This window comes from Pseudomonas sp. (genome assembly GCF_050739935.1).
In the GTDB taxonomy this organism is placed as follows: domain Bacteria; phylum Pseudomonadota; class Gammaproteobacteria; order Pseudomonadales; family Pseudomonadaceae; genus Aquipseudomonas.
This window is the reverse complement of sequence record NZ_JBOICF010000048.1, coordinates 1-42,016: the sequence shown is the minus strand read 5'-3', so window position 1 is coordinate 42,016 and position 42,016 is coordinate 1. Positions and strand designations below refer to the sequence as shown.

Sequence of the window (42,016 nt, the reverse complement as noted above, 5' to 3'; positions counted from 1 at the left end):
GCAAGCCGGCTCCTACAAGGGATGTGTCTTGGTTGCGGGCCTAATCAATCCGCATCCCTCGGCAACATCAGCCCCAATGGCAGTCGCACGCGCGCTTCCAGCCCGCCGCCAGAGCGGTTGCGCAGTTCGACGTTGCCGCCGTGCATGGAGGCAATGCGCTTGACGATGGCAAGGCCCAGACCGGTGCCTTTGCCACTGCGGGCGCGGTCGCCGCGGATGAAGGGGTTGAAGATGCCTTCCAGCTCCGACGGATCGATACCCATGCCACGGTCCAGCACGCTGAGCACCACATAGGGGGCGCCGCTGTCGCCAGAGACGTAGGCCGCGACTTCAACACCATCGCCTGCATGGTGCATCGCGTTGCCGATCAGGTTGTTGAGCAGGCGCTTCATGGAAACACGCCGCAGCGGAAACGGCGGAATCGACTCCAGGCACAGGCGCACCTGTTCGACCGGGCTGTTGTACGGCGCCACCACTTCGTGGACCAGCTCGACCAAATCGACTTCCTCGACTTCTTCGTCGCGCCCATCGCGGATGAACGCCAGGAACTGATCGAGGATGGCGTCCATGTCTTCGATATCGCGCACCATGCCTTCCATGAACTCGTTGTTGGCGGGCATTAGCTCCAGCGACAGGCGCAATCGCGTCAAGGGGGTGCGCAGGTCGTGGGAAACCCCCGCCAGCATCAATTCCCGCTCCTGACCCGCCTGTTCGACGTCTTCAGCCATCTGATTGAAGGCGCGATAAACTTCGGTCATCTCGCTGGGAGTATCACTGACGGGTAATCGTACGCTACGCCCTTGCCCCAATTGCCGGGCGGCGAAGACGAGGCGTTTGAGCGGCCGGTTGAGCTGACTGACGAAGATCCATGCCGAAGCAGTGGACAGCAAGCCAATCGCCAGGAACCAGCCGAGCACGCTCCAGATTTTCTGGCCACGTAGAGGGTGAGGATACAGAGGGACTTTCAGCCAGCCATCACCCAGGCTCGGCGCGCGCACCCACAAGGCTGGAGGGGCGTGAACACGCAGTCGCACCTCGGTGTCGGCGCCCAATTCGGCCTGCATCTGCCGCTGATAGATTTCCGAATAAGGCCAATGTTGCTCGCCTTCCGGGACACCGCCACCCACCACGCGAATCAGGCCCGCTGCATCGGCGATGGTTTGTCTGTCGCTTTCGTCCGCCGCCCAATACGCCCGCAACGTCAACGCGACACCATGGCTGTACTGCCGGTCAACGAGCACGTCTTCGTTCATCAGCAGATAAACCAGGGTCAATGCCTTTGAAAACAGCACGACGATGAGCACCAGCCACAGGGTGCGGGAGAAAAAGCTTTGCGGGAACCAGAGCGGTGTCTTCATAACAGCAGCTACACACTTTGCAGGAGCGAGCCAAGCTCGCGAAATTTCGCGGAAGGCAAGAGACAGCAAAACCAGCCACCCGACACCCTCCTTTTTTCAGGAAGCTCCGGGTGACTGGTCAGCGTAAGCGGGCGTGCAATGCGCCCGGCAACCTGTCGACTTGCTTACTGCTTGCTGGCACCGTCCGGTACGAACACATAACCCACACCCCAAACCGTCTGGATGTAGCGAGGTTTGGCGGCATCGACTTCGATCAGACGACGCAGACGGGATATCTGCACGTCGATGGAGCGTTCAAGCGCGTCCCACTCACGACCCCGGGCAAGGTTCATCAGTTTATCGCGGGTTAGTGGTTCCCGTGCGTGCATGACCAACGCCTTGAGTACAGCGAACTCGCCGGTGGTGAGCATGTGAACCTCATCGCCCCTCTTGAGCTCGCGAGTGGCAAGAGAAAGCTCGTACTCGCCGAAGGTGACCGTTTCGTCTTCGCTGGCAGGCGCGCCGGGCACAGGTGCGGACTGACGACGCAGGACCGCCTTCACGCGGGCCATCAACTCATCGGGGTTGAACGGTTTGGCCAGGTAATCGTCAGCGCCCAGTTCCAGACCCTTGATGCGACTCAACTCATCACCCTTGGCGGTCAGCATGATGATCGGCACCTGATTGTTCGCCGCACGCAGCCTGCGGCAGGCGGACAGGCCGTCTTCGCCGGGAAGCATCAGATCCAGCACCACCAAGTGAAAGACCTCACGAGCCAGCAGTCGGTCCATCTGCTCCACATTGGCCACGGCACGGGCCCGATAACCCTTGCTGGTGAAAAAGCGTTCTAACAGGCTGCTCAGGCCCGGGTCATCGTCAACGATGAGGATTTTCTCGCCTTCAGCCGGTTGTGCAGTGCTGCTCATTGGATGCTCCTTTGATCTCGGCGCGCATTATGGCGTAGCTGCTGTGATGTGCACCTGGTGCATTGTTAGCAGATTTTTCCTGAGTCGACACTGATGCGCTGCTTCAGGGTTCGCGGGTGTCTTCAGCCAGATCGCGCCCTCCTGTTTGCTGCATCTGACAGGGCAATCCCCTAATCGGAGTTCACTGGGTATAATGCGCCGCCCTCAAGATCAGGCACCACTCGCTCCAGGCGGTTCGCCAGCAGCCGGATTTTTGCACACACATTTGCCAGGTGGTTTTATGGACAGTATCAACAGCCGCATCGCCGAGGAACTCGGTGTCCGCCCGCAACAGGTCGAAGCGGCCGTCGCGCTACTGGATGAAGGCTCTACCGTGCCCTTCATCGCTCGCTACCGTAAAGAAGTGACTGGCAGCCTCGATGACACGCAACTGCGTCATCTGGAAGAGCGCCTGCGCTACCTGCGCGAACTCGATGAGCGCCGTATCAGCATCCTCGCCAGCATCGAAGAGCAAGGCAAGCTGACCCCGGAACTGGCGCGCGACATCAAGCTCGCCGACACCAAGACTCGCCTCGAAGACTTGTATCTCCCCTATAAGCAGAAGCGCCGCACCAAAGGCCAGATTGCTCTGGAAGCGGGCCTCGGCGAATTGGCGGACAGCCTGTTCAACGACCCGAGCCTGACGCCCGAGACGGAAGCGGCGCGCTTCGTCGATGCCGAAAAGGGCTTTGCCGACGTCAAGGCGGTGCTCGAAGGGGCCAAATACATCCTGATGGAACGCTTCGCCGAAGACGCCACGCTGTTGGAGAAACTGCGCAGCTTCCTCAAGCAGGAAGCGGTGATCAGCGCACGCGTCGTGGCGGGCAAGGAAGAAGAAGGTGCCAAGTTCCGCGACTACTTCGAACACGACGAGCCGCTGAAAAGCATGCCCTCGCACCGAGCCTTGGCGATTTTCCGCGGCCGCAACGAAGGTATTCTCAGCTCTGCATTGAAAGTCGGTGAAGAACTGCCTGGCACCCTGCACCCGTGCGAAATGATGATCAGCGAGCGCTTCGGCCTGCAGAATCAGAATCGTCCGGCAGACAAGTGGCTGGCCGAAGTAGTGCGCTGGACTTGGAAGGTCAAGCTGTACTCGCATCTGGAAACCGATCTGCTGGGCGAACTGCGCGACGGCGCCGAAACCGAAGCGATCAACGTTTTCGCCCACAACCTTCATGACCTGTTGCTGGCCGCGCCTGCTGGCCCGCGCGCTACATTAGGCCTGGACCCTGGCCTGCGCACCGGCTGCAAGGTGGCCGTGGTCGACGCCACCGGCAAACTGCTGGATTACGCCACGGTCTACCCGCACGTGCCGAAGAACCAGTGGGATCAGACCATCGCCGTGTTGGCCGCGCTCTGTGCCAAGCATTCAGTCGATCTGATTGCCATCGGCAATGGCACCGCCAGCCGCGAAACCGACAAGCTGGCGGCCGAGCTGATCAAAAAGTATCCAGGCCTGAAAATGACCAAGGTCATGGTTTCCGAGGCAGGCGCTTCGGTGTATTCGGCGTCGGAGCTGGCCGCCAAGGAATTCCCGGATCTGGACGTATCGATTCGTGGCGCGGTATCCATCGCCCGTCGCTTGCAGGACCCATTGGCGGAACTGGTGAAGATCGATCCAAAATCCATTGGTGTCGGCCAGTACCAGCATGACGTGTCCCAGCTCAAGCTGGCTCGCGGTCTGGATGCTGTGGTCGAGGACTGCGTGAACGCCGTGGGTGTCGACGTGAACACCGCTTCGGTAGCGCTGCTGGCGCGTATTTCGGGCCTGAATACCACGCTGGCGCAAAACATCGTCACCCACCGCGACGAGAACGGCGCCTTCAAGACTCGCGCCTCGCTGAAGAAAGTCGCGCGTCTGGGCGAAAAAACCTTCGAGCAAGCCGCAGGCTTCCTGCGCGTAATGAACGGCGACAACCCGCTGGACTCTTCCGCAGTTCACCCGGAGGCGTATCCGCTGGTGCAGCGCATCGCGGCTGAAACTGATCGCGATATCCGCTCGCTGATCGGTGACGCCAGCTTCCTCAAGCGCCTTGACCCGAAGAAATTCACCGACGAGACTTTTGGCTTGCCGACAGTCACCGACATTCTTCAAGAGCTTGAAAAACCAGGCCGCGACCCACGCCCCGAGTTCAAGACCGCCGAGTTTCAGGATGGCGTCGAGGACCTGAAGGATCTGCAATTGGGCATGATCCTCGAAGGCGTGGTGACCAACGTGACCAACTTCGGTGCGTTCGTCGATATCGGCGTGCATCAGGACGGTTTGGTGCATATCTCCGCGCTTTCAGAGAAATTCATCAAAGACCCGCGCGAAGCGGTGAAGGCTGGTGACGTGGTCAAGGTCAAGGTCATGGAAGTCGACATCCCGCGCAAACGCGTCGGTCTGTCGATGCGCATGAGCGACACACCGGGCGAGAAGATCGACGGCGCCCGAGGCGCACGTCCTGGGTCGGCCCCTCGTCAGCAGCAAAGCAGCGCGCCACGCAAAGAAACCGCGACAGCAGCCCCGGCCAGCAACGCCATGGCTTCGCTGTTCGCCAACGCCAAGCAACTGAAGAAACGCTGATGGATATCCCGGACGACCTGACTCAAAGCGCTTATTTCAAAACCCTGGGTTGCCGTATCGTGCGGCTGAGTGAAGAAGGCGTCGCCGAAGTTGCACTGGCGCTGGAACCGCACCTGCGCAACCGTGGCAATGTGATGCATGGCGGCGCGCTGTTCAGCCTGGTCGACATTGCGATGGGGCTGGCCTGCTCCAGCGCCCATGGCTTCGACAAGCAAAGCGTGACCGTCGAGTGCAAGATCAACTACATGCGCGGCGTCCCGGATGGCGAAGTCACCTGTGTCGCGACGGTACTGCATGCCGGCCGTCGTACGCTGGTGGTCGAAGCCGCCGTGCATCAGGCCGACAAGCTCGTCGCCAAAGCACAAGGCACGTTCGCCATCGTCTAGCTGTCCGATGGCGATATGAGTTAATTTCGGCACTGCGTATCAGTGTCGAAATTTTCTGATTTGCTTGTGGGAATGATCAGCGACGGGCATCGGCGTTCGGACCAAAAACGAGGCGAAAACGCCAGTTCCTTTCTTCACCCTTGTAGACCGCCATATCGCCCCCATATAGGGCCGACTGACGCGTGAAGGAATCCAACTTGAGCGAACTTCTCAATCGCCGCCTGGCTCTGCTCGGCGAGCACTCTCACCTCTCCCTTCTGGAGAAGTGCTTGCACGGTATCGAGCGCGAATGCCTGCGCGTTACAGGCGACGGTCGCCTGGCTCAGACACCGCACCCTGAAGCCCTGGGTTCTGCGCTGACCAACGAGCAGATCACCACCGATTATTCCGAATCGCTACTGGAGTTCATTACTCCTGCGCTGACCAACCCCGCCGAGACGCTGGACAGCCTGGAGAAGATTCATCGCTTCGCCTACAGCAAGCTGGGCAGCGAGTACATCTGGAGCCCTTCGATGCCGTGCCCGTTGCCGGCCGAAGAAGACATCCCGATCGCTTATTACGGCACCTCCAACATCGGCAAGCTGAAGTACGTGTATCGCCAGGGTCTGGCGCTGCGCTATGGCAAGACGATGCAGTGCATCGCCGGGATTCATTACAACTTTTCGCTGCCCGAAGACATTTGGTCCGTGCTCAAGCAGACTGTGGACTTCGATGGCAGCGATCGCGATTTCCAGTCCGAGAGCTACATCGGCCTGATCCGCAATTTCCGTCGCTACAGCTGGCTGTTGATGTATCTGTTCGGCGCCTCGCCTGCGCTGGATGCCAGCTTTCTGCGCGGTCGGTCGCATCAGTTGGAGCAGTTCGACGCTGACACGCTGTATCTGCCGTACGCCACCAGCCTGCGCATGAGCGATCTGGGTTACCAGAGCAATGCCCAGGCCGACCTGACGCCTTGCTACAACGACTTGCTGACGTACACCGACAGCCTGCGCAAAGCGGTGGCAACGCCTTACGCGCCCTACGTCGAGATCGGCACGCACAAGGATGGCGAGTGGATTCAGCTCAATACCAACGTGTTGCAGATCGAAAACGAGTACTACTCGACGATTCGCCCCAAGCGTGTCGCCTACTCCGGCGAGCGTCCGATTCAGGCGCTGGTGGCCCGCGGCGTGCAGTACGTTGAAGTTCGCTGCCTGGACATCAACCCGTTCCTGCCGGTGGGTATCGACCTGCAACAATCGCGCTTCATCGACGCGTTCATCCTGTTCTGCGCGTTACAGGAAAGCCCGCAACTGGCTGACTGCGAATGCGGCAACGCCAGCGGCAACTTCCTGACCGTGGTCAAGGAAGGCCGTCGTCCGGGCCTGCAATTGAGCCGCAACACCTCGACCATTGACCTGAAGGTCTGGGCCGACGAATTGCTGGATAAAATCGAGCCAATCGCCGCGCTGCTGGATAGAAGCCAGAGCATCGACGAGCACGTCAAGTCGCTGGCCGCTCAGCGTGCAAAAGTTGCAGATCCGTCTCTGACGCCATCGGCGCAGGTGCTGGCGGCCATGACCGAACATAAGGAAGGCTTCACGTCTTTCTCACTGCGCCAGGCGCAAGTCCATGCCGAATATTTCCGCAGCCGCCCGTTGAGTATCGAAGACCAGACCGACTTCGAAACCCGCGCCCGCGAATCCCTGATCCAGCAATCAGAACTGGAGCAGACCGAAGAGCCGGTGGATTTCGATATTTTTGTCGGGGCGTATCAGGCGAGCATTCTGGCGATCAGTAACTGAAGCACCCGCTGAAAACTGTGGGAGCGATTTTCGCGAATCAATCTGCCAGACGACCTTATGCGCCGCATGACATGACTTCTCGCAGATGAATTCGCTCCCACAGGGATCCCGCTAGACCGCAAAGATGCGTCAGACCCGAATCCGGACCTGACGCCTTTCGTTCAAATCGCCTTCTCGAAAATCTTCGAATTACGCTGGTAGTTGTACAGCGATGCGCGGGCGCTTGGCAGGCGATCGACGCTGCTTGGCTCGAAACCTCGCTCGCGGAACCAATGCGCGGTACGGGTGGTGAGGACGAACAGGGTCTTCAAACCCTGCGCCCGCGCCCGTTCTTCGATGCGTTCAAGCAGTTCATCGCCGCGCCCACCGTGACGGTATTCGGGGTTTACCGCCAGACATGCCAGCTCGCCTGTCTCGGAATCAGCAATCGGATACAGCGCTGCACACGCGATGATCAAACCTTCGCGCTCGACCACGCTGAACTGCTCGATCTCACGTTCCAGCACTTCGCGGGAGCGACGCACCAGGATGCCCTGCTCTTCCAGCGGCGTGATCAGATCGATCAAACCGCCCACGTCACCAATCGACGCCTCGCGCACTAGTTCGAACTGCTCCTGCGCCACCAGCGTACCGCCACCGGCACGGGTGAACAGCTCGGACAGCAGCGCGCCATCTTCGGCATAGCTGACGATATGACTGCGCGCCACGCCGCCACGACAGGCCTGCGCGGCGGCGTCGAGTAGCTCCGCCTGATAGTTGTTGCCCAGCCGCTGAAGATGCGACGGGACCTGCTGCGGACGCAGTTCGCGCACCAGACGGCCCTGCTCATCCATCAAGCCGGACTCGGCGCCGAACAGCAGCAACTTTTCGGCGCCCAGATCAATCGCGGCACGAGTGGCGACGTCTTCGCAGGCGAGGTTGAAGATCTCCCCCGTCGGCGAGTAGCCCAGCGGCGACAGCAGCACGATCGAGCGCTCGTCTAGCAACCGATTGATACCTTTGCGGTCGATCCGGCGCACTTCGCCGGTGTGTTGATAGTCGACGCCTTCAAGCACACCGATTGGGCGTGCCGTAACGAAATTGCCGCCAGTCACCCGCAACCGCGAGCCCTGCATCGGCGAGGCTGCCATGTCCATCGACAGGCGCGCTTCGATGGCGATACGCAGAGCGCCCACGGCGTCGATCACGCATTCAAGTGTCGCAAAGTCGGTCACGCGCATGTCGCGATGGAAATGCGGCGTCAGACCCCGTGCCTCCAGGCGGCTTTCGATCTGCGGACGCGAGCCATGAACCAGCACCAGACGCACGCCCAGACTGTGCAGCAGGACAAGGTCGTGAACGATGTTGCCGAAGTTGGGGTGCTCGATGCCGTCGCCCGGAAGCATGACGACGAATGTGCAATCCCGATGGGCATTGATGTAGGGAGACGCGTGGCGCAGCCAATTGACGTAATCGGGCATATCCGAATGAGCCTGTAAAAAAATGGACGAAGGGTGAAAACACTCACAACGGCATGAGCTTTATCGTCGGAACAGGCATCGCAACACGCGTACTCTCCTTCTGGATTGACTCTGGGATGGCCGACTCACGCAGGAGTCAGGCAGTAATGTTCGATCAACTGACGCAATAGACGCACTGTAGGCTGCAAACGTGACATTTCGAGATATTCGCCGGGCTGGTGCGCACAGGCGATATCACCTGGCCCCAACACGATCGTTTCGCAACCAAGGCGCTGAAGATAAGGCGCTTCGGTGCCAAATGCCACTGCTTCGGCCGTATGGCCGGTCAGACGCTCGGCAACGCGCACCAGTTCAGCGTCGGCACTTTGCTCGAACGGTGCGACCTCCGAGAATAACGGCGCGTAATCGATCTTTACCTGATGTTGCTCAGCCAGCGGGTGCAGCTTCTGCCGGATCGCGGCGCGCAGCATTTCCGGGTCCATGCCCGGCAATGGGCGCAGGTCGAATTCCAACGAACACTGCCCGCAAATGCGGTTGGGGTTGTCGCCGCCATGGATACAACCGAAGTTCAAGGTCGGCTGAGGCACGCTGAACTGTGGGTTGCTGAATTGCGTCTGCCATTGCTGGCGCAAATCTTTGAGCGCGCCGATCGCGTCGTACATCGCCTCCAGAGCGCTGTGGCCCAGGCTCGGGTCCGACGAATGGCCGCTGCGCCCCAGAATCTCGATACGTTCCATCATCACGCCTTTGTGCAGACGAATCGGCTTGAGGCCCGTCGGCTCACCGATCACCGCGGCGCGGCCCAGCACCCCACCGGCAGCCGCGAGGGCCTTGGCACCGGCCATCGAGCTTTCTTCATCGCAGGTCGCAAGAATGATCAACGGTTGCTTGAACGGCCTGTCCAGCAAGGGTTGTAGCGCTTCGATCGCCAGCGCGAAGAAGCCTTTCATGTCGCAACTGCCGAGTCCTACCCAACTGCCATCGACTTCTGTCAGCTTCAGCGGATCGGTCTTCCACAGCGCGTCGTCATAGGGAACGGTGTCGCTATGGCCGGACAGCACAAGGCCGCCGGGGCCAGATCCATAAGTCGCCAGCAGATTGAACTTGCCGGGGCTGACTTGACGGATGTCGCAGGCAAAACCCAGATCACCGAGCCAGGTCGCCAACAGGTCGATGACGGCGCGGTTGGATTGGTCGAGCGCAGGCTGCGTACAACTCACCGAAGGGGCGGCGATCAGTGCCGCGAACTGGTCTTTCATGGACGGCAACGGCATGGCGACTCCTTAAATGCTGGCGCGACTACGAACCATCATAGGGGGATTGGACAGCAGGAATAAACTGTCACGGGTGATGTCCTGTACACTGCACGACCCACGCAGCTGTGTCGATTCCGGCTGCGTCCCCTTCTTTTCAGAAATAGAGCGCCTATCAGCGATAGAGCGCCTGGATTCCCGGCCATGCAGAAAGAAACCGAAATCAAACTCCGCGTCAGCCGCGAAACCCTCATCGCCTTGCGCGACCACCCGTTGCTGAAGAAGCGCAACAAAAGCGGCTGGGAGCGGCTGGAGCTGTTCAACCAGTACTTCGACACCCCTGAGCGTGAGCTTGCACACGCCAAGGTCGCCCTGCGCCTGCGCCGAGATGGCGACGCGATCATCCAGACCCTCAAGACTCGCGGCCAGAGTGTTGCCGGTCTCTCGGAGCGCAACGAGTACAACTGGGATCTGCCCAAGGCTAAGCTGGACGTAAAGAAGCTCGACGGTGAATGCTGGCCCGAGCAACTGGCGGATCTGGACAAGAAAACTATCAAGCCGGTGTTCACCACTGATTTCGTTCGCGAGAAGGCCGAGATCGCCTGGGGTCGTGGCAAGTCCAAGGTGGTGATCGAGGCTGCGCTGGATCTGGGCAACGTCATCGTCGGCAAGCAGAAAGAAGAAATCTGCGAGCTGGAGCTTGAACTGCGTGAAGGCGAACCTGCCGCGTTGTTGGAGCTGGCCGCCGAACTGGCCGAGAAACTGGCGCTGATGCCATGTGACATCAGCAAGGCCGAGCGGGGCTATCGCCTGTTCGACGCCAGCAGCTATTCGATCAAGCTGCCTGCGCCGGAATTGCATGCCGAGACCTCCGTGGACGACGCCTACAGCGCGCTGGCCTGGTATCTGCTGGGCAGCAGCCAGCGTCTGGCGGAGCAATACCGCTTCAACGGGCACTGGAATCTGCTTCAAGAGTGGGTCGAGGTGCTCGCCGAGCTGCGTGCCCTGACCGGCAGCTTGGGCCAGGCGGCGCCGCGCGCTACCACACATGACCTGCGCGCTGCGCTGGACGCCTTGCTGGAAGACTGGCGCACGTTGGTTCAGGCCGGTCAGGAAGACGCCGATGTGCGCGCCGCCGCCCATGAGCAGTTCATCGAAGAGCTTGAAGATCCGCGTTGGGGACTTTTCTCACTGACCACATCGCGCTGGCTGATGGCGCAAAGCTGGACGGTTGAGCGCAACAACCGCGGCAATCGTCAGGGCCATGCGATGTTGAGCAGCTGGGTGCCACGCTTCCTCGGCGATGAAGCGACTGCGTTGAACCTGGCGCGCTATCAGCAACAGCCGGAAGATCTGGCCGAGCAGTTGCCACGCATCGAGCGCATCCAGGTCTGGCTGCACCACGCCCGCCAGACTCTGGAATTGCCCGAGCTGGACCGTCTGTATGGCGAGCTGAACAAACTGGAGCAACTGGCGCACCTGGACATCAGCGACGAAATCCTCGAAGCCCGAGTGCAACAGACCATTACCGTGCTGCAAAGCCGGGCATGGAAGACGTTGTTGAAGCTCTAACGCCGATCCAACTGTAGGAGTCGGCTTGCTGGCGAAGGCGTTCTTTGAGTCACTATCCATGCGACCGATCCGACGCATTCGCCAGCAAACCGGCTCCTACAGTTCATTGCGTAACCCTATGATCCAGGTCGCGTCAGACGTCAAAATCCAGCTACTTCGACATCGGTAAACTCGTCGTCGATTTGATCTCCGAAAGCGCCACGGTCGAATTCACCTCCTGAATCCCCGGCACCAATGACAGTTTCTCGAAGAAAAACCGCTCATACGCCTCAATGTCCGGCGTGACGATGCGCAGCAGAAAGTCCACCGATCCCATCAACACATAACACTCCAACACCTCCGGAAATCCGCGAATCGCTTCGGTGAATTCAGTGAAGTTCGAGCGGCCATGAGCGTTCAGCTTCACCTCGGCGAAAATCTGCGTATTGAGCCCGATTTTCTTGCGATCCAGCAGGGTCACCTGCCTGCGGATCACGCCTTCATCCTTCAGTCGTTGAATCCTGCGCCAGCAAGGCGACTGAGACAGACCCACCTGTTCAGCGATTTGTGCGCTGGACAGAGAAGCGTCCTCCTGCAGCAGCGCCAGAATCTTGCGGTCGTAGGCATCCAGCTCGGTCTGCATAATCAATTCTCGATAAAGGCAGTTGACACATTAAGAAGTCGCAACAAGCGTATTTCGGTCGATTATGGACCAGAAGTTTCTTTTCCCGCATGTAAAACTTTCTCTCACTCAAACAGCTCGTCCAGCCGACGAAAACAGGAGAGTTCAGTATGCCGCACCTCGAAGCCGTCACGCCCGCCCCGCTTCGCCACGACGTCTGGTCAGTTGGCAACACCCATTGCCGCTCGCGCTATCAGATCTTCGCTGAGGCCGAGCCCGACCTGATCTGCCGGGTGCTGAACCTATTCGCCATGCAGTACCTGATCCCGCGGCAGGTGAGCGTTTTGCAGCAGGAAGGTATGTTGATGATCGAGGTTGAAGTGGACGGCATGACATGGCATCGGGCGCAGGTCATTGGTGAAAAAATGCGCAACCTGATCAATGTTTGCACAGTTGAACTGGAACCGATCGGCGATTCGTACGTCCTATCCGAGCCCGTCTCACTCGCTGTCGGTTGAGGTGCGCCGAAAATATTGGCAACGCTTCACTACCTGCAGGACGCAACAACTGGCACGCTTGGGACTACTCTTGCTTATCTACGAAGTAAGCCGTCTCGTCCAAAGGAGCCCGCATGTCCGTCCTTGCCCCATCTTCCCAGGACCGCTGGCTGGATCTGAATGAAGTGCTGCGCGACCTCGTCGCGCAGGGATACCTCGATCAGGACAACGCCGAATACGCACTGACCTTGCGCCGAACTGCGCAGAATCTGCAGACCCATCCGCTGGAGTTCATCGCTGCCCAGCAATTCGACAACCATAAGCGGGCGGGCAAGAAGCTCGACCTGGAGACCCTGACTGCCTGGCTGGCCGAGCAGGCTGGTCAGCCCTACCTGCGTATCGACCCGTTGAAGATCAACGTGGCCGCCGTTACGCCTCTGATGTCCTACGCCTTCGCCCAGCGCCACAAGATCCTGGCCGTCGCTGTGGATCGCGAGTGCGTGACCATCGCCAGCGCCCAACCTTACGTGAAGGCATGGGAAGCGGATTTGATGCACGTATTGAAAATGCCGATCAAGCGTGTAGTCGCCAACCCGGTTGACGTGCAGAAACTCGCTGTCGAGTTCTATCGACTGGCGAAATCGGTCAGCGGCGCCAGCGCATCCGATCAGAAAGTGAGCAACCTTGGCAACTTCGAGCAGTTGCTCAAGCTTGGTGCGAGCGATCAGGAACCGGATGCCAACGATGCGCACATCGTCAACATTGTCGACTGGCTCTTCCAGTACGCCTATCAGCAGCGCGCCAGCGATATCCATATCGAACCGCGCCGGGAAGCCGGGACCGTGCGTTTTCGCATCGACGGCGTGCTACACAACGTTTATCAATTTCCGCCGCAGGTAACGATGGCGGTCACCAGCCGCCTGAAGAGTCTCGGCCGGATGAACGTCGCCGAGAAGCGCAAGCCGCAGGATGGCCGGGTCAAGACCAAGACACCCGATGGCGGCGAAGTGGAATTGCGGCTGTCGACCTTGCCTACAGCGTTTGGCGAAAAGATGGTGATGCGGATCTTCGATCCGGAAGTGCTGCTCAAGGACTTCGATCAACTGGGCTTTTCCGGCGACGACCTGCGCCGTTGGGAAGGCATGACCCACCAGCCCAACGGCATCATTCTGGTGACCGGGCCGACCGGTTCCGGCAAGACCACCACGCTGTACACCACGCTGAAGAAGCTGGCGACGTCGGAGGTGAATCTTTGCACCATTGAGGACCCGATCGAAATGGTCGAGCCTGCGTTCAATCAGATGCAGGTTCAGCACAATATCGACCTGACCTTCGCCAGCGGCGTGCGCGCCCTGATGCGGCAGGATCCGGACATCATCATGATTGGCGAGATTCGCGATCTGGAGACCGCGGAAATGGCGATCCAGGCGGCACTCACCGGTCACCTTGTACTTTCAACGCTGCACACCAATGACGCGCCAAGCGCCATCAGCCGTCTGTTGGAACTGGGGGTGCCGCATTACTTACTCAAGGCGACGATTCTGGGCGTGATGGCTCAGCGTCTGGTGCGTACGTTGTGCCCGCACTGCAAAGCGCCGGTGGAGATCGATGAAGTTGACTGGCAAACCCTCACACGCCCCTGGCAGGCCGCTGTGCCGAGCGGTGCGCAGCGGGCAGTGGGTTGCGCGGAGTGTCGCGACACCGGTTATCGCGGACGCGCGGGGGTGTACGAAATCATGCTGATGTCCGATGCAGTGAAATCCCTGATCACGGCGGATCTGGATCTCACGGCGTTGCGGCGCCAGGGCTTCAAGGACGGCATGCGCAGCCTGCGCCTGTCAGGCGCGCAAAAAATCGCGGCAGGTTTGACCACGATCGAGGAAGTGCTGCGGGTTACGCCGCAGAGTGAGCAGCGGTAGATCGACCACAAACGGATTACAACGACGCCGTGATGCCTCCATCGACGTAAAGAATGTGGCCATTGACGAAGCTTGCGGCATCGGAAGCCAGGAACACTGCGGCCCCGGCCAGTTCAGAAACTTCGCCCCAGCGACGACTCGGTGTGCGCTGCACCAGCCAGTCGCTGAATTCAGGATTGGTGACTAGCGCCGCATTCAGCTCGGTTTTGAAGTAACCCGGCCCGATGCCGTTGACGTTCAGACCATGCGGCCCCCAGTCGATCGCCATGCCCTTGGTCAGCATCTTCAGCGCGCCCTTGCTGGCCGCGTACGGCGCGATGTCTGGCCTGCCCAGCTCGCTCTGTACCGAACAGATATTGATGATGCGCCCACGACCACGAGGAATCATGCAACGCGCCACGGCCTGACCGACGAAGAATGCGCTGTCCAGATTGGTGCGCATCAGCTCGTGCCAGTTCGCTTCAGTGAATTCGGCCAATGGCCCGCGACGTTGAATACCCGCATTGTTGACCAGAATTTCCAGCGCTCCGACACGCGTTTCGATGTCCTGGACTGCTGCATTGACGGCAGCGCTGTTCGTCACGTCGAAGGGCTGGGTGTGGACATCATGACCTTCTGCTGCCAGCGTCGCAGCCGCCGATCGCAATGTATCGATATTGCGCCCATTGAGCACGACTCGGGCGCCAGCCTCGGCCAACCCGCGTGCGATCGCCAGGCCAATACCAGCGCTTGAGCCGGTAATCAGCGCAGTTCTTCCGTCGAGGCGGAAGCTTTCCAGAACAGCCATGTCGTGTACCTCTTGTTCAACCAATTTTCGGATCATGGGGGTTTGGAACCCACTCTGACTCATCGCGCCGGGCGCTGTCACCCGACGTCACATCGAGCCTGTTGTAACAAGCGACCATTGCGCCACCACCGGCCCGGCGTGCACCTTCCCGGATCCGGCGCTGAAGACGACGATGTTCAACCTCACGCGCGAGCTATTCTTCAGCAACGAACTTGCGGATATCGATGCAAGGCTTGCCAGCGGCGACTCACTTCAGAACGCCACCGCCAGCAAGCCGACTGCCACAGGTATTGTTGCGCGACGTGACTTTGATACAAGAAATATTCCCGGAGCGGATTGCGTCACCGTACTCTTCGCCGACTCGTCTATTCATCAATCGCAATCAACAGGGACAGGTTATGCAAATCGGTAGTGTGGTTTTACTGTTCGTCGCGCTGGCCATCGCCATTGTGTTCATGGGCTTCAAGGTCGTGCCCCAGGGTTATCAATGGACCGTCGAGCGCTTCGGGCGCTACACCAACACCCTCAAGCCGGGGCTGAACATCATCGTCCCGGTGGTGGACCGTATCGGGCACAAGATCAACATGATGGAAACCGTGCTGGATATTCCGCCGCAGGAAGTCATCACGTCTGACAACGCCACGGTGCAGATCGACGCAGTCTGCTTCTATCAGGTCGTCAACTGCGCCCAGGCGGCGTACGAGGTCAACAATCTGCAGCACGCGATCCGCAACCTGCTGCAGACCAACATCCGCACCGTGCTCGGCTCGATGGAGCTGGACGCCATGCTCAGCCAGCGCGACGGCATCAACGAACGCCTGCTGCGCATCGTCGATGAGGCGACTGCGCCATGGGGTATCAAGATCACGCGGATCGAGATCAAGGACATCAGCCCTCCCGCCGATCTGATGGCGGCGATGTCCGGGCAGATGAAAGCCGAGCGGATCAAGCGCGCCCAGATTCTTGAGGCGGAGGGCCTGCGAGCCTCAGCGATTCTTACCGCCGAGGGCAAGAAACAAGCACAGATTCTCGAAGCGGAAGGCGAGCGTCAGGCCGCGTTTCTGGAGTCCGAAGCCCGGGAGCGTCAGGCCGAAGCCGAGGCCCGCGCGACTCAGGTGGTGTCCGAAGCGATCGCCGCTGGTGACGTACAGGCCATCAACTATTTCGTCGCGCAAAAGTACATCGATGCGCTCGGCAAACTGTCGTCGGCCAACAACAGCAAGGTCATCCTCATGCCGCTGGAGGCCAGCCAGATGATTGGTGCCATCGGCGGCATCGGCGAGATCGTCAAAGCGACGTTCGACAAGGGCACTGTCGACAAGACCAGGCCCGACACCGGCAAGCGAGTCTGAGCCATGTGGGATTACCTGCAAGACCTATCGTTTTGGGACTGGCTGGGCCTCGGCACTGTGCTGTTGATTCTGGAAGTCTTTGGCGCAGGCGGTTATCTGCTGTGGATCGGCGTGGCGGCGGCGGGCGTCGGAATTCTCACGTACATCATTCCGGCGCTGAGCTGGGAAGTGCAGTTCCTGTTGTTCGCCGTACTCTCGGTGCTCACGGCGCTGTATTGGTGGCGTCGCCAGCGCAGCGTGCTGCGCAAGTCCGACCAGCCTGGCCTCAACATGCGCGGCTCGGAGCTGATTGGCAGGACATTCGTCGTGCATGACGCCATCGTCGGCGGGCGCGGCAAGATCAAGGTGGGTGACGGGGTGTGGATGGTCGTAGGGCCCGATACACCAGCGGGGGATCAGGTGAGAGTCATTGCGCAGGAGGGCGCGATTTTGAAGGTTGAGGTGGTGTGAGCTACGAGTCTTGAGCTTGGGATCAGTACTCAGCCTGTGGGAGTGAGCCTGCTCACCCCACAGAAGGCATCGCCGCGTGTTTCAACGTGAGACACGGAACTACATCAGCGCCGGGCGTATCAAACCGTTTCAGAACAACCAAAGTCGGAGTACCCCGCCATGCGTCTAAAACTTGCTGTAGCCACGTTAGCTCTGCTTTCCCTGCCAGTCGGTTCAGCAATGGCTGACGGCTTCCTGCGCGACGTTCTTTCGTCCGGCGCAACCACGGGTTCGACCTACCTCACTTTCCGGCATCACAAACTGATCGTTGCAGCGCAGGACGATGCAGGTAGCTTCGTTGCCAGCAACGGCGCCATTCGCGGCCCGTATCTGGAAGCGGCCATGAATCAGGTTCGTCAGGACAACCCAGGCTTGAACGCTTCGGACATGGATCTGGCCAACGCAATTCTCGCAAAAAATCTCGTTGCCGAGCAGTAATCCGCTGAACAAACAAAGCCTGTAGCAGCACGGCTTGCCGGCGCCAGCGAGATCAAACCCGCCACCGCCGTCAAACCATGCTGCTACAGACTGTTGTTAAACGACTGACTTACTCGCCAATCGCGGCTTTGTAGCCAGCAGCGTCCAGCAACTTGGCCAGATCGGCGTCAGCATTGCTTGCCTTGACCTTGAAGATCCACGAGTTGTAAGGCGAGTTGTTTAGCTCTTCAGGCGCATCGCCCAGTGCTTCGTTCACCTCGACGACTTCACCGGCTACCGGCGAGTAGATGTCAGAGGCGGCCTTTACCGATTCGACCACGCCTGCTTGATCACCGGCAGCGAAAACCTTGCCGATTTGCGGCAATTCGACAAATACCACGTCACCCAGCGCTTCCTGCGCATGATCGGAAATACCGACAACGATCAAATCACCCTCTTGTTTCGCCCACTCATGGCTTTCGGCAAAACGCAGTTCGGCGGGAATTTCGCTCATAATTTTTATCCTCTCTACTTCATCAGGTCAGCGGAAAAACCCGCCAGGGAGTTATTAAATCAGGGCCTTGCCATGACGCACGAACGCCGGCTGGACCACTCGAACCGGGTACCACTTGCCGCGGATTTCGACTTCGGCACGGTCGGCAGTCGCGATCGGAACACGCGCCAGGGCAATCGACTTGCTTAGCGTAGGAGAGAAACTACCACTGGTGATCTCTCCTTCGCCAACTTCCGCTATTCGGACGACCTGATGTGCACGCAAAACCCCGCGTTCCTCAAGGACAAGCCCTACAAGCTTCGAGTTGACGCCTCTTGACCGCTCTGCCTCCAGCGCAGCACGGCCGATGAAGTCGCGCTCTTGCGGCGCCCATGCGATGGTCCAGCCCATGTTGGAGATCAACGGTGAAACCTGCTCGTCGATTTCCTGCCCGAACAGGTTCATGCCTGCCTCCAAACGCAGCGTATCGCGCGCACCCAGGCCAATCGGCGAGATGCCGGCACCCACCATGTCGTTGAAGAAGCTGCAGGCCTGATCGCTCGGCAGGATGATTTCCAGCCCGTCTTCACCGGTATAGCCGGTGCGGGCAATGAACCAGTCGCCTTCCTGCTGCCCTTCGAAGGCTCGCAAAGTGTGGATAAGTTCGGCGCGGGCCTGGGTCACGAGTTCAGCGATTTTCTGCCGAGCGTGCGGACCCTGAATGGCCAGCATGGCTAACTCGGAGCGATGGGTCAGCTGCACGTCGAAGCCGGCAAGATGGCCATTCATCCAGGTCAGGTCCTTGGCGCCGGTGGCTGCGTTGACCACCAGTCGATAACCCTCGTCGGTGAGATAGACGATCATGTCGTCGACGATCCCGCCCTGGGTGTCGAGCATCGCGCTGTAGAGCGCACGCCCGGTTTGCTGCAACTTGCCGACGTCGTTCGCCAGCAGGTATTGCAACCAGGGCTTGGCCTGGCTGCCTGAAACGTCGAGCACATGCATGTGTGACACGTCGAAAATCCCACAATCGCGGCGCACCTGATGGTGCTCTTCGACTTGTGAGCCGTAGTGCAACGGCATATCCCAACCACCAAAATCGACCAGCTTCGCGCCAAGCGCGAGGTGCAGGTCAAAGAGCGGCGTACGCTGTCCCATGGGTTTCTCCTTCCGGGCGTGGCGAAGACGCGATCGTCGAAAACAACGGCAAATCCCCCGTAACTTGGGGTCTGAAACCTTTGCTAATTTGCAGAATTGTCTGACAGACCGCGTCGATTGCGGCGCATTGTATCCGCAAGGCTGTGACCCCGCACCTAGCCGATTGGTCTGGCCGAACGTCTGATTAAGCCAATTACCGGTAGCAAACCGACCATGACCAGCGTTAACGCTGGTAAAGCGGCTCGCGCCCACTCGCCTTCGCTGGTCATTTCGAAGATGCGCACGGCCAGCGTGTCCCAGCCGAACGGGCGCATCAGCAGCGTAGCGGGCATCTCCTTGAGCACATCGACGAACACCAGCAACGCCGCGCTCAAGGTGCCGGGAATCAACAGCGGCAGATAAATCTTGAAAAACAAACGTGGCCCGCTGACACCCAGGCTGCGGGCTGCTTCGGGCAACGAAGGACGAATCCGCGACAGGCTATTCTCCAACGGCCCGTAGGCGACGGCGATGAAGCGCACCAGATAGGCCAGCACCAGCGCCGCAAGGCTTCCCAGCAATAACGGTTTACCCGCACCACCAAGCCAGCCGGACAGTGGCACCACCAGCTCACGATCCAGATAACTGAACGCCAGCATGATCGACACCGCCAGTACCGAACCCGGCAATGCGTAGCCGATATTGGCCAGACTCACCCCCGAACGGATCGCGCGAGTAGGCGCCAGACGACGGGCGAACACCAAAACCATCGCCACACTGACCGTGACCAATGCAGCAATGCCTCCGAGATACAGGGTATGCAGGATGAGCCCGGTATAACGTTCGTCCAGATCGAAACGCCCGCGCTGCCAGACCCACACGATCAATTGCAGCAGCGGCACCACGAACGCACAGGCGAAGACCAGCCCACACCATGTACTGGCCGCAGCGGCCTTGAGTCCACGCAGGTGATAAAGCGCCTTGGCCCGCGGCCGCTCGTTACTCGCACGACTGGCACCTCGGGCGCGATGTTCGCCATACAGCACCAACATCACCGCCAACAGCAGCAGGCTGGCCAATTGCGCTGCGCTCGACAGGCTGAAGAACCCGTACCAGGTCTTGTAGATCGCTGTCGTGAAAGTATCGAAATTGAAGACGGCGACGGCGCCGAAATCGGCCAGGGTTTCCATCAAGGCGAGTGCGACACCCGCACCGATTGCAGGTCTGGCCATCGGCAGCGCGACACGCCAGAACGCTTGCCAGGGCGACTGTCCGAGAACCCGCGCAGCTTCCATCAGGCCTTTGCCCTGAGCGAGAAAGGCCGTGCGCGCTAGCAGGTAAACGTAGGGATAGAACACCAGCACCAGAACGATGATCACCCCGCCAGTCGAGCGCACACGGGGAAAACGGATGCCTGTGCCAAACCACTCACGCATGAGGGTTTGCACGGGACCGGCAAAATCGAGCAGGCCGACGAAAACGAACGCAAGGACATAGGCGGGAATGGCGAACGGCAGCATCAACGCCCAGTCGAGCCAGCGTCTGCCGGGGAATTCACACAATGCTGTAAGCCAGGCGAGACTCACGCCCAGCAACGTCACACCGACACCTACGCCGAGCACCAGGGTAAGGGTGTTGCCCAGCAGGCGCGGCATCTGGGTTTTCCAGAGGTGCGACCAGATCTCGTGATCGATGGTCTGCCACGACAGCAGCAGGACACTCAGGGGAAGGAGCACGAGCGCCGCGACGGCGAAAACCAGAGGGTACCAGCGGCGCTGGGCGGGATGAGCCAAGTGGGGTTCTCAAAAAACGTAGTAAATAGCGAGAGGACAACGGACCCTGTGGGAGCGAATTCATTCGCGGTTGGCTGGCACATCCGACACATTTCCATCGGCTGTACCGCCGCGTCGCGAATGAATTCGCTCCCACAGAACCGCGTTCTACCTGCCGCATCGGCGATCTATCGAATATTCGCGCTCAGGATCAATTCCAACCGGCACGATCCATCATGCGAATCGCTTCAGCCTGACGTCGTCCGGCAATCTCGACCGGGATGGTGTCGGCCTTGAACTCCCCCCAACTCGCGACCTCTTCAGACGGCGCGACTTTCGGGTTGGCCGGGAATTCCTGATTGGTACCGGAGAAGATCGCCTGCGCTTCAGGCCCGGTCATCCATTCGACCAGCGCTTTGGCCGCGTCGGCATGTGGCGCGTATTTGGTCAGGCCGATGCCCGACAGGTTCACGTGAACGCCACGGTCCGATTGGTTCGGCCAGAACAGACGCACGGCAAGCTCAGGGTTCTGCTTGTGCAGACGGCCGTAGTAATAGGTGTTGACGATACCGACGTCGCATTGCCCGGCGTTGATCGCTTCGAGCACTGCAATGTCATCCGAGAACACGTCAGTGGACAGATTGTTGACCCAACCCTTGAGGATATTCTCCGACGCCTCGGCACCGTAGGTTTCAATCAGCGTGGCGGTCAGCGACTGGTTGTAGACCTTCTTCGCGGTGCGCAAACATAGGCGTCCTTCCCATTGTTTGTCAGCCAGCGCCTCGTAGGTCGTCAGCTCTTCGGGTTTGACTCGGTCGGTCGAGTACGCGATGGTCCGCGCACGCAGGCTCAGGCCGGTCCAGCTATGAGTCGAGGACCGATACTGCGCAGGGATGTTTTCGTCGATCACCGGCGAGGTGAACGGCTGGAGGATGCCCATTTGCTCGGCTTGCCAGAGGTTGCCAGCGTCGACAGTGAGCAGCAGGTCAGCGGTAGCGTTCTGCCCCTCGGCCTTGATGCGTTGCATCAACGGTGCTTCCTTGTCGGTGATGAACTTCACCTTCACGCCGGTCTTGGCGGTATAAGCATCGAACACCGGCTTGATCAGCTCGTCGATCCGGGAGGAATACACCACCACTTCATCAGCGGCCTGGGCGGTACCGCCGAGCACGGTCAATGCCAGGGCAGCCAGAAGACGCTTGCTCGCCTGCATGCTGATATCTCGTCTTGGGAAAATGAGGCGAAATGGTAGTGAATCGCATCTGGCATCTCAACCGAAGTCCCGATTGAGCAGTTACCAGATGTTGCAGGATAGGTTTACAAGAACTTTTGAGGAAGAAACGCAGTGACCTGTGGGAGCGAATTCATTCGCGAGGTGCCAGAACATCCGACACATCTATGTCGTTCTGCTGACCTCTCGCGAATGAATTCGCTCCCACAGAAAATCCATTGCCAAGACGAAAACCGCGCGGTGTCAGAGCTTCGCCAATTCCGGCAGATCCCCAGTCAACCCCAGAGCCTGACGGACGAACATCGCCTTGGCTTCGGCCGACTGATCGACCATTTTCAAGCCAGTATTGCGCAGCCAGCGCAGCGGCAGCGGATCGGCCTGAAACAGTCGCTCAAAGCCTTCCATCGCCGCCATCAACGCCAGGTTGTGCGGCATGCGGCGTCGCTCGTAGCGGCTGAGGACCTTCTGATCGGCAATACGCTCGCCGCGCTCGATTGCGCCCAGCAGCACTTCAGCCAAAACGGCCGCATCCAGGAAACCCAGGTTCACGCCCTGCCCCGCCAACGGGTGAATGGTGTGGGCCGCGTCGCCGATTAGCGCCAGACCATCGGCGACATAACGCTTGGCATGACGTTGACGCAGCGGCACGCACAGGCGCGGATCGGCGGAAATCACCCGGCCCAGACAGCCTTCGAAGGCTTTCTCAAGCTCGCGACAGAACGCCTCGTCCTCCAGCTTCATCAATCGCTCGGACTCGGCAGGCGTCACCGACCAGACGATCGAACACCAATGTTCGCCTTCTCGCTCCAGAGGCAAAAACGCCAGCGGGCCATCATCGGTGAAACGTTGCCAGGCCGTCTTCCTGTGGGATTCAGCCATGCGTACGCTGGTGACGATGGCGTGGTGCATGTAGTCCCATTCGCGCGTGGCGGTACCGGTCATGCGTCGAACCGTAGAGTTGGCGCCGTCCGCCGCGACGACCAAGGGCGCGCGCAAGGTGCGGCCATCGGACAGGGTCAGCAGCCAGTCATCACCCGAATGACGTATCTGCTCAAGCCGGGCATTGGCCAGCAGGCCGATATCGGCGTCGTGCAAACGCTCGATCAAGGCATCCTGAACCACACGATTTTCGACGATATGCCCAAGCACTTGGGCGTGGACGCTGGATGCAGAGAAATGCACTTTGCCCGTGCCGCTGCCGTCCCACACGTGCATTTCGCCGTAAGGGCTGACGCGCCGCGAAACCATGCCATCCCAGACATTCAGGCGCTCGAGAATGCGCTGGCTGGCGGCCGACAAAGCGCTGACCCGCGGCTCGAAGGGCGCGGCCCGGTCGAACGGCTTGACGCTCAACGAGCTGCCGTCGACCACGAGGATATTCAGCCCGCTGTTTTGCAGCGCCAGCGCGAGTGCGCTACCGACCATTCCGGCCCCGACAATCAACAGATCTGCGCGCGTTTCCATGCTTTAAATCGTTCTCGCGGGTGGCATCGGCCACGGATGAAAAAAGGGGTTAGACATCAGCTCGCGTTCCCAGCCCCATGGCCTGACGGGCAAACCAGCTCTTGGCCGATGGCAGCAGATCAAGGCCCAGCAAGCCGATATTGCGGCCCGCGGTGAGCAGCGGTTGCTGGCTGCCGAACAGCCGCGTGACCTGATCGGAAAAACCCACCGTGAGTTTCTGGTCCAGGTACTGACGATCGCGATAAGCCTGCAAGGTCGCCAGATCTCCGGGTGCTGAATCGCTGGCGAGCAGGGCTTCAGCCAGCGACGCGGCATCGCGTAGAGACAGGTTGAAACCCTGGCCGGCTATCGGGTGCAAGCTATGCGCTGCGTTGCCCAACACAACCAGATGCGAACGCACCTGCTCCTCGGCCTGGATCAGCGACAACGGATAGGTATGCCGCGCGCCGACCTGTTTCAGCGCGCCGAGGCGATAGCCGAACACACCCTGCAACTCGTTGAGAAAACTGCGGTCGTCCAGCGCCATCAGTCGCTGCACTTCTTCAGCCTTGCGGGTCCAGACCAGCGCACAGCGATTTTCCGGCAGCGGCAGGAGCGCCATCGGGCCTTCTTCGGTGAAACGCTCGAAGGCCTGGCCGCCGTGAGCGTCACCCGGCGTGATGTTGGCGATCAACGCGCTTTGATCGTATGGCGTCGTTCGCACGCCGATGCCCAGTTGTTCGCGCAGATTGGAGCGTCCGCCATCGGCGAGCACCGCAAGGTCGCAGTCCAGTTGAGTCTCATCGCTCAGGGTCAGCCGATAGCCATCGGGCAGCGCCTGCATCTGTTTCACTTCCGCGGGTACGCGCCAGCTGACCACGTCTTTATCCAGCCCTTGCCACAGGCACTGGCCGAGCCAGGCGTTTTCTGCCACGTAGCCCAGGGCTGGTACGCCTTCCTGCATAGCCGACAATTGCGCCGCGCCGAAGCGGCCCTTGTCGGACACCTGAATTTGCAGAATGGGCTCGGCGCGACGACTGATCTGCTGCCACAGCCCAAGACGTTCGTAAATCTGTCGCGCGCCGAAGGACAGCGCCGACGAGCGCGCGTCATAGCTAGGCTGCCAGGTGTCACCCGGCGCGAAGGGTTCGATCATGACGATCTTCCAGCCTCGCGCCCTGGCCCCGGCCTGCAACGCGATCGCCAGACTCGCGCCAACCAGCCCGCCGCCAACGATTGCCAGATTGAACCGGCTCATGCGGCTTCGGTTCGCGCAGCGGCCATCAGGCCCTCGATTTCGGCGACGGATTTGGGCACGCCGCCGGTGAGAATTTCACAGCCTTTTTTGGTCACCACGACATCGTCCTCGATTCGTACACCAATCCCGCGCCATTTCTTCGCGACGTTGTGATTGTCCGGCGACACATAAATCCCCGGCTCGACGGTCAGTGCCATGCCGACCTCAAGCACCCGCCATTCGCCGCCGACCTTGTATTCGCCGACGTCATGCACATCCATGCCCAACCAGTGCCCAGCGCGGTGCATGTAAAAAGCTTTATACGCATCGCTGGCAATCAGTTCATCGACATCGCCCTGCAGCAGGCCCAGCTCCACCAGTCCGGCGGTGATCACCTGTACCGTTGCCTCATGGGCCTGGTTCCAGTGATTACCCGGTTTGATTACTGCGAATGCTGCTTCCTGGGCCCTGAGCACCAGTTCGTAGATCGCCTTCTGCTCTGCCGAAAACTTGCCGCTGACCGGGAACGTACGTGTGATGTCGCTGGCGTAGCAGTCGATCTCGCAGCCAGCATCGATCAGCACCAGGTCGCCGTCCTTCAGTGGGGCGTCGTTCTCTTGGTAGTGAAGAATGCAAGCGTTGCGGCCCGACGCGACGATAGAACCGTAAGCAGGCATCTTTGCCCCGCCCCTGCGGAATTCGTAGTCCAGCTCGGCTTCCAGGCTGAATTCGTGCAAGCCCGCGCGACTGGCCTGCATCGCCCGAACGTGAGCGCGCGCCGAGATCTGCGCCGCTTCGCGCATCACTTTCACTTCCGCCGCCGATTTATACAGACGCATGTCATGCAGCAGGTGATCCAGAGCAACGAACTCTTTCGGGGGCTGCGCGCCCAGATGCGCCTTGGAGCGAATCACATTGATCCACTCCATGACGTGTCGATCAAACTCGGGATTGCTGCCCATCGATGAGTAGACCCGGTCGCGGCCCTCGATCAGGCCCGGCAGGATGTCGTCGATATCAGTGATGGGAAACGCGTCATCGGCACCGAAATCGCGGATTGCGCCGTCCTGTCCGGCGCGCAGGCCATCCCACAGCTCGCGCTGCGGATTGCGCTCGCGGCAGAACAGCACGTACTCGCCATATTCACGGCCAGGGATCAGCACGATAACTGCCTCAGGCTCGGGGAAACCGCTCAGGTATTGGAAGTCGCTGTCCTGGCGGTACACATGTTCGACATCACGATTTCGAATAGCCACAGCGGCTGCCGGAAGAATGGCGATGCTGTTGGGCTCCATCTGCTCCATCAAGGCTTTGCGACGGCGGGCGTATTCGGCTTTCGGGATATGGATCATGGGCAAGTGCGGTCCTCCGGATGGGCGCTCCGGTCATCGACGCTCGCAAGCGCCAATGACCGGACGGCAACGATGGTGATCAGTGCAAAGAAGGTTTCGCTTCAGGTGCCGCTTTCTTGTTGAATTCGGTGAACAGCAACAACGGCGCGACGCGCAGGTACTCCATGACTTCCATGTAGTCGCTCTCGCCGTCTTCGGATTCCTCCAACGCGTCCTGAACCTGAGCGATGGCCGCCAGATCCTGTAGCACCTCTCGGGTCTCCTCGCTCAGCGACTGGTTACCGACAAGAGCGAAGCCTGCGAGAAAGCCCTGGCACCACTGGCCCATCGCTGCAGCGCGCTCCGCGAGAGGCTCATCGTCGCTGGGCAACAGCAGCACGACGGTCATGTCGTCGCTGGTCAGTTCGTTCTTTACCATTTCCTGCAAGCCGATCAGCGCCTGGCGAACGTTATCTTCAGGCTCTTTTTCGAGCAGCATGGATGCGTCGGCAAACCAGCCTTCCGGGTCGAAGCCCGCGCCTGCACAACTGCGGCCCAGCAACAGGCCCTGCAGCTCGGCAGGAGAGACAGGATGACCGCTGCTGTTGAGCAGGGTGGCGAATGCGTTGTACGGGGAATTCTGATTAGGCATGGGCAACTAGGCGCCAAGCGGCGCAATGTCTAGAATGAAGGCCTTGTATCGTAGCACCGGCAGACGCGCCCAAGCTATCCAGGCGACATTGAAGGCAGTTCCTGAGGCCAGCCCCTGCACCACTCATCAGAAAATAATCAGTGGAAAACGATGGAAGACAACGATCTGCAAGCGCTGATGGCTCGACTGGAGTTATTGATCAATCGGGTCGAGCAACTAAAAAGTCAAAACGGACTCCTATTAGCTCAGGAAAAAACCTGGCGCGAGGAACGCGCTCACCTCATTGAAAAAAACGAAATCGCCCGGCAAAAGGTCGAGTCCATGATTTCGCGCCTCAAGGCCCTGGAGCAAGACTCATGAGTAATGGCAACAGCATCACCGTGCAAATCCTCGACAAAGAGTATTCGATCATCTGCCCTCAGGAGGAGCGCACCAATCTGGTAAGCGCCGCGCGCTACCTGGATGGCAAAATGCGCGAAATTCGCAGCAGCGGCAAAGTCATCGGCGCCGATCGCATCGCCGTCATGGCAGCGTTGAACATCACCCATGACCTGCTGCACAAACAGGAGCTGCCTGAAGCCCAGGCCAACGGCTCGACCCGCGAGCAGGTTCGTGACCTTCTGGACCGTGTTGACCTGGTCCTTGCCACGGATGAGCCTAAAGCGCAAGGCTGATTGTTCGGACATGTTTCGGTATACTTGGCTCCGCTCCCTGGAGTGCTTGCCAGTCGGTCATGTCCCTGAGCCGATACGCACAACCACGGGGGTTGCACGTTGGGGTTGGTGTGCATGTCCGCTCGACGGAAAGCCTTAAAGCCTCCTGCAATCTCCACCTTGAACTTTCGGGTTCAAGGGCTACACCGACAGCGGTTCGTCGGGGAGTCTTGAATCTTCAACCCATTGCCAGGCGTCCTGTCTGGCGATGGGGATCGTGAATCAGCCTGATCTCACGATCACCTTCCAAACCTCATGGACCCGCCTGCATGACTTCTTCTGGCGCTGCTTCCCTGAACGATCCTTCTACGCTCTCCCGCCCTCAGTTGCGTCGTCTTCTACGCAAGGCTCGTCGCTCGCTCAATCGGGCAGAACAGCGACGGGCGGCAGAGGGTCTGTACCGACAACTGGCGCAAAACCCTCTATTTCGTCGCGCGCGACATGTTTCCTTGTATCTTCCGATGGACGGTGAAATCGATCCGCGTCTGCTGCTGCGTGAAGCACAGCGTCGAGGTAAAGCGACGTACTTGCCGGTGCTGAGCGCATGGCCGCGGACCAAGATGGTCTTTCAACGGGTACGTCCGGGCGACAAATTCAGACCCAATCGATTCCGCATCCCCGAGCCCCGCATCAATGCCAGGCAACAACGCAAGATCTGGGCGTTGGACCTGATTCTGATGCCGCTGGTGGGTTTTGATGACCAAGGCGGTCGACTGGGCATGGGCGGCGGATTCTATGACCGCAGCCTGGCTTATCAGGCCCGTCGCAAGGCCTGGCAGAAACCCGTTCTGCTGGGTCTGGCCCATGAGTGTCAGAAGGTCGGAAGGCTGGCCGTGGCCAGTTGGGATGTGCCGTTGCAGGGAACCGTGTCGGACATGCGCTGGTATCTGGCCTAAAACAGAATATCTGACGTTGGCGAGTTTTCTGTGGGAGCGAATTTATTCGCGATACGGAGATACGTCCGACAGATCTTCATTGGCAGTAACGCAATCTCCCGAATGAATCCGGCCCCACAGTTTTAGATCGAGGATGTTACGAGATCAGCGACGCGATTGCGGCTGTTGCTGAGTGACTTCAACCGGTGCATCCGGCTTGGCCGCCCACAAACTTTGTGCGTAACCGGTGGTGACAATGCCCAAGCCGAACAAAATGACCAAAATCCATAGTAAATCCGGCTTGCGTTGCATTGATTGCCCCCCTTTGGCAAACAAAAAGCTGACGTCCACGGCTTGTTTCTGTAGGCCGCGTAACGGTGTAGCCCTTAAAATCCCGGCATTCTGCGATAACGTGAACCAACACGCAAATGCTGGCGTCAACCGACTGTCGGTTTGTCATAAAAGCGTAGGACAACCTGTCCACAGCGCCTTCAGGAGCCCCAATACATGGCCTATTGGCTAATGAAATCCGAACCCGACGAGCTATCCATTACCGGCCTGCAAACTCTCGGCCAAGCCCGCTGGGATGGCGTTCGGAATTACCAGGCGCGTAACTTTCTGCGCGCAATGGCCATCGGTGACGAGTTCTTTTTCTACCACTCCAGTTGCCCGGAACCCGGTATCGCCGGAATCGGAAAAATCATCCAGGCCGCTTACCCGGATCCAACAGCGCTGGACAAAAAAAGCCACTACTTCGACGCCAAGGCCAGCGAAGAAAAAAATCCCTGGAGTGCGATCGATGTGGCGTTCGTCGAAGCGTTTCCCACCGTACTGAGCCTGGGTTACTTGAAGCAGCAGGCCGCGCTGGAACAATTGCCGCTGGTGCAAAAAGGCAGCCGGCTTTCGGTCATGCCGGTAACGTCGGAGCAATGGGCGGCAGTGCTGGCGTTGCGCTGACCGCCGCATAAACCAGGCGACCAACATCACTGCGCAATAAAGTTGTTGAACAGCAAATCCTCCACCACAGGCTTGCCAGTCTCTTGACTCAACACCTGCTGCGTCTGCTTCAACGCTTCCTGACGCAATTTCTCCTTGGCGTCGACATTGCTCATGCTGTCGACCGTCTGCTGCGTGAACAGCGCGACCAGCTGATTGCGAATCAGCGGCTCGTTCGCCTTGACCAGCTTCTGCGCTTCGGCACCGGTGACACGCAGGGCCACGTCTGCTTTATATACGTGCAGTTTGGGGCCGCCATCCAGCGCGTAGTTACCTACGAATGGGGGCGTCAGCGCCACATAGGACACCTTGTTCGCGTCGTCCTTCTCGCCGCCCTCTTCGGCCATTGCCACGACAGGCATCGATAAGGCCAACAACATCACAATCCACGCTTTCACAGCCCACTCCTCAAATCCGCTTCGCGCCATAGCTTACTTCAGCTTATGCATGCCTATCAGGCCGGGGCATGCTCATTGACCCCATAACCTCTCTACCTACACTTATCGGCCACCACTGGAAAAGGAATAGCCCCGATGAAAGCCGTGCTCTGCAAAGCCTTTGGCCCCGCCGAAAACCTGGTGCTGGAAGACATTCCCACCCCGGAACCAAAGAAAAACGAAATCCTGCTCAACGTACACGCGGCCGGGGTCAACTTTCCTGACACCCTCATCATCGAGGGCAAATATCAGTTCAAGCCACCCTTTCCGTTTTCACCAGGGGGCGAGGCCTCCGGTGTGGTCGCGGCGGTAGGCGAGAAAATCAGCCATCTCAAAGTGGGCGACCGGGTCATGGCGCTCACCGGCTGGGGCAGCTTCGCCGAACAAATCGCCGTGGCAGGATACAACGTCCTGCCGATTCCCGAGGCAATGGACTTCACCACCGCCGCCGCTTTCAGCATGACCTACGGCACCTCCATGCATGCACTCAAACAGCGCGCCAATCTGCAACGCGGCGAAACGCTTTTGGTACTCGGCGCGTCCGGCGGCGTCGGCCTGGCAGCAGTGGAAATCGGCAAAGCTATGGGCGCCCGCGTCATCGCCGCCGCCAGCAGCGCTGAAAAACTAAAAGTCGCCAAAACCGCTGGCGCCGACGACCTCATCAACTACAGCGAAACCAACCTCAAAGACGAACTCAAACGCCTCACCAACGGCAACGGCGTCGACGTCATTTATGACCCGGTAGGCGGCGACCTCTTCGACCAGGCCATCCGCACCATCGCCTGGAACGGCCGATTCCTCGTCGTCGGCTTTGCCAGCGGCCGCATCCCCGAACTCCCCGTAAACGTCGCACTATTGAAAGGCGCATCCGTGATCGGCGTGTTCTGGGGCTCGTTTGCACAACGGCAACCGCAGGACAATGCTGCCAACTTTCAGCAATTGTTCACATGGTTCGGTGAAGGGAAGTTGAAGCCTCTGGTGTCGAAGGTCTATCCGCTGGAACAGGCGGGGGAAGCGATTGATTCGTTGGGGCAGAGGAAGGCGGTTGGGAAAATTGTGGTTGGGGTTAGGTGAACCTTCAGCTCTATAGAAAGCCCGCTTATTCACGAAGGGCTGGCATAGCACTGTTCACAGTATTGCGCGTAAGTTGTCCGGCAGCGTCTCTTTGTATCGCAGCTGTGGCTGTTCAGCACAGCGGGCGACAACTTCCGGCATCGCCCGAACAAAATCATCACCCACGGCAGTTCTTTGTTTATCCGTCATTTTTCGTCTGGTCGCAGACCTCGCCAGCACTTTGAAGGTGTAGGCAAAAAGGTGCATGTCGGACAATTCACGCTCTGGCGAGTTGCGCTGAAAGGCTGCCAACGCCTTGTTGAATTTCTTGCAGGACAGCCTGCGAAGTTCACGATGAAACCAGCGTTGAATGCTGCCTCCCTCTTTTGGATGAGTGAAGTAGAGATGCTCCCTCACCACGATGACTGCCGGCGTGGCATTACTGAGCGGCCAAGGTTTGGGCGCCATTGTGGAATGGCCCATTCGGCAGTTTTGGCGAATCTCTCATGGGAACTGTCGATCACCTTCACATCGGTGATGGAGCCATCGCGATGAGTATTGAACTCAACCACCGCCAAACCCGAAATACCCTGTTCGTAAAGAGAAAGGGGGTAGCGCGGGGCGCGTTGCCGCTCGTATTCAATCTCAACTTCTTGGGCCTGCAACGCCCCGCAGCCCATCAGCGCGGCATATAAAAATAGCTTTCTCACATTCAGCATCCGTGATGAAAAGTCAGGGGTCGTGTCGCGTCGCAACGCTGGCTAACCGGCAATCCGTACCCACCCCAAGACCTCCCTCACATCCGCGGGCAAGAACTCGGAGTAGCGACGCTTGGGATACTGCTGGCAGTGCGCGACCACGCTGGGGACTGCGTTGTTGAACTGGACCTGCAAAGCCTCACGAGCCTTCTGATCCGGCAGTTTCAGCGCGACAAAGGCGCTCCCGAGGAACTCAGTGGTGTAGGAGAGAACGTCGACATCGGTCAGTGCTGCATCGGGATAATCTTGTCGACTGAGGGCGACCTCCTGATTCAGGTAGGCGCAAAGCGTGTTACTCAGGCCGACGCTGATTTGCGGTGAAAACGCCCCCACGCCCTCGGCACCGAACAGCACCAGTAGCATCACTTCCGTTTGCCGGGCGTCGCTATCGACGAGTGACCAAGGCTCGAATTGCCATTGCGCGGCGGCTTGCCTGACGGATTGGGTCAGATCCGGATGGGTGCTTTCCACGACGCGGACATGCCGAGCGGCTCCGCCCTCATCGACCGTCAGGTAAAAACGCACCTTGCCGCCATAACCGGTCTCAAGCAGCGAAGCCGGATACGTGGGCGCGGGCGTGTGGATCGACACCAACCAGCCTTCCACCTGCTCGCTGTCGCTGGGAAAGAACAACGACCATATAAACGCGATGATTTCCAACGCCACCCCCACACCCCACGGCTCAATGGCGGCGATGGTACGGGCTGAGAGGTTAGGCAGTAAGGTTACCGATTCCGGCTCTCAAGTAGGACAGATCTGAAAAGCTAAGCATCCAGATACACATTGACGCAGTAATGGGCGTCTAACAGCAAACCTCTGGTAAAAATGCTAATCATTGCCCCTTTGGCTGCCCGGTCAGTGCAACCTTGAATTTCAGTTGTATTCATAATCAGGCGTACTGTCTGGCAATGTCTGCAGATGTATTTGTAAAAGACCAGATCTTCGTTGGACTCGTAGTTACTGACCTCCTATGTTCAATGTCCCCCTAAAATCTGCTTGGCCTTCCATGGATACGAAAGACTTCAGCGTATTATTTGGCGGTCAGCAACGAAACTTGAGCGTCATCTACATAGATCTCAACTCTTAAATCAAAGCTAAAAACTCAGATTCAGTTAGCGCAAATTCTTCGCCCTCTTTCATTGCGACTAGCATGAGTAGTACATGGTCCATAGACGCCGTAACTTCTAGTCCATGTTCCAACTAACTCTTACACGCTGCTTCAGACACCCTGGCAACATCGAACCCGCGCGTTGATATATTTTCTAAGTCCGTAGCCAGATCGCTTCGTGAATACATTACTTCCGCCTCTCCGACCCTACACCCGCAAGAGAATCTCAGTCATGAAATCCTATATCTTACATATGCCTGCGCAGTAACATCAATAGACTGCGCAGATTATGTAGTCTTATTTCATTCAGCCTATTTAACGAGAAGCTATTCTGGAACTCAATATTGCTCATATTTCCTTCGCGAGACTCTAGGGTTAACCAACCAGCAGGTATCATAACGCTCGCACTATATAAAGCCTGCTGGCTAGCATTGATAATTATCAAACTCCCAAGAAAATGTCTTTCGTAACTGTTTCACAATAGCATCCCAGCTTTCGCCCTCGCAACAGCTTACAAAATCATTAATCATTCTATTAATAATTGGAAAATCAAAATCTCGAACGATTAGCAAGCCACTTCCCCATCGGGCATCCCACACCGTCTCTTCCAGCCACCTCGGAGTACAAATTAATAGCTCGAAATCATCAGCCCCCTGCGTGCAGTCGAGTCCAATCCGAACACGAATGCTCAAAGCGAAATTATCCGGGTTCTGCGGGCAGTAAGCTTCAACATCAAAAATATCATTAGAAATACCTTTTACAACAGCACGCATAATTCCTCCTAGTCATCAATATTCAGATGGCCGTTGCTTATTTTTACTCGCTGGCCTGTTACGGGATTGATGCTGTACGATTCAAAGTTAGCTTGTATGCCTGTGGTGGCAAATGGTGAGTTTTTCGGGGCTGGAGGCCGATATACGCGAGTGCCGTCTACGCTAATCAAACCAAGTCCATCCGTTGTTTTTTTCGCCCCATCGCCAACCCAGATTTTACCCAGCGCATCTGCTTCGGATAATGTACCTTGACCTAGAGAGAAGTTAGGATTTTTGGCCCCATTTCCTTTTACTGCAGCCGCCAACCTTGCGTCTTGCGCTGCAATATTGGCCAGGTTATCTCGGATCAGCTGATCCTTCAGCTTTGAATACAAAGCCGAATTTTCTGCCCCTGAACTAGCGGATCCACCTTTTACGGCAGCGTTACCGAGTATATCCTCCGCGCCCTCGCCGACCAACCTCGCAAGGCGCTTCTCCCCCATCAATGCGACGAAGGCCTTTTGCGTCCAACCTCCCGCCATCATCAAAAGAAACTCTTGGTCAATCGGCACCGGAACGATGCCGCCACCGATCACCGTGGCCAAATCTGACGCAGGTCCCGAGTTTCCCAGGCGAATGTGCCGCCAAACCCAATTTCATCCTGATACTGATGCGCAGCACCCAGACCAAATTGTTTGACCCAGTCACCCGGGATAGCGCGCATGTCATCGCCAACGGCCAGAGTGCCAATCTGCACTTGAAACAGGTTCGGATCGCTGTACTGAGCCGCGTTCGACGCAAATGCGTACACCTCGCCGTGAGCAACGATGGGGGCGCCATCTGACCAACTCAGCTGAATTTTTTCGCTTCTCAGTCTCTGGCTCTGATTGTGAGCGCCGATATGCTGCTATTCGATGAGGGAGAACGTAGGGCCGGATGACCGCCTAGAATTTCAGTTCGAGGCAATTTCCAAGCTGGATGATAAAAAGTGTGAAGCCCTGCAGACAGTTATCAGCAGCGTATTGCACATGCACGACGCCAAGCGCTGGACACTAGCTGCGACTAAAAGAGACAGCTTGACGGTCCAATAAAATGGGCGAACCTTGAAAAAGGAACCAGCTATGTGGGCCTGCTACTGTGTATAAAAAATGCTATACAACGTCAGTGTTTTCTAGGTGAAACACTCGCTTTATATTACAAATGTATAACAGCCATTTAATATGAAAATTTGCCAAACCATTGATCTATAGAGAAACATTCACCCCGAACGGGGTGCGTGTTGTGTATTGAGATTTTGCTCCCGTTAACGAGCGAAAATTCATGCTGAAAAGGGGCGTATTGAGCAGGTAGACCGTAGGTCGTCAGGGTGTTGCAGAGAGGGTGCAACTTGAGTGCAAGAAGACTACAGGATAGGTCAGGAAGCGGCAAAAAAGGGTGCAGATAGGGTGCAAAAACACCGACGCAAGGCCGATGTAGTGGTGTTGAAAGTGTCAGATCAAGTTGAAACTTTTACGACTCACCAGACCTCATGAGTCTCAGCTCTGTAATTTTTTTCAATGCGCTCAACAAGCAATGGCGCACTAATAATCCCTTCTGTTGGATACTCCATTTCATTAGATCTAAGATCTCTTTCAACTCGGCACGCCTTTTCACCATCCCATAACCAAATAGAACCACCCGGCCCGCCATTCCTAGAGCGGAAAGTCGGAAACACTTGTAACCTTTCGGGGACCGGAACATTTGCCACAACGGATAGGAGGCCTTGATTTACGGCACTTTGAACAACAAAGAATGCAGAAAACTGTGGCTCGCCCTGAACCACCGCTGAAAAATTTTTTGGCTGTTTATTATGAAATCCGGGGAAAACACGAATTAAAAAACCGAACTCCGGGTGCTTATGAGTAACTTGAGCATATGCGACACCCTGCGAGGTTAACACCTGCAAAATGTCGCCAAGCTTTACTTTCTTAGCCATTTAAAATCCTTTATATCCAGCTTTTTTCAGTAGCTCAGCTCCGCGAATCAAGCCTTGCTCATACTTCGTAGGGTTTTTAACTGACGATATTGAATTAATTTTATTGATCAACGTTCCTCCGTCTTTACCAAGACCATGGTAATTGATCAATGTTTGCTCGACTGCCCGTGCGTCTGCACGTGAAAGGTTCTGTAAACCCTCTATTCTGTCAATTGTGATACCTTTTTCTCTGAGGTGAGCCTGACGTTATCGGCGCTCAATCCGGCGCCGTCGATAGAAACACTGCCGCCGTTGACGCTGAAGTGATCTAGCCGGCCATTGTCGAACATCGGTTTGCCGGTGGTCAGAGTTACTCTCGGCGTATTGATGAAGCCGCAGCCGTTGCAGCTGATGCCGTACTGATTGGCGACAATGACCCGCGCCGACTGTCCGGCGACTTCGGTGTAGCCATTGAGTTGGCTGGCATTGGCTCCAAGCACTTCGTTGAGGATGATGCTCGCTGGGCGGCCGTTGAGGTTCTGGTTGCCAAGAATGATGCCGCCCATTTGCGTACTTTGGGTGCGGTGGGTGGCGTTATTGAGAATGACGCCTTGCGAGCCGACGTTGTAATGCTGGTACTGGTTATGCGACAGACCGTTAGCGTTGGGCGCGGCAATGTTGATGATTGGCACCCCATTGCCGGCCTGACCCGCCGTGGTGTTGGTGGTACCACTCACTACAATGCCGTCGGCCTGGGCCAGTAGCGGCTGCCAAAACATGGCCTGAACCAGGATCATCGCGATGCCGCGTTTAGGCAGACCGCAGAACGACGACCGATCAAGCAGCCTTGCAGAAGGCTGGCGGGCCAGAAAGTTAAAGAAACGAATGTCCATATCAGGCATCCCGGCCAACTGTCAGAGGATAAAGTCCATGCGGAAGTAAATCGGCGACTCGCGCTCGATCAAGCCCGCGGGACGCTCCAGAGAATGGGCAAAGGTCGCAGTCACCGAGACGTATTTGCCGCGCGCGAAGAATTCGAAGGAGTTGCTGGACAAGCATCCGTGATTGTTACCAATGTAGCGGTCGCTACGGATTGCACCTTGGTCATAACCGGCTGCAGCACCGTATTCGGCGAAGACCGGACGTAGCCACTCAAGGGCAACGCGGCGAGTGAGGCGCAATTCGTTGCGCCAGTAAGCGCCACTGTTGCCAGACAGGAACTGGTCTTTGTAGCCACGCACCGCCGACAATCCGCCAAGGCTGGTGCGCTGAGGACTGAAAAGGTTGTCTTCACTATGCTGCCCGGTGGCCAAGCTGGTGAAGGTGAAGCTCTCGTGTCCCAACTTGAACGGCTGCAAGTAGCTGACAGTGCCGGTGTATTTGCGATAACGCGCGTCAGGCTCGTTGGGGGCGTGACGGCTATTGCCCTGGGCACCAAAGGCACCGATGCCGTGCTGCATGCCCAGATCGATGTTGAAAAATCCTCCGCCTATCCGCCGTCCGTGGTTGATGCCGTACTGCACTTCGCTGATTCGGTTGCTGCTCCCTGGTATGCGAGAGCCTTCGTAAAAGTTGTTGGTGCGCAGGTTGGACACACCGACATTCAGCGAAGACTTGCTCAGGGCATCGCGGTAAATGACACGCTCGGTACTGATCCGGTGGGTCTGGCTGTCGCCGCGTTGTTTGAAATCAAAACCATTGGCCTGCGCGAGCGAGCGATAGTTGGTCTCGCTGTAGCCATAACTGAAGGTCCACCAGCCCCACGGCAGGTTGTAGCTGAGCGAAGCGTTACGCGAGGTATGCTGGTGATCGGTGACCGCATCGTAGCCACCTCGCACAGCCAACTGATCTGCTAGCCCGAGCGGGCTGTCCCATTCAAGCCCTGCACCCCATTGCTGTTCACCGGTGCTTCGCTGGCCGTAATTGCTCCGCAAGAGGTTCACGCGCCAAGGCTTCTGCGGAGCGTTTTTTACCAGCACGTCGCTGCCACCGACGTCCTGACCCGGCGTCAGCTCCATTTGCGCTTGGTTGGACGGCAGTCGATTGATCTGATCGACCATCTGCTCGATTTCGCGCAGGTTAATCAGTTGCCCTTCCCGACCCGGAAACGTCATTGCGAGTTCAAGGTCGCTAAGGCCGCTGTTGGCGCCGCTCCTGAGCTTTTCCAGCCGGCCTTCGACGACCAGCACCTGTAGATACCCCTTCGACAAATCCTGCTGCGGCAGATAGGCACGGCTAGTGACCAGGCCATTCTCGATGTAGAGATCGGTGACGCGCTTGAGTAATTCGTTGAGCTGCGACACTCCCAGGCATTGGCCTAGATAGGGTTGCGTCAAGCGCCTGCGCTCGGAGCCGGAAAGTGACTCGGCACCTTTGAGTTCGATGGTCTGAATGGTGAAACAGCGGGTACCGGCCGGGGCGCTTGGCCGCATTGGCGCTGCTGGCTTGCCTGGCAAGCTCTTCAGTTCCTCCAGGCGACGCTGTTGCTCTTGCAACAGAAGATCCTGGCGATGGCGAATGAGGTCTTGCTCAGCCGAGGTCCAGGCGGCGAAAACGGCGGGCGCAGTAATAGAGAGCGCAAGCATCGCTGCGACTTTAGACACGGCGAAGTACATGAAACATCCTTGTGATTTCACATCGTCACGGCCGGTATGGCGAAATTGATTGCCATTCATTTGGAATCAATTTCTGAGCGCCTGCTGGGCTGATAGCGTCATCGCCTCACTAGCGCCCTGTGACGGGTTGTGGCAATGGTAGGGCGCCGCGATGGCCGCAGTAAGGTTACCGATTCCTGCTCTCAAGTAGGACGGATCTGAAAGGCTAAGCATCCAGATACACATTGACGCCATGTTCATATTCCAACACGCAAAAACGCCGGATTTCGGACATTTAGCCGATGAGCAGCCTTCCTATTTTCTGTAACGAAAATGTAATATTCGGATTCGCATAACAATACAAAAATTCTGGAGTGTCTCGATGTTTGCCTTTTTCAGACCTGCCGCGCATCAAGCCCCGCTGCCTGCCGAGCGTGTCGATAGCACTTACCGCCGGCTGCGTTGGCAGATATTCGCCGGTATTTTCTTTGGCTATGCCGGTTACTACCTGCTGCGCAAAAACTTCTCCCTCGCCATGCCTTACCTGATCGATCAGGGCTATACCCGGGGTGAGCTGGGGGTGGCGATTTCGGCGATTGCCATTGCATATGGTCTGTCGAAGTTTCTGATGGGGCTGGTGTCGGATCGCTCCAATCCGCGTTATTTCCTGCCGTTCGGCCTGCTGGTTTCGGCAGCCACGATGTTCGTGTTCGGTTTCGCGCCTTGGGCGACGTCGAGCGTGACGATCATGTTTATCCTGCTGTTTATCAATGGTTGGGCTCAGGGCATGGGCTGGCCGCCAAGCGGGCGGACGATGGTGCATTGGTGGTCGCAGAAGGAGCGTGGCGGCGTGGTGTCGGTGTGGAACGTGGCGCACAACGTGGGCGGTGGTTTGATCGGCCCGCTGTTCCTACTAGGCCTGGGCTGGACAAATGACTGGCACGCAGCCTTTTATGTACCCGCGGCGGTAGCGCTTTTCGTGGCGCTGTTCGCGTTCATCACCATGCGCGACACCCCGCAATCGGTGGGTCTTCCTCCCGTCGAGGAGTACAAGAACGATTACCCGGAAGGCTACGACGAGAGCCATGAGGAAGAATTCACCGCCAAGGAAATCTTCGTCAAATACGTGCTGCGCAACAAAATGCTCTGGTACATCGCGTTGGCGAACGTGTTCGTCTATCTGCTGCGTTATGGCGTGCTGGACTGGGCGCCGACGTATCTGAAGGAAGCCAAGCACTTCAACGTCGACACCACTTCGTGGGCGTATTTCTTTTATGAGTGGGCGGGTATTCCGGGTACGCTGCTGTGCGGCTGGATGTCGGACAAGATTTTCCGCGGCAACCGTGGCCTGACCGGCATCGTGTTCATGCTGCTGGTGACCGTGGCAACGCTGGTGTACTGGCTCAATCCTCCGGGCAACCCGACGATCGACATGATCGCGCTGATCTCCATCGGCTTCCTGATCTACGGCCCGGTAATGCTGGTCGGCCTGCAAGCACTTGAACTGGCGCCGAAGAAAGCAGCGGGTACTGCCGCAGGCTTCACCGGGCTGTTCGGTTATCTGGGTGGTTCGGTCGCGGCCAGTGCACTGATGGGTTACACCGTGGACCATTTTGGCTGGGATGGTGGTTTTGTGATTCTGGTTGCCGCTTGCGTGTTGTCGATCGTGTTCCTGGCGCCGACGCTGCGGCATACGCGGGTGGCGAGTCAGTCGCGTGAGGCGACGGCGTAAGAGTTCCAGCGTGCCCAGGCGACAAGCCGGACTCTACAGGTCGTCTACAGTCTGCGATTTCCTGTAGGAGCCGGCTTGCTGGCGAAACCGGTGTGGCAGATAAATCAGTGCTGACTGATCCTCCGCTTTCGCTACCGTCGTAACCTCCAACGCTTCCTACAGGTTCGTCATCTCAACATGCAACGGACGCGCGAATTGCCGGTGGTGATCACTTCTTAAACCGCCAACAAAATCGGCTTACACCGCTTGAACCGCTCCTCCAGACTCAAATCCGGCATCGCGTGGTTACGCAGTGCGTGAATGGTCTGTTCGACATACTCGCGCGTGGTGCCGTAGCGGCCGCTGGCGCTGGCCAGCACTTGGGTCAGGACGCTGTCAGGCAGGTTGCCGGCGTAGCTGGGCAGATGCCGTTCGAGCACGAAACCCAGCGCTTGGACTTTGCTGCCATCTTCCAGCCGGCAGCTGAGCCAGTGCGGGCGATAGGAAGGGAATGGCATTTCGCGCTCCCACAACGCCAGCAAAGACTCTTCGATGTTTTCTTCAGGAAGGCGGTAAGCGAAACCGCTGCAGGAACCGCCGCGATCAAGGCCAAAGACCAGGCCAGGCTGCTCGGGCGTGCCGCGATGTTCGTGGGACCACAAGTAGAGGCCGCGATGATAGCCGTGCACCCGGCCGCGCTGGCGCTCCACGGCGGAGCATTCAGGGCGCCAGATCAGAGACCCGTAAGCAAAGAGCCAGACAGGACCGCCATCGTGCTGGCTCATGGTGGCGTGCATGGAAGCAAGGAGTTGTTCGCGGGTCAGTTTCGGCCCAAGGTCGATAACGGGTGGATAGGACAGCCCGAGACCGTCGTGCACGGCCGCCACCAAGCTATTGATTTGATTCTCCATCTGGCTCCCTCACTGGCCGAGATAACGCCAGTGTAGTGCTGACACTCTCAAAGCGGCGCTGGCAACAGTGAATCAACACTCTGTCACTGCCGCGAGCAATGTGCGGGCCGAAACGCCTTGAAACCGACCCTGCACACAGTCTGATGCAATTACCTTTCCAGTGCTGCAGCCTTCGGGCGGACGGTCAGCTGCGCGGCGCGTAGGCGAACACATCGGCGCGCATCTGCCGCGCATCCATCCCCGCCATGACCAACGCATCCAGCGTGGAATAGACCATCGCAGGCGAGCCACTGGCGTAGACCTGAATCGACTTCAGATCCGCAAAGTCTTCGCACACCGCCTCATGCAACATGCCGCAGCGCCCTTCCCAACCGCACAGGTCGCTGACGATCTTGTGCAGGTGCAGATTGGGCAGGGTTTTCCACTCTTCCCAGTGCTTGAGTTCGTAGAAATCCTCGGGACGACGCACTCCCCAATACACGTGTACCGGATACGGAAATCCCTTGGAGCGGCAATGCTCGATCAGGCTGTGCATCTGACCCATGCCCGTACCCGCAGCGATCAATACCAGCGGGCCATCGGGCAGCTCGCCAAGGTGAGTGTCACCAAACGGCAGTTCGACGCGGGCCATGCCTTCACGCTGCAGTTGCCTGATCAGGTTTTGCGCACTGGCTTCGCGGGCCAGCACGTGGAACTCCAGGTCACGACCGCTTTCCGGCGAAGAGGCCATGGAGAAAGCGGATTTCTCGCCGTCGTCGCGCTCGATCATCAGGTACTGACCAGCGTGATAGCGCGGCGGCTTGCCGGCCGGGGCACGCAGCATCACTCGCCACACGTCGCCACCCACTTCAACGCACTCGGTGACCTGACATGCGAACCTGCGCACCGGCAATTCTCCCAGCGGCAATACGCTGTCCCACAGCACCACGCAGTCTTCCTGTGGCACGGCCAGGCAGGTGTAGATTTCGCCATGGCCCTTGACCTCGCCCGCCTGCTCGACGCTGCCTTCGACCAGCAGCGCGGAGCAGATATGGCAGTTGCCATTGCGACAGCTTTGCGGGCATTCGTAGCCCAGACGCTGGGCGGCATCGAGGATCCGTTCGCCGGGCAAGGTCTCGATTACTGCACCCGATGGCTGCATGGTTACGCGCATCAATCTATTCCCAGCTGATTCCAGATCTCGTCGATCCGGCGAGTGACGGCTTCGTCCTTGACGATGGCGCGACCCCATTCACGGGTAGTCTCGCCCGGCCATTTATGCGTGGCATCCAGCCCCATCTTCGATCCCAGCCCTGAAACCGGCGAAGCGAAGTCGAGGTAGTCGATCGGCGTGTTGTCGATCATCACCGTATCGCGTTTGGGGTCCATGCGCGTAGTGATCGCCCAGATGACGTCGTTCCAGTCCCGGGCGTTGATGTCGTCGTCGGTGACGATAACGAACTTGGTGTACATGAACTGTCGCAAAAACGACCA

At 58.3% G+C, this 42,016-nt stretch carries 41 protein-coding genes, 1 other RNA gene and 2 pseudogenes; 17 read left to right on the top strand and 27 right to left on the bottom strand.

Annotated elements, in window-relative coordinates:
• Positions 1–44: 44 nt before the first annotated feature.
• Positions 45–1,358, bottom strand: a complete 1,314-nt coding sequence (locus ACRER8_RS08570; RefSeq protein ID WP_431745900.1) for an ATP-binding protein — start codon at positions 1,356–1,358, stop codon at positions 45–47.
• A 164-nt stretch (positions 1,359–1,522) separates the two neighbouring features.
• On the bottom strand, positions 1,523–2,263 hold the full coding sequence (gene ompR / locus ACRER8_RS08565) for an osmolarity response regulator transcription factor OmpR (protein WP_431745899.1): 741 nt from the start codon (positions 2,261–2,263) through the stop codon (positions 1,523–1,525).
• A gap of 280 nt (positions 2,264–2,543) precedes the next feature.
• On the opposite strand from ompR, the gene ACRER8_RS08560 reads away from it, so the two are divergent.
• From ACRER8_RS08560 to gshA, 3 genes are all read left to right on the top strand, one after another.
• Positions 2,544–4,868, top strand: coding sequence for a Tex family protein (locus ACRER8_RS08560; protein ID WP_431745898.1), 2,325 nt, complete (start codon positions 2,544–2,546; stop codon positions 4,866–4,868).
• Positions 4,868–5,254 carry a PaaI family thioesterase gene (locus ACRER8_RS08555; protein WP_431745897.1) on the top strand — a complete coding sequence of 129 codons (387 nt, stop codon included), beginning with the start codon at positions 4,868–4,870 and terminating at the stop codon, positions 5,252–5,254. The genes ACRER8_RS08560 and ACRER8_RS08555 overlap by 1 nt, the downstream gene beginning before the upstream one ends.
• Positions 5,255–5,451: 197 nt before the next feature.
• Complete coding sequence (gene gshA, locus ACRER8_RS08550) at positions 5,452–7,038, top strand: glutamate--cysteine ligase (RefSeq protein WP_431745896.1); 1,587 nt, start codon at positions 5,452–5,454, stop codon at positions 7,036–7,038.
• Between the two features lie 161 nt (positions 7,039–7,199).
• On the opposite strand, the gene argA is transcribed toward gshA, so the two are convergent.
• Both argA and argE read right to left on the bottom strand, forming a co-directional pair.
• A complete protein-coding gene (gene argA / locus ACRER8_RS08545; RefSeq protein WP_431745895.1) occupies positions 7,200–8,498 on the bottom strand; it encodes an amino-acid N-acetyltransferase in 1,299 nt (432 codons plus the stop codon).
• Between the two features lie 125 nt (positions 8,499–8,623).
• The gene (gene argE, locus ACRER8_RS08540; protein ID WP_431745894.1) at positions 8,624–9,772 is read right to left on the bottom strand and encodes an acetylornithine deacetylase; all 1,149 of its coding nucleotides are present in this window, start codon (positions 9,770–9,772) and stop codon (positions 8,624–8,626) included.
• A 183-nt stretch (positions 9,773–9,955) separates the two neighbouring features.
• Here argE and ACRER8_RS08535 point away from each other — a divergent pair, with 183 nt between their 5' ends.
• Positions 9,956–11,323, top strand: a complete 1,368-nt coding sequence (locus ACRER8_RS08535; RefSeq protein WP_431745893.1) for a CYTH domain-containing protein — start codon at positions 9,956–9,958, stop codon at positions 11,321–11,323.
• 151 nt (positions 11,324–11,474) lie between these two features.
• Here the strand turns inward: ACRER8_RS08535 and ACRER8_RS08530 are convergent, their stop codons facing one another.
• Positions 11,475–11,945, bottom strand: a complete 471-nt coding sequence (locus tag ACRER8_RS08530) for an Lrp/AsnC family transcriptional regulator (protein ID WP_431745892.1) — start codon at positions 11,943–11,945, stop codon at positions 11,475–11,477.
• Between the two features lie 149 nt (positions 11,946–12,094).
• Here ACRER8_RS08530 and ACRER8_RS08525 point away from each other — a divergent pair, with 149 nt between their 5' ends.
• Both ACRER8_RS08525 and ACRER8_RS08520 read left to right on the top strand, forming a co-directional pair.
• Positions 12,095–12,442: a hypothetical protein gene (locus ACRER8_RS08525; protein WP_431745891.1), complete on the top strand. Its 348-nt coding sequence runs from the start codon at positions 12,095–12,097 to the stop codon at positions 12,440–12,442.
• A 113-nt stretch (positions 12,443–12,555) separates the two neighbouring features.
• A complete protein-coding gene (locus ACRER8_RS08520; protein ID WP_431745890.1) occupies positions 12,556–14,340 on the top strand; it encodes a GspE/PulE family protein in 1,785 nt (594 codons plus the stop codon).
• A gap of 16 nt (positions 14,341–14,356) precedes the next feature.
• Here the strand turns inward: ACRER8_RS08520 and ACRER8_RS08515 are convergent, their stop codons facing one another.
• Positions 14,357–15,127: a glucose 1-dehydrogenase gene (locus ACRER8_RS08515; RefSeq protein WP_431745889.1), complete on the bottom strand. Its 771-nt coding sequence runs from the start codon at positions 15,125–15,127 to the stop codon at positions 14,357–14,359.
• A 172-nt stretch (positions 15,128–15,299) separates the two neighbouring features.
• On the opposite strand from ACRER8_RS08515, the gene ACRER8_RS08510 reads away from it, so the two are divergent.
• From ACRER8_RS08510 to ACRER8_RS08495, 4 genes are all read left to right on the top strand, one after another.
• Positions 15,300–15,539, top strand: coding sequence for a hypothetical protein (locus tag ACRER8_RS08510; protein WP_431745888.1), 240 nt, complete (start codon positions 15,300–15,302; stop codon positions 15,537–15,539).
• Complete coding sequence (locus ACRER8_RS08505; protein WP_431745887.1) at positions 15,526–16,479, top strand: SPFH domain-containing protein; 954 nt, start codon at positions 15,526–15,528, stop codon at positions 16,477–16,479. Before ACRER8_RS08510 ends, ACRER8_RS08505 begins: the two co-directional genes overlap by 14 nt.
• Positions 16,480–16,482: 3 nt before the next feature.
• On the top strand, positions 16,483–16,929 hold the full coding sequence (locus ACRER8_RS08500) for an NfeD family protein (RefSeq protein ID WP_431745886.1): 447 nt from the start codon (positions 16,483–16,485) through the stop codon (positions 16,927–16,929).
• A 159-nt stretch (positions 16,930–17,088) separates the two neighbouring features.
• Positions 17,089–17,406: a DUF2388 domain-containing protein gene (locus ACRER8_RS08495; protein ID WP_431745885.1), complete on the top strand. Its 318-nt coding sequence runs from the start codon at positions 17,089–17,091 to the stop codon at positions 17,404–17,406.
• 109 nt (positions 17,407–17,515) lie between these two features.
• On the opposite strand, the gene gcvH is transcribed toward ACRER8_RS08495, so the two are convergent.
• From gcvH to ACRER8_RS08455, 8 genes are all read right to left on the bottom strand, one after another.
• The gene (gcvH, locus tag ACRER8_RS08490; protein ID WP_431745884.1) at positions 17,516–17,899 is read right to left on the bottom strand and encodes a glycine cleavage system protein GcvH; all 384 of its coding nucleotides are present in this window, start codon (positions 17,897–17,899) and stop codon (positions 17,516–17,518) included.
• 54 nt (positions 17,900–17,953) lie between these two features.
• Positions 17,954–19,036: a glycine cleavage system aminomethyltransferase GcvT gene (gcvT, locus tag ACRER8_RS08485; RefSeq protein WP_431745883.1), complete on the bottom strand. Its 1,083-nt coding sequence runs from the start codon at positions 19,034–19,036 to the stop codon at positions 17,954–17,956.
• Between the two features lie 155 nt (positions 19,037–19,191).
• On the bottom strand, positions 19,192–20,808 hold the full coding sequence (locus tag ACRER8_RS08480) for an ABC transporter permease (protein ID WP_431745882.1): 1,617 nt from the start codon (positions 20,806–20,808) through the stop codon (positions 19,192–19,194).
• Positions 20,809–20,998: 190 nt separating this feature from the next.
• Complete coding sequence (locus ACRER8_RS08475) at positions 20,999–22,000, bottom strand: extracellular solute-binding protein (RefSeq protein ID WP_431745881.1); 1,002 nt, start codon at positions 21,998–22,000, stop codon at positions 20,999–21,001.
• Between the two features lie 261 nt (positions 22,001–22,261).
• On the bottom strand, positions 22,262–23,482 hold the full coding sequence (locus ACRER8_RS08470; protein WP_431745880.1) for a 2-octaprenyl-3-methyl-6-methoxy-1,4-benzoquinol hydroxylase: 1,221 nt from the start codon (positions 23,480–23,482) through the stop codon (positions 22,262–22,264).
• Between the two features lie 49 nt (positions 23,483–23,531).
• A complete protein-coding gene (gene ubiH, locus ACRER8_RS08465) occupies positions 23,532–24,719 on the bottom strand; it encodes a 2-octaprenyl-6-methoxyphenyl hydroxylase (RefSeq protein WP_431745879.1) in 1,188 nt (395 codons plus the stop codon).
• Positions 24,716–26,050, bottom strand: coding sequence for a Xaa-Pro aminopeptidase (pepP, locus tag ACRER8_RS08460; protein ID WP_431745902.1), 1,335 nt, complete (start codon positions 26,048–26,050; stop codon positions 24,716–24,718). The genes ubiH and pepP overlap by 4 nt, the downstream gene beginning before the upstream one ends.
• A gap of 79 nt (positions 26,051–26,129) precedes the next feature.
• Complete coding sequence (locus ACRER8_RS08455; RefSeq protein ID WP_431745878.1) at positions 26,130–26,681, bottom strand: YecA family protein; 552 nt, start codon at positions 26,679–26,681, stop codon at positions 26,130–26,132.
• Positions 26,682–26,831: 150 nt separating this feature from the next.
• Between ACRER8_RS08455 and ACRER8_RS08450 the strand changes: the two genes are divergently transcribed.
• The 4 genes from ACRER8_RS08450 to ACRER8_RS08435 all read left to right on the top strand — a co-directional run bounded on the left by ACRER8_RS08450 (position 26,832) and on the right by ACRER8_RS08435 (position 28,290).
• Entirely contained in the window at positions 26,832–27,041 is a 210-nt protein-coding gene (locus ACRER8_RS08450; protein ID WP_062379587.1) for a TIGR02449 family protein, read from the top strand.
• Complete coding sequence (locus ACRER8_RS08445; protein ID WP_431745877.1) at positions 27,038–27,355, top strand: cell division protein ZapA; 318 nt, start codon at positions 27,038–27,040, stop codon at positions 27,353–27,355. Before ACRER8_RS08450 ends, ACRER8_RS08445 begins: the two co-directional genes overlap by 4 nt.
• A 31-nt stretch (positions 27,356–27,386) precedes the next feature.
• Positions 27,387–27,565: non-coding RNA, 6S RNA (gene ssrS, locus ACRER8_RS08440), on the top strand.
• Between the two features lie 98 nt (positions 27,566–27,663).
• Positions 27,664–28,290 (top strand): 5-formyltetrahydrofolate cyclo-ligase, encoded by a 627-nt coding sequence (locus ACRER8_RS08435; RefSeq protein ID WP_431745876.1) that lies wholly within the window; start codon positions 27,664–27,666, stop codon positions 28,288–28,290.
• A gap of 144 nt (positions 28,291–28,434) precedes the next feature.
• Here the strand turns inward: ACRER8_RS08435 and ACRER8_RS08430 are convergent, their stop codons facing one another.
• Positions 28,435–28,620 (bottom strand): hypothetical protein, encoded by a 186-nt coding sequence (locus ACRER8_RS08430; protein WP_431745903.1) that lies wholly within the window; start codon positions 28,618–28,620, stop codon positions 28,435–28,437.
• Between the two features lie 156 nt (positions 28,621–28,776).
• Here ACRER8_RS08430 and ACRER8_RS08425 point away from each other — a divergent pair, with 156 nt between their 5' ends.
• Positions 28,777–29,226: an EVE domain-containing protein gene (locus ACRER8_RS08425; protein WP_431745875.1), complete on the top strand. Its 450-nt coding sequence runs from the start codon at positions 28,777–28,779 to the stop codon at positions 29,224–29,226.
• 26 nt (positions 29,227–29,252) lie between these two features.
• On the opposite strand, the gene ACRER8_RS08420 is transcribed toward ACRER8_RS08425, so the two are convergent.
• Positions 29,253–29,663 carry a flagellar basal body-associated protein FliL gene (locus ACRER8_RS08420; RefSeq protein ID WP_431745874.1) on the bottom strand — a complete coding sequence of 137 codons (411 nt, stop codon included), beginning with the start codon at positions 29,661–29,663 and terminating at the stop codon, positions 29,253–29,255.
• A gap of 135 nt (positions 29,664–29,798) precedes the next feature.
• Between ACRER8_RS08420 and ACRER8_RS08415 the strand changes: the two genes are divergently transcribed.
• On the top strand, positions 29,799–30,776 hold the full coding sequence (locus tag ACRER8_RS08415; RefSeq protein WP_431745873.1) for an NADPH:quinone oxidoreductase family protein: 978 nt from the start codon (positions 29,799–29,801) through the stop codon (positions 30,774–30,776).
• 54 nt (positions 30,777–30,830) lie between these two features.
• Here ACRER8_RS08415 and ACRER8_RS08410 read toward each other — a convergent pair whose 3' ends face one another.
• The 8 genes and pseudogenes from ACRER8_RS08410 to ACRER8_RS08375 form a co-directional block, all read right to left on the bottom strand.
• Positions 30,831–31,223, bottom strand: coding sequence for a hypothetical protein (locus ACRER8_RS08410; RefSeq protein ID WP_431745872.1), 393 nt, complete (start codon positions 31,221–31,223; stop codon positions 30,831–30,833).
• Positions 31,169–31,465 (bottom strand): TonB family protein, encoded by a 297-nt coding sequence (locus ACRER8_RS08405; RefSeq protein WP_431745871.1) that lies wholly within the window; start codon positions 31,463–31,465, stop codon positions 31,169–31,171. The genes ACRER8_RS08410 and ACRER8_RS08405 overlap by 55 nt, the downstream gene beginning before the upstream one ends.
• Before the next feature lie 51 nt (positions 31,466–31,516).
• Positions 31,517–32,179 carry a TonB family protein gene (locus tag ACRER8_RS08400; protein WP_431745870.1) on the bottom strand — a complete coding sequence of 221 codons (663 nt, stop codon included), beginning with the start codon at positions 32,177–32,179 and terminating at the stop codon, positions 31,517–31,519.
• Positions 32,180–33,046: 867 nt separating this feature from the next.
• On the bottom strand, positions 33,047–33,394 hold the full coding sequence (locus tag ACRER8_RS08395; RefSeq protein WP_431745869.1) for an immunity 8 family protein: 348 nt from the start codon (positions 33,392–33,394) through the stop codon (positions 33,047–33,049).
• Positions 33,395–33,402: 8 nt separating this feature from the next.
• Positions 33,403–33,978, bottom strand: coding sequence for a hypothetical protein (locus tag ACRER8_RS08390; RefSeq protein WP_431745868.1), 576 nt, complete (start codon positions 33,976–33,978; stop codon positions 33,403–33,405).
• A 911-nt stretch (positions 33,979–34,889) separates the two neighbouring features.
• Positions 34,890–35,348: a hypothetical protein gene (locus ACRER8_RS08385; protein ID WP_431745867.1), complete on the bottom strand. Its 459-nt coding sequence runs from the start codon at positions 35,346–35,348 to the stop codon at positions 34,890–34,892.
• A 242-nt stretch (positions 35,349–35,590) separates the two neighbouring features.
• Positions 35,591–36,220, bottom strand: a pseudogene (locus ACRER8_RS08380) (filamentous hemagglutinin N-terminal domain-containing protein); the annotation flags it as partial.
• A 21-nt stretch (positions 36,221–36,241) separates the two neighbouring features.
• Complete coding sequence (locus tag ACRER8_RS08375) at positions 36,242–37,912, bottom strand: ShlB/FhaC/HecB family hemolysin secretion/activation protein (protein WP_431745901.1); 1,671 nt, start codon at positions 37,910–37,912, stop codon at positions 36,242–36,244.
• A 391-nt stretch (positions 37,913–38,303) separates the two neighbouring features.
• Between ACRER8_RS08375 and glpT the strand changes: the two genes are divergently transcribed.
• A complete protein-coding gene (gene glpT, locus ACRER8_RS08370) occupies positions 38,304–39,653 on the top strand; it encodes a glycerol-3-phosphate transporter (RefSeq protein WP_431745866.1) in 1,350 nt (449 codons plus the stop codon).
• A 215-nt stretch (positions 39,654–39,868) separates the two neighbouring features.
• Here glpT and ACRER8_RS08365 read toward each other — a convergent pair whose 3' ends face one another.
• The 3 genes and pseudogenes from ACRER8_RS08365 to ACRER8_RS08355 all read right to left on the bottom strand — a co-directional run.
• A complete protein-coding gene (locus ACRER8_RS08365; protein WP_431745865.1) occupies positions 39,869–40,543 on the bottom strand; it encodes a gamma-glutamylcyclotransferase in 675 nt (224 codons plus the stop codon).
• Between the two features lie 184 nt (positions 40,544–40,727).
• Positions 40,728–41,696 (bottom strand): CDP-6-deoxy-delta-3,4-glucoseen reductase, encoded by a 969-nt coding sequence (locus ACRER8_RS08360; RefSeq protein ID WP_431745864.1) that lies wholly within the window; start codon positions 41,694–41,696, stop codon positions 40,728–40,730.
• Positions 41,696–42,016: pseudogene (locus tag ACRER8_RS08355) on the bottom strand (3-octaprenyl-4-hydroxybenzoate decarboxylase); the annotation flags it as partial. The pseudogene ACRER8_RS08355 and the gene ACRER8_RS08360, both read right to left, overlap by 1 nt.

Excerpts from the sequence above, each read along its gene's own strand:
- ACRER8_RS08570 (WP_431745900.1), bottom strand. The coding sequence starts at position 1,358 with ATGAAGACACCGCTCTGGTTCCCGCAAAGCTTTTTCTCCCGCACCCTG.
- ompR (WP_431745899.1), bottom strand. The coding sequence starts at position 2,263 with ATGAGCAGCACTGCACAACCGGCTGAAGGCGAGAAAATCCTCATCGTT.
- ACRER8_RS08560 (WP_431745898.1), top strand. The coding sequence starts at position 2,544 with ATGGACAGTATCAACAGCCGCATCGCCGAGGAACTCGGTGTCCGCCCG.
- ACRER8_RS08555 (WP_431745897.1), top strand. The coding sequence starts at position 4,868 with ATGGATATCCCGGACGACCTGACTCAAAGCGCTTATTTCAAAACCCTG.
- argA (WP_431745895.1), bottom strand. The coding sequence starts at position 8,498 with ATGCCCGATTACGTCAATTGGCTGCGCCACGCGTCTCCCTACATCAAT.
- argE (WP_431745894.1), bottom strand. The coding sequence starts at position 9,772 with ATGCCGTTGCCGTCCATGAAAGACCAGTTCGCGGCACTGATCGCCGCC.
- ACRER8_RS08535 (WP_431745893.1), top strand. The coding sequence starts at position 9,956 with ATGCAGAAAGAAACCGAAATCAAACTCCGCGTCAGCCGCGAAACCCTC.
- ACRER8_RS08530 (WP_431745892.1), bottom strand. The coding sequence starts at position 11,945 with ATGCAGACCGAGCTGGATGCCTACGACCGCAAGATTCTGGCGCTGCTG.
- ACRER8_RS08525 (WP_431745891.1), top strand. The coding sequence starts at position 12,095 with ATGCCGCACCTCGAAGCCGTCACGCCCGCCCCGCTTCGCCACGACGTC.
- ACRER8_RS08520 (WP_431745890.1), top strand. The coding sequence starts at position 12,556 with ATGTCCGTCCTTGCCCCATCTTCCCAGGACCGCTGGCTGGATCTGAAT.
- ACRER8_RS08515 (WP_431745889.1), bottom strand. The coding sequence starts at position 15,127 with ATGGCTGTTCTGGAAAGCTTCCGCCTCGACGGAAGAACTGCGCTGATT.
- ACRER8_RS08510 (WP_431745888.1), top strand. The coding sequence starts at position 15,300 with ATGTTCAACCTCACGCGCGAGCTATTCTTCAGCAACGAACTTGCGGAT.
- ACRER8_RS08505 (WP_431745887.1), top strand. The coding sequence starts at position 15,526 with ATGCAAATCGGTAGTGTGGTTTTACTGTTCGTCGCGCTGGCCATCGCC.
- ACRER8_RS08500 (WP_431745886.1), top strand. The coding sequence starts at position 16,483 with ATGTGGGATTACCTGCAAGACCTATCGTTTTGGGACTGGCTGGGCCTC.
- ACRER8_RS08495 (WP_431745885.1), top strand. The coding sequence starts at position 17,089 with ATGCGTCTAAAACTTGCTGTAGCCACGTTAGCTCTGCTTTCCCTGCCA.
- gcvH (WP_431745884.1), bottom strand. The coding sequence starts at position 17,899 with ATGAGCGAAATTCCCGCCGAACTGCGTTTTGCCGAAAGCCATGAGTGG.
- gcvT (WP_431745883.1), bottom strand. The coding sequence starts at position 19,036 with ATGGGACAGCGTACGCCGCTCTTTGACCTGCACCTCGCGCTTGGCGCG.
- ACRER8_RS08475 (WP_431745881.1), bottom strand. The coding sequence starts at position 22,000 with ATGCAGGCGAGCAAGCGTCTTCTGGCTGCCCTGGCATTGACCGTGCTC.
- ACRER8_RS08470 (WP_431745880.1), bottom strand. The coding sequence starts at position 23,482 with ATGGAAACGCGCGCAGATCTGTTGATTGTCGGGGCCGGAATGGTCGGT.
- ubiH (WP_431745879.1), bottom strand. The coding sequence starts at position 24,719 with ATGAGCCGGTTCAATCTGGCAATCGTTGGCGGCGGGCTGGTTGGCGCG.
- pepP (WP_431745902.1), bottom strand. The coding sequence starts at position 26,050 with ATGATCCATATCCCGAAAGCCGAATACGCCCGCCGTCGCAAAGCCTTG.
- ACRER8_RS08455 (WP_431745878.1), bottom strand. The coding sequence starts at position 26,681 with ATGCCTAATCAGAATTCCCCGTACAACGCATTCGCCACCCTGCTCAAC.
- ACRER8_RS08450 (WP_062379587.1), top strand. The coding sequence starts at position 26,832 with ATGGAAGACAACGATCTGCAAGCGCTGATGGCTCGACTGGAGTTATTG.
- ACRER8_RS08445 (WP_431745877.1), top strand. The coding sequence starts at position 27,038 with ATGAGTAATGGCAACAGCATCACCGTGCAAATCCTCGACAAAGAGTAT.
- ACRER8_RS08435 (WP_431745876.1), top strand. The coding sequence starts at position 27,664 with ATGACTTCTTCTGGCGCTGCTTCCCTGAACGATCCTTCTACGCTCTCC.
- ACRER8_RS08425 (WP_431745875.1), top strand. The coding sequence starts at position 28,777 with ATGGCCTATTGGCTAATGAAATCCGAACCCGACGAGCTATCCATTACC.
- ACRER8_RS08415 (WP_431745873.1), top strand. The coding sequence starts at position 29,799 with ATGAAAGCCGTGCTCTGCAAAGCCTTTGGCCCCGCCGAAAACCTGGTG.
- ACRER8_RS08410 (WP_431745872.1), bottom strand. The coding sequence starts at position 31,223 with ATGGCGCCCAAACCTTGGCCGCTCAGTAATGCCACGCCGGCAGTCATC.
- ACRER8_RS08395 (WP_431745869.1), bottom strand. The coding sequence starts at position 33,394 with ATGCGTGCTGTTGTAAAAGGTATTTCTAATGATATTTTTGATGTTGAA.
- ACRER8_RS08385 (WP_431745867.1), bottom strand. The coding sequence starts at position 35,348 with ATGGCTAAGAAAGTAAAGCTTGGCGACATTTTGCAGGTGTTAACCTCG.
- ACRER8_RS08375 (WP_431745901.1), bottom strand. The coding sequence starts at position 37,912 with ATGCTTGCGCTCTCTATTACTGCGCCCGCCGTTTTCGCCGCCTGGACC.
- glpT (WP_431745866.1), top strand. The coding sequence starts at position 38,304 with ATGTTTGCCTTTTTCAGACCTGCCGCGCATCAAGCCCCGCTGCCTGCC.
- ACRER8_RS08365 (WP_431745865.1), bottom strand. The coding sequence starts at position 40,543 with ATGGAGAATCAAATCAATAGCTTGGTGGCGGCCGTGCACGACGGTCTC.
- ACRER8_RS08360 (WP_431745864.1), bottom strand. The coding sequence starts at position 41,696 with ATGCGCGTAACCATGCAGCCATCGGGTGCAGTAATCGAGACCTTGCCC.